Origin of the sequence: Thauera phenylacetica B4P (genome assembly GCF_000310225.1) — a bacterium.
Taxonomy (GTDB): Bacteria; Pseudomonadota; Gammaproteobacteria; order Burkholderiales; family Rhodocyclaceae; genus Thauera; species Thauera phenylacetica.
In genome coordinates this window covers 1-41209 of record NZ_AMXF01000014.1, presented here as the reverse complement: position 1 = coordinate 41209, position 41209 = coordinate 1, and the positions used below count along the sequence as shown (strand labels likewise).

General features: G+C 67.1%; 36 protein-coding genes and 3 tRNA genes. 27 read left to right on the top strand and 12 right to left on the bottom strand.

Annotated features, from left to right (window positions below; all coding sequences use genetic code 11):
• Positions 1-48 precede the first annotated feature (48 nt).
• On the bottom strand, positions 49-1497 hold the full coding sequence (locus tag C667_RS04060) for a tryptophanase (RefSeq protein WP_004357462.1): 1449 nt from the start codon (positions 1495-1497) through the stop codon (positions 49-51).
• Between the two features lie 320 nt (positions 1498-1817).
• On the opposite strand from C667_RS04060, the gene C667_RS04055 reads away from it, so the two are divergent.
• Complete coding sequence (locus C667_RS04055; RefSeq protein WP_004357460.1) at positions 1818-2345, top strand: cytochrome c oxidase subunit 3 family protein; 528 nt, start codon at positions 1818-1820, stop codon at positions 2343-2345.
• 10 nt (positions 2346-2355) lie between these two features.
• A complete protein-coding gene (locus C667_RS04050; RefSeq protein WP_004357458.1) occupies positions 2356-2664 on the top strand; it encodes a cytochrome C oxidase subunit IV family protein in 309 nt (102 codons plus the stop codon).
• Positions 2665-2930: 266 nt separating this feature from the next.
• Here C667_RS04050 and C667_RS04045 read toward each other — a convergent pair whose 3' ends face one another.
• Both C667_RS04045 and queG read right to left on the bottom strand, forming a co-directional pair.
• The gene (locus C667_RS04045) at positions 2931-3131 is read right to left on the bottom strand and encodes a SlyX family protein (RefSeq protein ID WP_004357457.1); all 201 of its coding nucleotides are present in this window, start codon (positions 3129-3131) and stop codon (positions 2931-2933) included.
• Positions 3132-3167: 36 nt separating this feature from the next.
• Positions 3168-4268 (bottom strand): tRNA epoxyqueuosine(34) reductase QueG, encoded by a 1101-nt coding sequence (queG, locus tag C667_RS04040; protein WP_039920750.1) that lies wholly within the window; start codon positions 4266-4268, stop codon positions 3168-3170.
• A gap of 15 nt (positions 4269-4283) precedes the next feature.
• Here queG and tsaE point away from each other — a divergent pair, with 15 nt between their 5' ends.
• The 7 genes from tsaE to ispH all read left to right on the top strand — a co-directional run bounded on the left by tsaE (position 4284) and on the right by ispH (position 12253).
• Complete coding sequence (tsaE, locus tag C667_RS04035; RefSeq protein WP_004357453.1) at positions 4284-4814, top strand: tRNA (adenosine(37)-N6)-threonylcarbamoyltransferase complex ATPase subunit type 1 TsaE; 531 nt, start codon at positions 4284-4286, stop codon at positions 4812-4814.
• Positions 4754-6151: an N-acetylmuramoyl-L-alanine amidase gene (locus tag C667_RS04030; RefSeq protein ID WP_004357451.1), complete on the top strand. Its 1398-nt coding sequence runs from the start codon at positions 4754-4756 to the stop codon at positions 6149-6151. The genes tsaE and C667_RS04030 overlap by 61 nt, the downstream gene beginning before the upstream one ends.
• 356 nt (positions 6152-6507) lie before the next feature.
• A complete protein-coding gene (locus C667_RS04025) occupies positions 6508-7446 on the top strand; it encodes a bifunctional riboflavin kinase/FAD synthetase (RefSeq protein ID WP_004357448.1) in 939 nt (312 codons plus the stop codon).
• A gap of 44 nt (positions 7447-7490) precedes the next feature.
• Positions 7491-10307: an isoleucine--tRNA ligase gene (gene ileS / locus C667_RS04020; RefSeq protein WP_004357447.1), complete on the top strand. Its 2817-nt coding sequence runs from the start codon at positions 7491-7493 to the stop codon at positions 10305-10307.
• A gap of 61 nt (positions 10308-10368) precedes the next feature.
• Entirely contained in the window at positions 10369-10857 is a 489-nt protein-coding gene (gene lspA, locus C667_RS04015) for a signal peptidase II (RefSeq protein WP_004357445.1), read from the top strand.
• On the top strand, positions 10854-11282 hold the full coding sequence (locus tag C667_RS04010; RefSeq protein WP_004357443.1) for an FKBP-type peptidyl-prolyl cis-trans isomerase: 429 nt from the start codon (positions 10854-10856) through the stop codon (positions 11280-11282). The genes lspA and C667_RS04010 overlap by 4 nt, the downstream gene beginning before the upstream one ends.
• 32 nt (positions 11283-11314) lie before the next feature.
• Positions 11315-12253 carry a 4-hydroxy-3-methylbut-2-enyl diphosphate reductase gene (ispH, locus tag C667_RS04005; RefSeq protein WP_004357440.1) on the top strand — a complete coding sequence of 313 codons (939 nt, stop codon included), beginning with the start codon at positions 11315-11317 and terminating at the stop codon, positions 12251-12253.
• A 114-nt stretch (positions 12254-12367) separates the two neighbouring features.
• On the opposite strand, the gene C667_RS04000 is transcribed toward ispH, so the two are convergent.
• Positions 12368-13474, bottom strand: a complete 1107-nt coding sequence (locus C667_RS04000; protein WP_004357438.1) for an aromatic ring-hydroxylating oxygenase subunit alpha — start codon at positions 13472-13474, stop codon at positions 12368-12370.
• A gap of 126 nt (positions 13475-13600) precedes the next feature.
• On the opposite strand from C667_RS04000, the gene C667_RS03995 reads away from it, so the two are divergent.
• From C667_RS03995 to C667_RS25560, 8 genes are all read left to right on the top strand, one after another.
• The gene (locus C667_RS03995; protein ID WP_004357436.1) at positions 13601-13855 is read left to right on the top strand and encodes an exodeoxyribonuclease VII small subunit; all 255 of its coding nucleotides are present in this window, start codon (positions 13601-13603) and stop codon (positions 13853-13855) included.
• Complete coding sequence (locus C667_RS03990; protein WP_004357434.1) at positions 13852-14760, top strand: polyprenyl synthetase family protein; 909 nt, start codon at positions 13852-13854, stop codon at positions 14758-14760. The genes C667_RS03995 and C667_RS03990 overlap by 4 nt, the downstream gene beginning before the upstream one ends.
• A gap of 48 nt (positions 14761-14808) precedes the next feature.
• Entirely contained in the window at positions 14809-16677 is a 1869-nt protein-coding gene (dxs, locus tag C667_RS03985; protein WP_004357432.1) for a 1-deoxy-D-xylulose-5-phosphate synthase, read from the top strand.
• A 114-nt stretch (positions 16678-16791) separates the two neighbouring features.
• Entirely contained in the window at positions 16792-17601 is an 810-nt protein-coding gene (gene folE2 / locus C667_RS03980) for a GTP cyclohydrolase FolE2 (RefSeq protein ID WP_004357430.1), read from the top strand.
• 126 nt (positions 17602-17727) lie between these two features.
• Positions 17728-18078 carry a carboxymuconolactone decarboxylase family protein gene (locus C667_RS03975; RefSeq protein WP_004357425.1) on the top strand — a complete coding sequence of 117 codons (351 nt, stop codon included), beginning with the start codon at positions 17728-17730 and terminating at the stop codon, positions 18076-18078.
• A gap of 140 nt (positions 18079-18218) precedes the next feature.
• A tRNA-Ser gene (locus C667_RS03970) sits at positions 18219-18308 on the top strand.
• A 450-nt stretch (positions 18309-18758) separates the two neighbouring features.
• On the top strand, positions 18759-19301 hold the full coding sequence (locus C667_RS03965; protein WP_157302182.1) for a hypothetical protein: 543 nt from the start codon (positions 18759-18761) through the stop codon (positions 19299-19301).
• Between the two features lie 30 nt (positions 19302-19331).
• Positions 19332-19514: a hypothetical protein gene (locus C667_RS25560; protein ID WP_157302180.1), complete on the top strand. Its 183-nt coding sequence runs from the start codon at positions 19332-19334 to the stop codon at positions 19512-19514.
• On the opposite strand, the gene C667_RS03960 is transcribed toward C667_RS25560, so the two are convergent.
• Complete coding sequence (locus C667_RS03960) at positions 19485-19835, bottom strand: hypothetical protein (RefSeq protein WP_004357420.1); 351 nt, start codon at positions 19833-19835, stop codon at positions 19485-19487. The two genes, C667_RS25560 and C667_RS03960, sit on opposite strands and share 30 nt — an antisense overlap.
• Before the next feature lie 180 nt (positions 19836-20015).
• Here C667_RS03960 and C667_RS03955 point away from each other — a divergent pair, with 180 nt between their 5' ends.
• From C667_RS03955 to C667_RS03930, 6 genes are read left to right on the top strand one after another with little or no spacing between them, the layout of a single operon-like run.
• Positions 20016-20246 carry a helix-turn-helix transcriptional regulator gene (locus C667_RS03955; protein ID WP_004357418.1) on the top strand — a complete coding sequence of 77 codons (231 nt, stop codon included), beginning with the start codon at positions 20016-20018 and terminating at the stop codon, positions 20244-20246.
• 1 nt (position 20247) lies between these two features.
• Positions 20248-20784, top strand: a complete 537-nt coding sequence (locus C667_RS03950; protein ID WP_157302178.1) for a hypothetical protein — start codon at positions 20248-20250, stop codon at positions 20782-20784.
• The gene (locus tag C667_RS03945) at positions 20771-28609 is read left to right on the top strand and encodes a PLxRFG domain-containing protein (RefSeq protein WP_004357415.1); all 7839 of its coding nucleotides are present in this window, start codon (positions 20771-20773) and stop codon (positions 28607-28609) included. Before C667_RS03950 ends, C667_RS03945 begins: the two co-directional genes overlap by 14 nt.
• A gap of 32 nt (positions 28610-28641) precedes the next feature.
• Positions 28642-29217 carry a hypothetical protein gene (locus C667_RS03940; protein WP_004357413.1) on the top strand — a complete coding sequence of 192 codons (576 nt, stop codon included), beginning with the start codon at positions 28642-28644 and terminating at the stop codon, positions 29215-29217.
• A 17-nt stretch (positions 29218-29234) separates the two neighbouring features.
• The gene (locus C667_RS03935) at positions 29235-29768 is read left to right on the top strand and encodes a hypothetical protein (RefSeq protein WP_157302176.1); all 534 of its coding nucleotides are present in this window, start codon (positions 29235-29237) and stop codon (positions 29766-29768) included.
• A gap of 4 nt (positions 29769-29772) precedes the next feature.
• Positions 29773-30579 carry a hypothetical protein gene (locus C667_RS03930; RefSeq protein ID WP_004357411.1) on the top strand — a complete coding sequence of 269 codons (807 nt, stop codon included), beginning with the start codon at positions 29773-29775 and terminating at the stop codon, positions 30577-30579.
• 11 nt (positions 30580-30590) lie between these two features.
• Here the strand turns inward: C667_RS03930 and C667_RS03925 are convergent, their stop codons facing one another.
• The 6 genes from C667_RS03925 to C667_RS03895 form a co-directional block, all read right to left on the bottom strand.
• Positions 30591-31091, bottom strand: a complete 501-nt coding sequence (locus C667_RS03925; RefSeq protein WP_004357410.1) for a type II toxin-antitoxin system VapC family toxin — start codon at positions 31089-31091, stop codon at positions 30591-30593.
• Positions 31092-31820, bottom strand: a complete 729-nt coding sequence (locus C667_RS25555) for a hypothetical protein (protein WP_157302174.1) — start codon at positions 31818-31820, stop codon at positions 31092-31094.
• A 711-nt stretch (positions 31821-32531) separates the two neighbouring features.
• Positions 32532-35624 (bottom strand): DUF927 domain-containing protein, encoded by a 3093-nt coding sequence (locus tag C667_RS26325; protein WP_004357406.1) that lies wholly within the window; start codon positions 35622-35624, stop codon positions 32532-32534.
• Between the two features lie 137 nt (positions 35625-35761).
• Complete coding sequence (locus C667_RS03905; RefSeq protein ID WP_157302172.1) at positions 35762-36184, bottom strand: hypothetical protein; 423 nt, start codon at positions 36182-36184, stop codon at positions 35762-35764.
• A complete protein-coding gene (locus tag C667_RS03900) occupies positions 36181-36477 on the bottom strand; it encodes a helix-turn-helix transcriptional regulator (RefSeq protein ID WP_004357403.1) in 297 nt (98 codons plus the stop codon). The genes C667_RS03905 and C667_RS03900 overlap by 4 nt, the downstream gene beginning before the upstream one ends.
• 197 nt (positions 36478-36674) lie before the next feature.
• On the bottom strand, positions 36675-37937 hold the full coding sequence (locus tag C667_RS03895; protein WP_004357401.1) for a tyrosine-type recombinase/integrase: 1263 nt from the start codon (positions 37935-37937) through the stop codon (positions 36675-36677).
• A gap of 235 nt (positions 37938-38172) precedes the next feature.
• On the opposite strand from C667_RS03895, the gene C667_RS03890 reads away from it, so the two are divergent.
• Both C667_RS03890 and C667_RS03885 read left to right on the top strand, forming a co-directional pair.
• Positions 38173-38249, top strand: a tRNA-Arg gene (locus tag C667_RS03890).
• Positions 38250-38291: 42 nt separating this feature from the next.
• Positions 38292-38368: transfer RNA gene (locus C667_RS03885), tRNA-Arg, on the top strand.
• 142 nt (positions 38369-38510) lie between these two features.
• On the opposite strand, the gene C667_RS03880 is transcribed toward C667_RS03885, so the two are convergent.
• On the bottom strand, positions 38511-39350 hold the full coding sequence (locus tag C667_RS03880) for an alpha/beta fold hydrolase (RefSeq protein ID WP_004357400.1): 840 nt from the start codon (positions 39348-39350) through the stop codon (positions 38511-38513).
• 195 nt (positions 39351-39545) lie between these two features.
• On the opposite strand from C667_RS03880, the gene C667_RS03875 reads away from it, so the two are divergent.
• On the top strand, positions 39546-40541 hold the full coding sequence (locus tag C667_RS03875) for a DnaJ C-terminal domain-containing protein (RefSeq protein WP_004357399.1): 996 nt from the start codon (positions 39546-39548) through the stop codon (positions 40539-40541).
• Positions 40542-40611: 70 nt separating this feature from the next.
• Positions 40612-41209: efflux RND transporter periplasmic adaptor subunit (locus C667_RS03870; protein ID WP_004357398.1), on the top strand; the 598-nt coding region annotated here is incomplete at its 3' end.

The window sequence follows — 41209 nt, the reverse complement described above, 5'->3', positions numbered from 1 at the left end:
CGCGGCCGGCCGGCGGGCGCGACCCGCCCGCCAGCCGCGCGGTCGGCCTCAGAGGCTGTCGCCGAAGTCCTTGCGGAACTGCGCGACGAGCTCGTTCTGCCAGTCGGACACCGGCGCCAGGCGGCCGTAGAAGAAGCGCAGGATCTCGGGCTCCTCGGTGAACACCAGGCCGCCGATCAGGCGGCGGTTGGCGTACAGCCACTCCAGGCGATCCACCGCGTACTTGACCTGCGACAGCGTGAACACCCGCCGCGGCATCGCCAGGCGCACCAGCTCCATGTTGGCGAAGAGCTCGCTGCCGTCGGGCTCGCGCTGCTCGGAGAGCGTGCCGCGCTCCATGCCGCGGATGCCGCCGGCGATGTAGAGCGCCGAGGCGAGCGCGCCCGCCGGGTACTGCGCCTGCGGGATGTGGTCGACGAACTGCATCGCGTTGATGTGGCAGCCCAGGCCGCCGGCCGGGGTGATCACCGGGATGCCGCGCTTGACGAGCTCGTCCACCATGAAGCCGATGAACTGCGGGCCCTGGTTGATGACCTCCTCGTCCATGGTCTCCTCCAGGCCCACGGTGAGCGCCTCCATCTCGCGCACCGACATGCCGCCGTAGGTCAGGAAGCCCTCGTACAGCGGCACCAGGCCGCGCATGCGGCGGTACAGCTCCTCGCTGCGGATGCACATGCCGCCGCCACGGGCGCAGCCGAGCTTGCGCGCGGAGAAGTAGATCACGTCGCACAGGTCGGCCATGCGGCGGGTGATCTCGCGGATGCTCAGGTCCTTGCAGGCCTCCTCGCGCTCCTTGATGAAGTGCAGGTTGTCGGCGAGCAGGCTGGCGTCCATCACCAGCATCAGCCCGGACTCGTCGCACACCCTGCGGATGTCGGCGAGGTTCTGCACCGAGAAGGGCTGGCCGCCGATCAGGTTGGTGCCGGCCTCCATGCGCACGAAGGCGATCTTGTCGACGCCGTGGAGGCCGATCACGTCGCGCAGCTTGGCGACGTCCATGTTGCCCTTGAAGGGATGCACGCTGACCACCTCCAGCCCGGCGTCGGCGACCAGCTCCTCGACCGTGCCGCCGTTGAGCGTGATGTGCGCCTTGGTGGTGGTGAAGTGGTAGTTCATCGGCACCACCGAGCCCGGCGACACCAGCACCTGGGCGAGGATGTTCTCGCACGCGCGGCCCTGGTGGGCGGGCAGGAAGAAGGGCATGCCGAAGATCTCGTTCAGCTTGCTCTCCAGCCGGGTGTAGGTGGCGCTGCCCGCGTAGCTGTCGTCGGCGATCATCATCGCCGCCAGCTGCTGGTCGCTCATCGCGTTGACGCCGCTGTCGGTGAGCATGTCCATGAACACGTCGGCGTTGCGCAGCAGGAAGGTGTTGTTGCCCGCCTCGGTGATCGCCTCGAGCCGGCGCTCGACCGGGGGCAGGTTCAGCTTCTGGACGATGCGGACCTTGTGCATCTCGAGCGGGATCGACTCTTCTCCGAAGAACTTCACTTTCGCCATGGCGGGCTGCCTCCTCGTGCGACTTGCGTGGATGAAAGGCGCAATCGAACCACGATGGGGATAAGCGGATGTTGATGCAGCGCAAGACTCGTTGACGTCCGCGGAAACATGCCTGCGCGATCACAGACACTTCCTGAGCGGAATCAAGGGAAAGAGCCGGCCGGGCAGGCAAACTCCCCACCCGTGTCTCATCGACGCGGCCCAGTGCCGCCCGCCCTGCCGTGACCCTTGCCGTGTCCCTCCCGCCGACCGTCCCAACCACCGCTCCGGCCCCGCTTCCCGCACAGCCGGGCGCCGGGCGCATCCCCGGCAGCAAGGCGATGTGGGTGGGCATCTTCTGCGAAATCACCGAGTTCGCCCTGCTCTTCGCGGTCTTCTTCGTCGCGCGCGCCCATCACCCGGAAGCCTTCCAGGCGGGCCCCGAGCGGCTCTCGCTGCTGGCCGGCACCGGCTACACCCTGATGCTGCTCACCAGCGGCTGGTGCGTGGCGCGCGCGCTGCACGCGATGCGGCGCGGCGACAGGCGCGCGACCGTGCGCTGGATGCTCGCGGGCTTCGTGTTCGGGCTGGGCTACCCGGCGATCAAGGTCTTCGAGCTGCAGCGCAACTTCGCGCTCGGGCTCGACGGCAGCGCCGGGGTGTTCATCGTCAGCTACTACTACCTGACCTTCACCCACCTGGTGCACGTGTTCTGGGGCCTGCTCGGCATGATGTGGGTGATCGTGCGCACCGGCCTGGGCGCCTACACCCCGGAGGAGCACAGCGGGCTGGAGGCCTTCGCCTGCTACTGGCACGTCACCGACATGATCTGGCTGATGATCTTCCCGCTCTTCTACCTGCTCGGATGAGGAAACCCGCATGAGCCCCGTAGATAAGATCGGCGACCGCAGGATCGACCTCGCCTGGCTGATGCTGGTGCTGCTCAGCGTGGGTGGCGCCGGCATCGGCAGCGCGGACGCGAACGCCGTGCTCGTCGCGGTGGGCGTGTCGCTGGTCATGGCGATCAAGCTGCGCCTGGTGTGCACCTACTTCCTCGAGCTCCACGAGGCCCACCCGCGCATCCGCCGGGCCGTGCTCGCCTTCTGCCACGGCATGCCGATCCTGGTGACCCTCACCACCGCCTTCGGCGACACCCTCTCCCGCCTCACCGGCGCGCTGATCGGCTAGGCCGGCCGACGGCGCCGCAGGATGGGCTGCAGGCGCTGCGGCAGCTGCGAACGCCGCGACTCCGGCGGGCGCGGCGGGCGCTCCATCGCCGCATTCGCGCCTGCCGGCGCTCCTACAGGAACCGTCGCGGTCCCGGGTGGGATGTAGGGGCTGCGGAAGCTGCGAACCCGGCGGCTCCGGCGGGCGTGGCGGGCGCTTCACCGACGCCTTCGCGCCTGCCGGCGCTCCTGCATGAACCGTCGCGGTCCGGAGTGCGCCGGCTGCGCTCACCAGTGCGGCGGGATCTCGTCCTCGGGGCGCAGGGGGTCGCCCGGCTGCAGGGTCTTGAGCTGCTGGGCGAGCTGATGGAGGTGCTGGCGCAGCAGGTCGAGCTCCTGCTGCTGGCGCCAGACCGTGCGGTTGAGTTCGTCGAGGAGATCCTCGGCAGCCATCAGCTTGGTCTCCAGCACGACGATGCGCTCTTCCATGGCGGGCGGTCCTGATTCTCTTTGTGGGCGCGCATTCTAGCCGGCGGCGGCGTCTAGGCGGGCGAGCGCCCAGGCGACGTGCTCGCGCACCATCGCGTCCTCGTCGTCGGCGCGGGCCTGCAAGGCCGCGCGCGCCGCAGGCGTGGCCGGGCCGTTGCCGAGCGCGACCGCGATGTTGCGCAGCCAGCGCGCGTGGCCGATGCGGTGGATCGGGCTGCCGGCGGTGCGCTCGGAGAATTGCGCCGCCGTCCACGCAAAGAGCTCGGCCAGCCGGGCGTCGTCCAGCCCCTGGCGGGGGGCGAAATCGGGCTCGCGACCGAGCTGGGCGAAGCGGTTCCACGGGCACACGAGCTGGCAGTCGTCGCAGCCGTAGATGCGGTTGCCGAGCAGCGGGCGCAGCGCCTCGGGGATCGCGCCGTGCAGCTCGATGGTGAGGTAGGAGATGCAGCGCCGCGCGTCGACCCGGTAGGGCGCGACGATGGCGCCGGTGGGGCAGGCGTCGATGCAGGCCGTGCAGCGCCCGCAGTGCGAGTCCACCGGCGCGTCCACCGGCAGCGGGAGGTCGGTGAGGATCTCGCCGAGGAAGAACCACGAGCCCGCGGTGCGATCGAGCAGCAGGGTGTGCTTGCCGCGCCAGCCCAGGCCCTTGCGGCTGGCGTGCTCGACCTCGAGGATGGGCGCCGAGTCGGTGAACACGCGGTATTGGTGCGCCACCTCGGCGCTGATGCGGTCGGCGAGCTTCTGCAGGCGGTTGCGCACCAGCTTGTGGTAGTCGCGGCCGAGCGCGTAGCGCGACACGTAGGCGCGCTCGCCATCGGCGAGCACCTCCAGCGCCGGCGCGGCGTCGGGCCAGTAGCCCATGCGCACGCTGATCACGCGCACGCTGCCGGGCAGGAGCTCGGCGGCGCGCGCACGTTTCATGCCGTGGCGCGCCATATAATCCATGTGCCCGTGAAAGCCGGCCTCCAGCCAGGCGGCCAGGCCGGGCTCGGCGTCGGTGAGATCGACCCCGCCGACGCCGACCGCGTCGAAGCCGAGTTCGCGCCCCCACTGTCTGATCCGCGCAACAAGCGCCGCGCCGTCGAGGACGGTCCCGTCGACCGCCGCCCCGCCCGGCGCCGGCAATTTTGTTTCCATTTGTCAGAGATCCCGATGATCGAGTCGATCCAGACTGCCGATGATAACGGCGCCCGCCTGCGGGCGCATTTGCCCGACGAGGCCGCCACCGTGGCGCTTGGCGCCGCGTTGGCCCGCGTTCTCGCCCCCGGGCTGCAGATCTGGCTGCAGGGCAACCTCGGCACGGGCAAGACCACCCTCACCCGCGGCCTGCTGCGCGGGCTCGGCCACGAGGGCAAGGTGAAGAGCCCGACCTACACCTTGATTGAACCTTACGTCGTTTCTAGCTTAAACTTATATCACTTTGATTTTTATCGCTTCACCTCGCCCGAGGAATATCTCGACGCAGGGCTGGACGAATACTTCGCCGGTGAGGGCATCTGCATCGTGGAATGGCCGGACAAGGCCTCGCCCCATCTGCCCTCTCCCGACGTCGAAATCGTCCTGCAGGCCGGTGAATCCGGGCGGGATGTGGCGATCAGTGCAAACACGGAAGCGGGGCGAACATGCGTGATCGGACTGGTGAAAGCTTTGCGGGGCGCGGACCCGGCGCCCGGGACGACCTGAGCCTGCCCCAGGCCTCGGACATCGCGGCTGCGTCCGCGGCCTTCGCTGCGGGGCGCATCGATCGCCGCCGGCTGCTCAAGTTCGCCGGCGCCTCGCTCGCCATGCTGGTGAGCCCGGTCGGGCTGGCGAGCCCGGCAAGCCTGCTCGCGGTGCGCGTGTGGCCCTCGGCCGAATACACCCGCATCACCCTCGAAGGCTCCTCGCACCTGCGCCACAGCCACATGCTGGTCGAGGACCCGCAGCGCCTGGTGGTCGACCTCGAGGGCGTGCAGCTCGACAGCGTGCTGCAGTCCCTGCCCTCCAAGGTGCTCGACTCCGACCCCTACATCCGCCTGATCCGCGCCGGGCAGAACCGGCCCGGCGTGGTGCGCGTGGTCATCGAGCTCAAGGCGGCGATCAACCCGCAGGTGTTCACCCTCGACCCGGTGGGCAGCTACGGCCACCGCCTCGTCCTCGACTTGCACCCGACCGAGGCGCACGACCCGTTGATGGCGCTGATCATGAAGGATTCGCCGATGGACGCCGCGATGGGCGACGCCGGCGGCAACACCGCGGCGGTGGCGCGCGAGGAGCCGCGCGAACCGGTCCGCCGCGGCAGGCGCAACGAGCCGGCGGTCGATCGCCTGTACACCGTGGTGCTCGACGCCGGCCATGGCGGCGAGGATCCGGGTGCGATCGGCCGCGGGGGCAGCTACGAGAAGGACGTCACGCTGTCGATCGCGCACCGCCTCAAGCGCAAGATCGACGCAACACCCGGGATGCGTGCGGTGCTGACCCGCGACGGCGACTACTTCGTGCCGCTGCACCAGCGCGTGGCACGTGCGCGCCGGGTGCGTGCCGACCTCTTCGTGTCCATCCACGCCGACGCCTTCGTGCGCCCCGAGGCCAACGGCAGCTCGGTCTACGTGCTGTCCGAGCGCGGCGCCTCGAGCTCGGCCGCGCGCTGGCTGGCGCAGAAGGAGAACGACGCCGACCTCGTGGGTGGCGTCAATCTGGCCCGCCAGGACGGCCACATCGCGCGCACCCTGCTCGACCTGTCGCAGACCGCGACGATCAACGACAGCTTCAAGCTCGGCCGAGCCATGCTCGGCGAGCTCGGCACCATCAACCGGCTGCACAAGCCCGAGGTGGAGCAGGCTGGCTTCGCGGTGCTGCGCGCGCCGGACATCCCCTCGGTGCTGGTCGAGACCGCCTTCATCAGCAACCCGCAGGAAGAACGCCGGCTCAACGACGAGGCCTACCAGGACAAGATGGCCACCGCGCTGATGCGCGGGATCAAGCGCTACTTCGAGGAGCACGCCCCGAGCGCCCCGACCAGGGTGGCACGGCTCGACTGAGCGCCTTTTCGCCTTCGCATCCGGCGGGCTTGCCGAGGCTCGTGCCGGAGCGGTGGCGGGGATGGTGGCGTGGTCGTTTGGCGGAGCGCCGCTTTCGCGCCTGCCGGCGCTCCTACATGAACCATCGCGGGTTCGATGTCGGTACAGCGGCGGACGGGGCGGTGGCGGAGCGCTGCTTTCGCGCCTGCCGGCGCTCCTGCATGAACCATCGCGGGTTCGATGTTCGTGCAGCGGCGAACGGGCGGTTCGGCGCTCGGCGAGGGGCTGCTCTCCACCCTCGTCCGCGCGCCCGGCGGCGCCCCCAAGGCCCGCAGCGCCGGCCTTTGCCGCTATAATCGCGGCTTTTTCAGGCGCTTATGCAGGTTCACCGCGGGATTCCCGAGCAGGCCGACACGGCTGCGGTGCTCACCATCGGCAACTTCGATGGCGTGCATCTCGGCCATCAGGCGCTGCTTTCGCTGCTGACCGACAAGGCCCGTGCGCTCGGCCTGCCGGCGGTGGTGCTCACCTTCGAGCCGCACCCGCGCGAATACTTCAGCCCCGCCGACGCCCCCGCCCGCCTCGCCTCGCTGCGCGAGAAGCTCCTGCTGCTGGCCGCCGCGGGCGTCGATCGCTGCCACGTGTGCCGCTTCGACGCGCGCTTCGCCGCCCAGCCCGCGCAGGCCTTCATCGACGACATCCTGGTGCGGGGCCTCGACGTGCGCCACCTCTTCATCGGTGACGACTTCCGCTTCGGCGCCCGCCGCCAGGGCAACTTCGCGATGCTGCGCGACGCCGGCGCAGAGGGCGGCTTCGGGGTAGAGTCCATGCCCACGCTCGCGGTCGCCGGCGAGCGGGTGTCCAGCTCGGCGGTGCGCGCCGCGCTCGCCGAGGGGGACCTCGCCCACGCCGCGCGCCTGCTCGGCCGCCCCTACAGCATCGCCGGGCGGGTCGGCCACGGCGACAAGCTCGGCCGCCAGCTCGGCTTCCCGACGGCGAACATCCAGATGAAGCACCGCCGCCCTGCGCTGGGCGGCGTCTACGTGGTGAGCGTCGAGGGCCTCGCGGCGGGCCCGGTGGCCGGCGTGGCCAACATCGGCCTGCGCCCGACCGCAACCGCGAACGGCCGCGCCCGCCTCGAGGTCCACCTCTTCGACTGGGCGCAGGACTGCTACGGCGCCCACATCCGCGTACATTTCCTGCACCGCCTGCGCGCGGAGCAAAAATTCCCCTCGCTCGACGCGCTGCGCGCGCAGATCGCGCTCGACAGCCAGGCGGCCCGCGACTGGCTGGCCGCGAACCCCCTGCCCGCCTGAAGGCCCGACGAACCCCGACGATCCCACCGACTTCCGACTCCGCCATGGCCGACTACCGCAAGACGCTCAACCTGCCCGACACCCCCTTCCCGATGCGCGGCGACCTGCCCAAGCGCGAGCCTAACTGGATCGCCGACTGGCAGCAGAAGAAGCTCTACCAGCGCATCCGCAAGGCCAGCGCCGGCCGGCCCAAGTTCGTGCTCCACGACGGCCCGCCCTACGCCAACGGCAGCCTGCACATCGGCCACGCGCTCAACAAGATCCTCAAGGACATCATCGTGCGCTCGAAGACGCTCGCCGGCTTCGATGCGCCCTACGTGCCGGGCTGGGACTGCCACGGCCTGCCGATCGAGCACAAGGTCGAGGTCACCCACGGCAAGAACCTGCCCGCCGACAAGGTGCGCGAGCTGTGCCGCGCCTACGCCGCCGAGCAGATCGAGATCCAGAAGGCCGACTTCATCCGCCTCGGCGTGCTCGGCGACTGGGACAATCCCTACCGCACGATGGACTTCGCCAACGAGGCGAACGAGATCCGCGCGCTCGCCGAGATGACGAAGAACGGCTACGTGTTCAAGGGCCTGAAGCCGGTGAACTGGTGCTTCGACTGCGGCTCGGCGCTCGCCGAGGCCGAGGTCGAGTACGCCGACAAGCCGTCGCCGACGATCGACGTCGCCTTCCCGGTCTCCGCTGAACATGCTGGCAAGCTCGCCGCCGCCTTCGGCCTGGCGAAGCTCGACAAGCCCGCCGCCGCGGTGATCTGGACCACCACCCCGTGGACCATCCCGGCCAACCAGGCGCTCAACGCCCACCCCGAGTTCGACTACGCGCTGGTGGATGTTGGCGATCGCCTGCTGGTGCTCGCGAAAGAGCTCGTCGAATCAGCCCTGCAGCGCTACCAGCTCGAGGGCACGATCGTTGCCACCGCCAAGGGTGCGGCGCTCGAGCTCATCGAGTTTCGCCACCCCTTCTTCGATCGCGTCTCGCCGGTGTATCTGGCCGAATACGTCGGCATCGACGCCGGCACCGGCATCGTGCACTCGTCGCCGGCCCACGGCGTCGATGACTTCAACTCTTGGCGCGCCTACGGCCGCAGCAACGAGGAGATCCTGTCGCTGGTCATGGGCGGCGGCGAGTACGTACCCGACCTGCCCTTCTTCGGCGGCATGAACATCTGGAAGGCCAACCCGGTCATCGTCGACAAGCTCGCCGAGGTCGGCGCCCTGCTCTCGCACGGCAAGATCACCCACAGCTACATGCACTGCTGGCGCCACAAGACCCCGCTGGTCTACCGCGCCACCGCGCAGTGGTTCGTCGGCATGGACCGCGACGCCGCCGACGGCTCGACGCTGCGCGAGCGCGCTTTGCGCGCGGTCGAGGCGACGAAGTTCTACCCGGGCTGGGGCCAGGCGCGCCTGCACGCGATGATCGCCAATCGCCCCGACTGGTGCATCTCGCGCCAGCGCAACTGGGGCGTGCCGATCCCCTTCTTCCTGCACAAGGAGACCGGCGAGCTGCATCCGCGCACGGTTGAGCTGATGGAAGAGGTTGCGCTGCGCGTGGAGAAGGAAGGCATCGAAGCCTGGTTCAAGCTCGACGCTGCCGAGCTGCTCGGCGCCGAGGCCGCCCATTTTGAGAAGATCAGCGACACGCTCGACGTCTGGTTCGACTCCGGCACCACCCACAAGCACGTGCTGCGCGGCTCGCACAACGACGGCCACCCCGAAGGCCCGCGCGCCGACATGTACCTGGAAGGCTCGGACCAGCATCGCGGCTGGTTCCACTCCTCGCTGCTCACCGGCTGCGCGATCGACGGCCACGCCCCCTACCGCAGCCTGCTCACCCACGGCTTCGCGGTGGACGGCGCCGGGCGCAAGATGAGCAAGTCGCTCGGCAACGTGGTCGTGCCGCAGGAGGTCACCGGCAAGCTCGGCGCCGAGATCCTGCGCCTGTGGGTGGCATCGACCGACTATTCCGGCGAGCTATCGATCTCCAAGGAGATCCTCGACCGCGTGGTCGAGGTCTATCGCCGCGTGCGCAACACCCTGCGCTTCCTGCTCGCCAACACCGCCGACTTCGACATCGCCAGGGACGCCGTGCCGCTCGAGCAGTGGCTGGACCTCGACCGCTACGCGCTCGCCTTCACCCGCCAGCTGGCGCAGCAGGCCGAGGCCGACTACGCGAAGATGGAGTTCCACCGCATCGTGCAGGCGCTGCAGGTGTTCTGCGCGGAGGATTTGGGCGCCTTCTACCTCGACATCCTCAAGGACCGCCTGTACACCACCGCCGAAGGCAGCCTGCCGCGCCGCGCCGCGCAGACCGCGCTGTGGCACATCACGCAGACGCTGTTGAAGCTGATGGCGCCGATCCTGTCCTTCACCGCCGAGGAGGCCTGGGCCATCCTCAACCCGGCCAAGACCGGCGAGGAGCCCGACAGCGTGATGCTGCACACCTTCCACACCCTGCCGGCGCAGGAGGGCGAGGCCGGCCTGATCGCGCGCTGGGAGACGATCCGCGCCGTGCGCGCCGAGGGCCTGAAGGTGATCGAGGCGCTGCGCACCGAAGGCAAGGTCGGCGCCTCGCTGCAGGCCGAGCTCGAGCTCGCGCTCACCGCCGACAAGTTCGCCGCCATGGCGAGCCTGGGCGAGGACCTGCGCTTCGTCACCATGACCTCGGCAGCCACGCTGTCCGAGGTCGCCCGCGCCGAGGACGAGCGCATCGTCGCCAGCCCGAGCGCGGCACAGAAGTGCGAGCGCTGCTGGCACTACGTCGAGACGGTCGGCAGCAAAGCCGAGCATCCCACGCTGTGCGGACGCTGCGCGAGCAACCTGTTCGGCGACGGCGAAGCGCGCGCCCATGCCTGAGGCCGCCCGCACGATGACGACGCCCCACCCGACACCCCACGCGCGCAGTGCGCTTGCGCTGATGCTGCCCTGGCTGATCCTCGCGGTGGTGGTCGGCGTGCTCGACCAGGTCACCAAGCAGCTCGTGCTGGCGAACCTGTACCGCGGCGAGGTGATCCCGGTGACGGGTTTCTTCGACCTGGTGCTGGTCTTCAACACCGGCGCGGCCTTCAGCTTTCTCGCCGAGCATGGCGGCTGGCAGCGCTGGTTCTTCACCGTGCTGGCGCTCGGGATCAGCGCCTGGCTGCTGGCGCTGATGCACCACCACCGCCACGAGAAGCTGCTGCCGGCGGCCTTCGCGCTGATCATCGGCGGCGCGCTCGGCAACGTCTATGACCGCCTCGTGCACGGCGCGGTGGTCGATTTCCTGCACTTCCACTACGCCGGCTGGAGCTGGCCGGCGTTCAACCTGGCCGACTCGGCCATCACCGTGGGCGTCGTCATGATGCTGTGGGGCCAGCTCTTCGGGCCCGCCGCCAGCGATCCGCCCCGACCGGGAGCACCATCTTGAGCGAAGCGATCCAGGCCAACAGCCTCGTCACCCTGCACTACCGCATCTCGCTGCCGAGCGGCCAGCCGCTGATCAGCACCTTCAACGCCACCCCCGCCACGCTGCAGCTCGGCGCGGGCGAGATGCTGCCCGCCATGGAGCGCCTGCTGATCGGCCTGATGCCGGGCACCCATCACATCTTCGAGCTCGCCGCCGACGAGGCCTTCGGTCCCTATCGCGACGAACTCGTCGAGCGCGTGAAGCGCGAACACATGCCCGAAGAAGAGATCGAAGCCATGAGCATCATGGAGTTCACCGCCCCCGACGGCTCGCGCTACTCCGGCCTGGTGCGCGAGATCGACGCCGAGTCGGCGCTGATCGACTTCAACCACCCGCTGGCGGGCAAGGCGATCCGCTTCGAGGTACAGGTGATCGGGATCTCCTGAGCGCCGCCTGCAATACCCCACAGAGACAAAAGATGAACGACACCGAAATCCTCCTCGCCAACCCGCGCGGCTTCTGCGCCGGCGTCGAGCGCGCGATCGAGATCGTCGAGCGCGCCCTGAAGCGCTACGGCGCCCCGATCTACGTGCGCCACGAGGTTGTGCACAACAAGTTCGTGGTGGACGACCTGCGCGCCAAGGGCGCGATCTTCGTCGACGAGCTCGACGAGGTGCCCACGGGCAACACGGTGATCTTCTCCGCCCATGGCGTCTCGCTCGCGGTGCGCGAGGAGGCCGAGCGCCGCGGCCTGCGCGTGTTCGACGCCACCTGCCCGCTGGTGACCAAGGTCCATGTGGAGGTGGCGCGCATGCGCGACCAAGGCCGCGAGATCGTCATGATCGGCCACAAGGGCCACCCCGAGGTCGAGGGCACGATGGGCCAGGTCGAAGGCGGCATCCATCTGGTCGAGACCCCGGCCGACGTCGCCGGGCTGCAGGTGGCCGACGCCGATCAGCTCGCCTACGTGACCCAGACCACGCTGTCGGTGGATGACGCGGCGGCGATCGTCGACGCCCTGCGCGCGCGCTTTCCGAGGATCGTCGGGCCGAAGAAGGACGACATCTGCTACGCCACGCAGAACCGCCAGGACGCGGTGAAGTTCATGACCCCGCACGCCGACGTGGTGTTCGTGGTCGGCTCGAAGAACAGCTCCAACTCCAACCGCCTGCGCGAGGTCGCGGCGCTGCGCGGCGTGCCGGCCTACCTGATCGACAACGCCGCCGGCATCGACCCCGCCTGGATCGAGGGCAAGCGCCGCATCGGCGTCACCGCGGGGGCCTCGGCGCCCGAGGTGCTGGTGGCCGAGGTGATCGCCCGCCTGGAAGCGCTGAGCGGAGCGTCGGTGCGCAACCTCGACGGCGTACCCGAGCGCGTGACCTTCGCGCTGCCGAAGGAGCTGCAGGACGCGCGCTGAGACGCGCGCTCACCGCGCGCCGGCCCGCTGCGCGGCTTCCGCCGCTCCTGCATCCCACCCCGGACGCAAGCGGTTCTGCAGGAGCGCAGGAAGGCGCGAACGCGGCGCTTCGCCTCATCCGCCGATGTGCGGCTCCATGATGCGGCGGTAGAACTCGTGGAAGTGCTGCATGCCGTCCTCGAAGGGCGACTGATAGGGGCCGACCTCGTTGCGCCCTTCCTTCATCAGCGCCCGGCGCCCGCGGTCCATGCGCTCGCCGATCTCGTCGTCCTCGATCGCGGTCTCCATGTAGGCGGCCTGCTCGGCGTCGACGAACTCGCGCTCGAACTCGACGATGTCCTCGGGGTAGTAGAACTCCACCACGTTGGTCGTCTTGTCGACGTCGGTCGGGATCAGCGTGCTCACCACCAGCACGTGCGGGTACCACTCGACCATCACGTTCGGGTAGTAGGTGAGCCAGATCGCGCCGTGCGTGGGCTTCTTCTCGCCGTAGTAGTCGAGCACCGCCTTGTGCCACTTGGCGTAGGTCTCGGAACCCGGCTTGGCGAGCGAGGTGATGCCCACCTTCTGCACCGAGTACCAGTCGCCGAACTGCCAGCTCAGATCCTTGCAGGTCACGAAGTTGCCCAATCCGGGGTGGAAAGGCACGACGTGGTAGTCCTCCAGATAGACCTCGATGAAGGTCTTCCAGTTGTAGTTGCAGTGATGGATCTCGACCTTGTCGAGCTTGTAGCCCGAGAAGTCGAGCTCGCCCGCCACCTGCATGCCGGCGAGGTCGGCGCCGGCCGAGCGCGGCCCCTTGAACAGCAGGCCATTCCAGCGCTCGAGCTCGTCGCGCTTGAGACCGAGGCAAGGCTTTTCGGGGAAGTGCGGCGCACCGAGCAAATTGCCCTGGCGGTCGTAGGTCCAGCGGTGCACCGGACAGACCACGAGCTTGGTCGTGCCGCTGCCCTGCAGCATGATCGCCTGGCGATGGCGGCAGACGTTGGACATCTGGTGAACGCCGGCCTCGGTGCGGAACAGCAGTTTGGAATGATCCAGCCACTCGAGCGAGCGGTAGTTGCCGACCTCGGGAACCATCAGCTCATGGCCGACGTACCCCGGCCCGGCATCGAAGAGGAGCTTTTTCTCCAGTTCGAAAACCTTCTGGTCGAAGTACCACGAGACAGGCAGCTGGGAGGCAGCCTGGGCCAGTTGAGCCTTGGAAGCGATGTCGGACATCCCCGAACCTCCTCTTGCGGACAAGAAATCCGGAAAAATAAAGGGTTTAGTGTAAGGCACCCCCTGTTTGACCGCCATACCCGCCTTCGGTTATTTTCCCGCTTTTGCCGCGCCAGATATTGATCCATGCCAAAGTCGGCATCCTCCCCCAAGTCGTTCGAAGCGGCGGTCTCCGAGCTCGAGGCGATCGTCCAGGAAATGGAATCCGGCAACCTGCCGCTCGAGGATGCACTCGCACGCTACCAGCGCGGCGTCGGCCTGCTGCGCCACTGCCAGACCACGCTCGGCGACGCCGAGCAGCGCGTGCGCATGCTCGAAGGCGACACGCTCACCGATTTCCCGACCGATTCGAGCCGCAACGGCGACGAGGCAGGCGCATGAACGCAGACAGCAAGCTCCCCTCCTTCTCCGACTGGACGGCGCAGATCCAGCAGCGCACCGAGGTCGCGCTCGCCGGCGTGCTGCCCGACCCCGCGGTGGCGCCGCAGCGCCTGCACGAGGCGATGCGCTACGCGGTGCTCGATGGCGGCAAGCGCGTGCGCCCGCTGCTCGCGCATGCGGCCGGCGCGCTCGCCGGCGCCGCGGCCGAGGACCTCGACCGCATCGCGTGCGCGGTCGAGCTCATCCACGCCTATTCGCTGGTGCACGACGACCTGCCGTGCATGGACGATGACGTGCTGCGCCGCGGCAAACCCACCGTGCATGTGGAGTTCGACGAGGCCACCGCCCTGCTCGCCGGCGACGCGCTGCAGACGCTGGCCTTCCAGGTGCTCGCTGAGCGTCCGCTCGGCGCCGACCCGGCGAACCAGCTCGCGATGCTGAACCAGCTCGCCGTCGCCTCCGGCTCGCGCGGCATGGCTGGCGGCCAGGCGATCGACCTCGCCGCGGTGGGTAAGCGGCTCGGGCGCGAAGAGCTCGAGTTCATGCACATCCACAAGACCGGCGCGCTGATCCGCGCCGCGGTGCTGCTCGGTGCGCGCGCCGGCGGCGCCCTGGCTGCCGACGAGCTCGAGCGCCTCGACCACTACGCCAAGGTCGTCGGCCTGCTCTTCCAGGTGGTGGACGACCTCCTCGACGCCGAGGCCGACACCGCCACGCTGGGCAAGACCGCCGGCAAGGACGCCGACAACGACAAGCCGACCTACGTGAGCCTGCTCGGCCTCGTCGACGCGCGCCGTCTCGCCGAAGAGATGCTCGACGACGCCCGCGCCAGCCTGCGCCCCTTCGGAGCGCGTGCGCTGCGCCTGGAGCAGCTCGCCGACTACATCGTGCATCGCGCCTTCTGATCGCGCCCGACGACGGCCCCCAAGAACAACCCAAAAGCCGGATCCCCCATGGCCCCCTACCCGAACCTGGAACGCATCGGCTGCCCCGCGGACGTGCGTGCACTCGATCGCCGCGAACTCGGCACCCTCGCCTCTGAACTGCGCGCCTTCCTGATCGAGTCGGTATCGAAGACCGGCGGCCACCTGTCCTCCAACCTCGGCACCGTCGAGCTGACGATCGCGCTGCACCACGTCTTCAACACGCCGCACGACCGCATCGTGTGGGACGTCGGCCACCAGACCTACGGCCACAAGGTGCTCACCGGGCGCCGCGAGGCGATGACCGGGCTGCGCCACTTCGGCGGCATCTCCGGCTTCCCGCGGCGCTGCGAGAGCGAGTACGACACCTTCGGCACCGCACACTCCTCCACCTCGATCTCGGCGGCGGTCGGCATGGCGGTGGCGGCGCGGGCGCGCGGCGAGGACCGCCACGCGATCGCGGTGATCGGCGACGGCGCGATGTCGGCCGGCATGGCCTTCGAGGCGCTCAACAACGCCGGCGACATGGAGAACCTCAACCTGCTGGTGATCCTCAACGACAACGAGATGTCGATCTCGCCACCGGTCGGAGCGCTCACCAAGATCCTCGCCCGCATGATGTCGGGCTCGACCTACAACACCGCGCGCCGCGTCGGCGAGAAAGTGCTCGGCGTGGCGCCGCCGGTGGCCGAGCTCGCGCGCAAGGTCGAGGAATACGCCAAGGGCATGATCGGCCCGGGGACGCTGTTCGAGGAGTTCGGCTTCCACTACTACGGCCCGATCGACGGCCACGACCTCGACGCGCTCATCCCCACGCTGCAGAACCTGCGCAAGCTCAAGGGGCCGCAGTTCCTCCACGTGATCACCCGCAAGGGCCAGGGCTACAAGCTCGCCGAGGCCGACCCGGTGCTCTACCACGGCGTCTCCAAGTTCGATCACACCGCCGGCATCCAGGCCGGCAAGGGCGGCGGCAAGCTCACCTACACCCAGGTGTTCGGCGACTGGCTGTGCGACATGGCCAAGGTCGACCCACGCGTCGTCGGCATCACCCCGGCGATGCGCGAGGGCTCCGGCCTGGTGCGCTTCGCGCGTGAATTCCCCGAGCGCTACTTCGACGTCGGCATCGCCGAACAGCATGCGGTGACCTTCGCCGCCGGCCTGGCCTGCGAGGGCTTCGTGCCGGTGGTGGCGATCTACTCGACCTTCCTGCAGCGCGCCTACGACCAGCTCATCCACGACGTCGCGCTGCAGAACCTGCCGGTGGTCTTCGCGATCGACCGCGGCGGCCTGGTGGGCGCCGACGGCGCGACCCACCACGGCGCCTTCGACCTCTCCTTCCTCGCCTGCGTCCCCAACCTGGTGGTGATGGCGCCGACCGACGAGGACGAGTGCCGCCAGATGCTCTACACCGCCGTGCAGCACCCCGGGCCGAGCGCGGTGCGCTACCCGCGCGGCAGCGGCAACGGCACCACCCCGCAGGCGCAGATGCGCGCGCTGCCGATCGGCAAGGGCGAGGTCGTGCGCCGCGGCCGCGGCGTCGCCCTGCTCGCCTTCGGCAGCATGCTCCAGGTCGCGCGCGAGGTCGCCGAGACGCTCGACGCCACCGTGGCCAACATGCGCTTCGTCAAGCCGCTCGACGCCGAGCTGGTCGCCGAGCTCGCCGCCAGCCACGAACTCGTCGTGACCCTCGAGGAGAACGCGGTGATCGGCGGCGCCGGCGCCGAGGTCGCGCGCGTGATCGATGGCCTCGCCGCGCGCCCGCGCGTGCTGCGCCTAGGCCTTCCGGACCGCTTCATCGACCACGGCGACCAGGCGCAGCTGCTCGCCTCGGTCGGGCTCGACCAGGCCGGCATCCTCGCCAGCATCGCGCGCGCGACCGAAGCCCCGGAGCGCAGCTAAAGGTTGAGCAATTTTGTCGGGAAAGATAAGATCGGCGGTAAAGTGCAACACGATTGCACTTTACCGTCTGCTCCGGCACGCCCATCCCCCGACCACCCGCAGGGAAATCCGCCCATGAACGCCCCCACCGCAATCGCCATCCCCGACGTGCAGAGCAGCGCGGACAGCCGCCGGATCGCGATCGACAAGGTCGGCATCAAGTCGATCCGCCATCCCATCAAGGTCGCCGACAAGCGCGGCGGCGTGCAGCACACGGTGGCCAGCTTCAACATGTACGTCGGCCTGCCCCACAACTTCAAGGGTACGCACATGTCGCGCTTCATCGAGATCCTCAACGGTCGCGAGCGCGAGATCTCGGTGGAAAACTTCGAGCCCATGCTGCGCACCATGGTCGAGCGCCTCGAAGCGGAGACCGGCCACGTCGAGATGAGCTTCCCGTACTTCATCAACAAGACGGCGCCGGTCTCGGGCGTGCAGAGCCTGATGGACTACGAGGTGTGCTTCATCGGCAGCATCCGCGAGGGCGGCAGCTACGAGTTCACGATGAAGGTGGTCGTGCCGGTCACCAGTTTGTGCCCGTGCTCGAAGAAGATCTCGGAGTACGGCGCGCACAACCAGCGCTCGCATGTCACCGTCACCGCCGTGCTCAACGACCACCTGTGGATCGAGGAGATGGTGCAGATGGTCGAAGCCCAGGCCTCGTGCGAGGTCTTCGGCCTGCTCAAGCGCCCCGACGAGAAGTGGGTGACCGAGCGCGCCTACGACAACCCCAAGTTCGTCGAGGACATGGTGCGCGACGTCGCCGGCCAGCTCAACCGCGAGCCGCGCATCGACGCCTACGTGGTCGAATCCGAGAACTTCGAGTCCATCCACAACCACTCGGCCTACGCGCTGATCGAGCGCGACAAGCGCCACGGCGCCTGAGCGGCTCGCCGCGCAGCGCGCTCGAGCGCCGGCGCGGGATGGATCGGGCGCTCGATGCTGCGATGCAATGGCCGCGAGCGCATCGGCGGAGTAAGATAAGCGTTTTCTTAAATAGGAGAACGCATCATGTCCAAGTCCCACGTCCAGCTCATCGGCGACGTCTCCAAGGCCCTCTCCACGCTGCGCAAGGAGATCCCCGAGACCATGCAGGGCTTCGGCGCGATGGCCAAGAGCTCGCTGCAGGACGGCGCGCTGAGCGAGCTGCACAAGGAGCTCATCGCGCTCGCGATCGCGGTCACCCAGCGCTGCGACGCCTGCATCGGCTTCCACATCAAGGCGCTGATCCGCCTCGGCGCGACCCGCGAGCAGGTCATGGAGACGCTGGGCGTGTGCACCTACATGGGCGGCGGCCCGGCCCTGATGTACGCCGCGGAAGCGGTGCGCGCCTACGAGGAAATGCTGCCGCAGGCCAAGTGAACGGGCGCGGTGGCGCCGTGCCTGCGGCCATGCCGGCGCGCATGCGCGGCGGCACCGCCGACAAGGTGGCGTCGCGTTTCGACCAGCCGGAAAAAACAGTTCACTTCCAAAAAAAACCACTATAATGCCGACCTTCGAGCGGAGAGGTGGCAGAGTGGTCGAATGTACCTGACTCGAAATCAGGCGTAGGTGCAAGCCTACCGTGGGTTCGAATCCCACCCTCTCCGCCAAAGACCCAGTAAATACGCGCCTTCCGGCGCGTTTTTTACTTCTACCCTACATCCTACCCCACATCCCGAAAGGTGCTTGGATTCAGGGGTTTCCTCTCCCGATAAGGACATCCCCGCCCGCCTGCCACACGCTCCCGTTACGCTGTAACTGGAGTTCGACGTGGCCACGACCAGGACTGAACGCCAGGCGACGTTCCGGCGCCGCGCGATGCAGGATACGGTCGGGCCAATTCACCCGGCTGGCGGCCCGCACGGGACGCGCGATTCTCAGCCAGTCGGCTCAACGAGGCCGCGGTCGCGCGACTGAGCCCGAGCGTTTCGGCGGCTTGCGTCCGCGTGACGTGCGTTGGCACGTTTGAGGTCCGCTGCTAAGTTCGCTTGACATGTGGTAGATGCAGCGTTGATGCGCGATACAATGAGAGCCGCTCATGACAAAGGGGAGCAAACCGAATGGAACTTACGATTATTAACAGTGAAATGCTTCGTGAGACTCGGCATGCGTGGCTGGCTTCCGCGAGTCACTCCACTCATGAGGCGTTCCTTACAGAGTACGAGCAGCTCTTTGATGTGATTGAGGAGGGGAACAGCATCGGGCCGCTGAACGGGCGCTTGCACGTACCAATCTACTATGGAGTTCAAGACAAGGGCATTGTAAGGGCGCTTGTTCAGATGGTTCAGTCACAACGCGGGCGTGATATCTGGATCAAGATGACTGATCTTTACATGTGCCCAGAGATTGAACTTGAGGTCGACACGGAGGCCAGCACTGCGGATCGGTTAAGCGTGTTCACCACCGCGCTACTTGGTGTATTTGGATTGACAAAGCAGGTTGATGGCGCTGATACTGTCAAGGTCTATGGGCGAACAGAGGCCCTAGTGACGTTCCTGCGAGGCATGCATGATGCGCTCGCTGTTTTTTCGTCCCTTGGGAACATGCCGGGGATCACTGTATCTATTGAAGGCCGTTGGCTGGTTTTTCGAACCGGCAAGTGATTGCGGCATATCTGGGAGAGGAGTGTGATCATGGTCATTGAAATGAAGCGTGGATCACCATTATTCGCGGCGTTCAGTGATAACCGTGAGGCGTTTGTTACCGCTATCAAGGTTGCAGTTGATATCAGCGCAAAGAAGATGGGAGCCGACGCTGCTAGTCTGTTCTCACTGCGAGACGGTCGATTAAGCGAAGCGAAGCAGAAAGCAGCTTAAACCCGCGATCTCGCAGAGTTCCAAAGGCCCGCTCCTAGCGGGCCTTTTTGTTGCCGGTTTGGTCTTCACTAGGCCAACGCTGAGAAGCCCCCCGTCGGTCAGCATGGCGCGCAGCCGGTCGTAAAGCACGCTGGCAGGCCAGGTATCGAGGCACTCCACGTTCCCGTGCAGCCACACCAGGATCCCATCGGCCCCGTGCTGCCCCACGTTCCCATCCAGCAACGCCCCCTTTGAGAGGCCGATCAACTCGTCGATCTGTCGTTTGACAACCCGATCGGCGTGAATGCTCCGCAGCGCGTAGTCGTTGGGTTCCCGAGCCATACAGCCTCCAAGGCTATGACGTCGGGAAAAGGTATCACGGTAGCGTCATCGCGCATAGGCGAACCGCGGACCCCGTGCACCCTGCCCTGTCACGGCATGTCAAGCCCCTGAACAGCCGTTCCCGGACAAAACTCACGCGCCTCTGCATCATCCCGGCAGCTCCACAACCGCTGCCCCGACATGACCGCCCCCTCCCCCCAATTCGTCGAAGTCTTCAACGGTGCCGACCTGCCCCAGGCGGTGATCAGCGCGCGCACAGGTGCCGCGCTGCTCGATGTGTCCGAGCGCCAGTGGCACCGACTGGTGCAACGCGGTCTGCTGCCCCGCCCGATCAAGCTGGGACGCAACACGCGCTGGAAGTTGGCAGAAGTCGAGGCAGCACTCGACAACATCCCACCGAGCGAGGCGTGACATGACCCCCGAAAAAGGAAACGCCCACCGAGGCCTGGCCGCCAAGGTGAGCGCAAATGCAAAGCAACGGGAAATTGCAGACGTGAGTATCGCTCACACCGGACCGTTCCGCTACCCGAACCCGTTCGACCCGACCGCCCTCGCGCTGGCAATGATGGTCGTTGAGGACCAAGACCGCGCCCAGGGCATGACGACTGACGACGAGGCGGTCGCCCAACTCATCACAGCAGGCGTGCCCATCGAGGTCTCCGACATGGCGGTCATCGATGGTGCGGTCGTGACTCACTGGGCCGTGTGCTGGCTCGACGACATTTGCTCCGACGAGGCCGAGCGCTGGCTCGAGCAGTTCATCGAGGGTCTGGACGAGATCCGCGTGCAGGCGACTGGCGCGGATCGCCTCGCGCTGGAGCGCGTGGATTTTTACTTCAGCGATCCGCAATACCGAACGTCCGCCACCCGCCGCGCGCTCCCCACCTCGGCCACCTACAGCGCCATCGCAGCGCGCGTATTCAAGGAACACAACGATGCTTGGCACTGACGACAAAATGCCCCGTGGCACGGTGGACGAGTTCAACAACCTGCACCCGCTACCCGGCGCACCTGCCGCCGCGCAACCCCAGCCGGCCGCCGGGCCGTGGCAGCGCTTCCAGCCCCAGGCCCAGCAGCCCGCTACCCAAGCGGCGCAACCAGCTACCGATTGGTCGAAATTCATACCCGATCAGCCCGCCGCCGGCCCGTGGCAGAAGTTCGAGCAGCAGCCGCAGACCGACTGGAGCCAATTCGTTCCCGAGCAGCCGCGCGGGCTGGGCATCATCAGCACCCTGGCGCAAGGCTTCAAGAACACCGGCCGCGCGGTCGGTGCAGCTGCCGACGTGGCCATCGACGATCGGGCAAGTGTCGTCGAGCGATCCAACGCCCAGTCCGCCGCGCCGAAGAACGAGAACCTGCGAGCCTTCGAGTCCGAGCTCGAGAGCCGCCGCGCAGCACTGGGCACCGACGACCCGGGGCTCCTCGATGCGCTCGGCGTAGTCGGCGGCGCGGTGCTGGCCCAGCCCAAGGGCGCCGGTTACGCGGTGCTCGAGCAAGCACCGAATGCCGTGGCCGCACTCGCCCCAGCGTGGGCAGGTGCGAAGCTCGGCGCCACCGCAGGCGCCGCAATTCCGCTGCCTGGCGCAGCGCCCGCGCTGGGCGTAGTCGGCGGCCTGGCCGGCTTGTTCTTGGGCAACACCGCGCTCGAGGTTGGGCACAAGGCGATGGAGAAGGCGACCGACGGCCAGTTCACCGCCGCCGAGCGCGAGGCCGCGTTCCAGGAAGGGGGCACGAAGGCTGCAGTCATCACCGGCGTCGATGCCGCAACGCTGGGCCTGTCGCGATGGGTGGTGGGTGCCACGTCGCGCGCCGTCGAGCGCGCCACCACGCGCGCCTTGACCGATGCCGGCGTCGATGTCGGCAACGAGGTGGCAGTCATGGCCGCCCGCCGCTCGCCCGAGGTCGTCAAGGCGGTACGACAGGCGCAGGAAGCCGCGATCGACGTGACCGCAACCTTCGGCAAGAAGGCTGCCCGCGCTGGTGCAGCGCTGGGCCTCGAGACCATCGGGGAAGGCCTCGGCGAATACCTCGGCGAGCTCGCCGCCACCGGTCAGGCCGATATGGTCGATGCGGTGCTCGAGAGCGTGCTCAGCCTCGGCCAGTCGGGTGCAGAGGTGGCTTGGGGCGCATCGAAGAACGCGGCAGCGATGGCAGCCGCACGCCTCAACCCTGCCGCAGGTCCGAATTCCCGCGCCGCCATCGTCGCGTTGAACCAGCAGGCACAGGGCAAGCTGCCGCCGACCGAAGATCCCGCCGCCGGCACGATGCAACAGGCTGCTGCAGCCGGGCAGATGGATGGCGATTCAAATAACCAGCTTCCCGCCGACTGGGCGCAGCAGATCGACGCGCAACTCGGCACCGCACCCGAGCAGGCAGAGCCGATTGTTCCGCCCTGGCTGCGCTACGAGCAGCAAGCGCCGACGGCGGACCTGTCGGGATTCGTGCCGGACGCAGATCTGGCCGGATTCGTACCGGATGCAGCTCCGCCCGGATTCGTGCCTGACACCGAACAACCCACCATCGAGCAGTTCCCCGGCACCGCACCGACCGCCACCACCAGCCCCGCCGCCCCGATCGACCAGCAGCAGGCCCCGCGCCTTGTTCCGATGAAGGACGAGACCGCCGCCGCACGCCGCGCTGAGGTCGTCGCCAAGCGGACCGGCATTGAGCAGGTCGTGATTCCGCATCCGAGTGTGAGCGGGCGCTTTGCAGTGGTGCCGATCGATTCCCCGCTGGCCACCTCGGCCGCGCCGACCGCCCAGGCCGAAGGACTCGACGTCAACACGCTCTTCCAGACCCAGGCGCCGATCCCGCTCAAGAACGCCCGCAACCTCGCCGGCCTGATGTCGACGGCTGGCGGCACAGAACATGCCGTAGTGCCTGCCCCCTCGGGTGATGGCTTCGGCATCGCCCCTGTTGATCAACTTTCGCCCGCCCAGCTCCAGCAGTGGGCAGGCTTTCAACCCGGAGCGCAGCGCGGTGCGGCCCGCCGAGCTCCAGGCCCGTCGGCCGCACCGACGGCAACGGCAGCGCCGACCACCTCGGCGAGCACGACCAGCAGCACGGCCACCCCGATCGGGACGCCGGACGCTGGCCCGGAGCTCGCCCAGGTGATCGGCGCCACGCCGCAAGCAGCACCCGCAGCACCCGCAGTGCCCGCAGTACCCGCAGTACCCGCAGTACCGGAAGGCGCGCAGGGTCTCGACACAGAGGCTCTGCGCGCTGCACCGGCTATTCAACCGATCGACAGCAACACCTTCTCATCTGCCGTCGGCAACGCGCAGAGCACGATCAAGCGCGAGCGTTGGACCATCGACGGCGGCCGACGCTTCGAAGGTCGGATTCGCGCCGAGCTCGAGCGTGCAGGCGTGCCGGCGAACGCAGCCCAGGCGGTGATCGACCTGGCCAAGCAGCAAGCACAGCCCAACGCTTTCGTGACCGGTGACGCGCTGGCGCAGGCGGCGCGCACGCTGGGTGTGCTCGGAGATGCGACGACGGCCACGACGCAGCAGGACAAGCCCACCACCACCACCAACACCCGCGCCATCGTTCCCGGGCAGCAGGCCAAGGGCCGTGACGTCATCCTGGCGCAGGTCGAGCAGCTGAAGCAGCGCACCGCGCCCGCCGACCTCGTCGCGGACTACAATGACTTGAAGGCCCGCATCGCCGACGCCCGCCGCCGCGCCAGCCTGAAGGCCACCAAGCGCACCGAGGCCGAGCGCCTCACCGAGTGGGCGGACAACCAAGATCGCGAGCTCGAGCGACTGCGGACACAGATCGGGTTCGTAGAGCTGAAGGCCGGCACCGCGCGTTACCGGGTGCTCAACACGCCCGAGAACCTCGAGGCGTTCGCGCAGAAGCTGAAGAAGGCACCCGTCGGTCGATGGACGGTGACCGTCAAGCCAGAGGAAATTTACGACAATGTCGAAACCAGACCCGGCACCACAGAAGCCCAGCGTGAGACCGGCCGCAGTGCGGTGCGTGAACTGGCCCGACGGGTCACGGCTCATCTACAGCGCCGAGGGAATCACCAAGATCGAGCCGCAATCGAGGTACTCGGCTCCCGCCTCTACGATAGATTCACCTTCGACGGCGGCGTCGACCTCGTCGGCCAGCGAGTAGCCAGCGCGGAAGACCTCGCCACCCTGGCGCAGGTCTTCAGAGATCCGAGGTACGAAACTTTCAGGGTCTTCTACACCGACGCGCAGGGCGTTGTCGTCGGTGAGGGCGCTTATTCGAGCCGCCTGCCCGCGGCTGTCAATCTGCCGAACGACTTCGACGCCCACATCCGCCGCGATGTGGGGCGCTTCGGGGCGACCGGCTTCTGGGTACTCCACAACCACCCATCGGGCCGCGCTGCCCCGTCACCGGCCGACGTCAATCTGACGAAGTGGATCGCCAGCAGCGTGAACGGCTTCCGCGGACACGTCGTCATAGATCACAACGAGTACGCCACCATTGGCGGACAGGGTGCGGTGAAGGTCATCCAGGCCCCGCAACTCAACGGCACCGACTTCGCCAGCAAGCCCGAGATCGATCATCACATGCTCGGCAGCACGATCAACGGTGAGCAGGACGTCGTGCAGGCCGCCAAAGCGCTGCAGGTGAAGAGCGACCACGCGGCCCTGATCTTCTTGCGCCGCGACCAGAAAGTGCAGCTCGTGATGGATGTGCCGATGGCACTACTCCAGGACACCAGCCGCGCCGCCCTTGGCAAGCTGCGCGCTGTCGTCCGTGCGTTCGCGCGCGAGTCCGGGGCCGGTGGCTGGCGTTTCCTCGTGCTGCCCGACGGTGTCAGCCCGGAGCCACTTAAGCGGCTGGTGCTGGACAACATCTTCACGGACATCGTGTCGGCGGATGGCACGACCGCCGGCAACTTCGGGGCGGTCACCACTGGCGACTTTCTCGACTACAACATCCCGATTCGTCGCGTGAAGGAGGAGACCTTCGCCCCGGCCGATCCCTCGATTGTGCGCGAGGACACCACCGATCCTTACCCCACCATCGAGACCCGCCCACACACGACCGCCGCCCAGCTCGACACCGGCCGCGCCGCCCTGGCCGACGTGCAGCGCCGCATCCTCAGCCTACGCGGCCAGAAGATCGGCGCCGCGGTGCTGGGCTCGCGCCTGGCCGCTGACATCGCCACCACGGGCGGCGCGCAACTGCTCGGTCAAGAGGTGCGCGACGCGAGCGACCTGGCGGTGTTGGGGCAGGTGTATCGCGATCCGAGATTCGAGACCTGGCGCGCGTTCTACCTCAAGGCCGGGCGCATCGTCGGCGAGAACGCTTTCAGCTCCCGCCTGCCCGGCGCGGTGATCCTCCCCGAGGGCATCGCCGGCCGCCTGAAAACCGAGATGGCCAAGTACGGCGCGGACGCGGTCTACACGATGCATAACCACCCGCGCGGTGATGCAATGCCTTCGGCCGGCGACTTGGGGATGGCCGTCAAGTTGCGCCGAGACGTTCCGGGCTGGCGGGGTGAAATCATCATCGACTCGAACGAGTTCGCGGTGCTAACGGGCCTCGGCCTGCCGCCGCTTGACGAGTTCCCCGACATAAGCGCGCGCGACCTGGCCGCGTACGGCGTGCAGGTCACGTTCGCCCCGCGCCTCGCATCGGTCGATTTCAACTCTGCGCCCGCGCTCAAGCACCACCTGCTAGGCCTCCCCATCGGTGACCCGGCGGACATCGCCAAGATGGGCAAGGGCCTGCAGGTGGCGGACGGGCACGCGGCGATGATCATCACGGCAGCCGGTCGGGTACAGGCACTGCTCGACGTACCCGTCGAACCCTTGCGGAACACGAAAACCAAGTTGGGCCGCGCCGCCATCATGGCCATGGCGCGCCGCATCACCCGCGCCACCGGCGGCAATGCGCGCTTCCTCGTGGTGCCCAAAGGCGTGAAGCTCGATCCCTGGTTGGTTCGCTTCGGGATTTTCCAGGATGTGGTCAGCGAGGGCGGCACGTCGATGTTGGCCACGGTGCGCAAGCGCGCCGGCAACCCGAACCTCGTGCCGATCGACCAGATCGGCGCGAACGCCCGCCGCAGTGCGCGCCAACTGTACGAGCCCAGCGGCCCCGGCTACGACGCCGCGGAACCTGGCACGCGCCGGAGCCGCGCCGCCGAGGCGCAGCAGAACGAGGCAGTCGAGGGCTTCACGCCCACCCGCCGCAACGCCGCCGACTGGGCGCGCGGTGCCATCGCCGCGAATCGCCCGTGGATGCTGGGCGCGCTTACCCGCGATCAGATCGTGGACATCTGGGGTCGCGACCTGCCGCAGATCGTCGATTTCGACCGCACGGTGCAGGCGATGGACGCAGATCGTGCATCGATTGCCCAGGCTGCCGACGAGATTGTCGAGCGCTGGCGCAAGCTGCCGAGTCGGCAGTCGGACGCCCTGGCCGACATCATGCACAGTGCGACGCTGGCCGGATTCGATCCGGACACCATGAACGCCACCCAGCCAGAACACGACCAGATCCTGGCCGACTGGAACGCACTCTCCGACGAGGCGCAGGCGGTGTATCGCGAGGCACGCGACACCCATCGCGCGACGCTCCTGGCGATTCGCAATGGCCTGGCCGATCGTGCCGAGCGTACTGGATCGATGGGCCGCCAGATCGCGGACCGCATCCGGCTCGACTTCGACAAATTCTTATCCCACGGGGTGTATTTCCCGCTGTCGCGCTTCGGCGATCTGCTGCTGATCGCGGACCGCGACGGCGAGCGCACCGTCGAAGCGTTCGAGAGTGGTGCGCAACGTGAAGCCCGCGCCCGCCAACTGCGCGCCGACGGGTGGCGCGTGAAAATGACGAGCAAGTCGCAGTATTCAGCGATGCGCGACGGGGCTGCAGGTGCCTTTACACAGGAGGTCATGCAGCACCTCGAGGGTCTCGACATCGACCCGGCGCAGAAGTCGCAGCTCTTCGACACGCTCAACCAGCTCGCGATCAGCATGCTGCCGGATGCCTCGTACCGCCGGCACTTCAAGCACCGCAAGGGCACGCCCGGATTCTCGCGCGACGCCATGCGCGGCTTCGCCCAGGCGCAGCAACACGCAGCACACCACATTGCCCGCATCCGCCACGCTGACCGGCTGGTGGCCGCGCTCGACGATTTGCAAACGGAGATCCAGGAGACCGCCGAGGGTGACGTCACCGAGTGGCAGCACGTCGCGAACGAATTGACACGCCGCCTCGAGCAGATCCTGAATCCGAATACTCACCCGGTGGCAGCCGCCGCGGGTCAAGTCGGTTTCGTGATGAGTCTGGGTGGATCGATCGCATCGGGCCTGGTGAACTTGAGCCAAGTGCCCTTGGTTTTCTTCCCGTGGGCGGGCAGCCGCTTCGGGTTCGACAAGGCCGCCGCCGCGCTGACCAAAGCCACGCGCGATTACGTTGGCGGCAAGTGGGACCGTTGGTCAGGCTTCGTGCTCAGCGAGAACCCGAACATCACCCCCGAAGAGCGCGACGCCCTGAAGCGCCTCGAGGAGTCCGGGATCATCAATTTGACCCTTGCCCACGACCTGGCCGGCGCTGCGAATGCCGACAGCACGGTCAGCCGCCGCGCCTTTGCGCTCAATCGTGCGATGAAGGTCATTTCATGGACCTTCCACCTGCCCGAGACCTACAACCGGCAAGTCTCAGCCCTCACCGCCTACCGCCTGGCGCGCGAAGCCGGACAGACCCACGAGCAGGCCATCGAGACCGCGCGCGACGGCATCGTGCGTTCGCACTTCGATTACTCCGCATCGAACCGCGCCCGCTACATGCATGGCAACTTCATACGCGTTGTGACTATGTTTAAACAATATTCACAACAGATGACCTACATGCTTTGGCGGAATGCCTACCTCGCCCTGAAGGGTGAATCCGCCGAGGTGAAGAGCGAGGCGCGGCGGATGCTGTTCGGCGTCATGTCGATGCACTTTGCCGCCGCCGGATCGCTGGGCCTGCCGCTGGGTGTGTTCGGAATTTCGCCCTTGTTGTCGCTGCTCGCGATGGGCTCGGGTGATGAGGATGATCCGCCGCTCGACTGGCAAGACGAGTACCGCCTGTGGCTGGCTGACACCTTCGGACGCGAGACCGGCGAGGCCATCGCGAAAGGTCCGCTGCGCCTGCTGCTCGACGTCGACCTGGCATCGCGCGTTGGTCTCGGCGACTTGTGGGTGCGTGCGCCGCTCAAAGAGACGGAAGGCCGGGACGCGGTCGAGCAGTGGATGCTGACCTTGCTCGGCCCGATCGCAGGCTATGCCGGACAGATGGGCACCGCGATGCAGGCTTTCGAGGAAGGGCAGCCCATGCGAGGCGTCGAAAGCATGATGCCGAAGTTCATCAGCTCGGCAATCAAGGCCTACCGCTACGAGGCCGAAGGCGTTCGATCCTGGCGCGGTGACGATCTCGGCGTGACCCTGAGCAACACCGACATCCTCGGCACCGCGATGGGTTTTCAGCCGACCGCCCTGTCGGAAATGTACGCCGGCCGCTCGGTCGTGAAGGGCCGCGAGGCCAAGCTGCAACGCCGCCGCGAGGATCTGATGCGCGCCTGGCGCGAAGCACGCGACGCGGGCGATAGCGCAAGCCTGGCCGACGTCATCACCAACATTCGCCGCTTCAACGACAAGAACCGCCCCTTCGCGATCGGGCCGCAGCACCTCAAGGCATCGTGGATGGCCCACCGCCGCGCGCAGCTGCAGACGGCGCAGGGCATCAACCTGAGCCGCCGCCGCGACGAGTTGCGCGAATACTCCCGCTTTGCCGTCATCGACTGACCCCCTCCCCCTACTCACAGGAGAACGACACCATGACCATCAACTACGAATTCAACGCGTTCATGAATCGGGTTCGTGAAGGCCTGCCCGAGCACCTTCTCGAGGGGCACCCCGACTTCGTGCGTCGGCGGGAAGCCTTCAACGAAGTGAACGCGCGCTACGAAAAAGCGAAAGCCGCGTTTTCGAGGGCGATCGGCGTTGTCACGCAACTCGAGAAAAGCCTGCCCCGCCTTCAGTCCGACTACGACAAATTGAAGGCGCGCCTGCCTGAGCTCGCGATGCAGGCGATCGAGGAGCGGGACGTAAAGTTCACGGCAGCCGTCGATGCGCGGCGCGAACTCGAGCGGATCAAGTTCGAGATGGAAGCTCGAAACGATGCGCTGGCTCGCGTCCGTCGGGACATCGCTTTCGGCGGCCTTCAGCGCGAAGCCGAGTCTGCCGCCATCGAGCACTCGTCAGCAACAGAGCAACTCGACAAAGGGGTGCGGCGCGATCGGGAAGACCTTGTGCAGGTGCTGGCGCGCGCATCGTGGGACGACACAATCGAGGTACTGCCCGAGTGGCCAGCGCGGAACGAGGCGTTCGCGTTCGCACGCAACCTGCTCTGACCATGATCGAGGCGCCGATGCTGTTCTTCACCACCGTCGACAGATCGGCGCCTGCACCCGCGCGGCCCAGCGTTCCGCAAATCCCGAGGAGCGCCGAGAGCATCGACCGCGCGCTCCTGGATCAGCCGGCCGAGTGGGCGTGCTTCCCGTCGGCGTGGCACCTGGCCGCGTGGCGTGCAGAGGCTGGGGAGCGACTCGCCCCGTGCGTCGATTGCCTGCCTGAATTTCAGGCGCGCATGGTCCGCCTGCACCGCTGCCGCCACCCAGAGGCGGTGTTCGTTGACGAAGACGGCGAGCTGGTCGGCAGGCTGCCCACACCCGCGGGATTCTCGCGCTACGGTAGCCGGTCGGATGTGGATCCGGCCGCTTCCGCTTTTTCTGTGGTCCTGGCGTGCCGATTCTTGGGTGTCGATGGCGTTGTCGCGCTGCTCGGGATCTCGGCACCGTCACTCCCGCACTACCGCAACGGGAACCGCACCTTGCCGCCCGCAAAGTTCCTGGCGCTGCAGGCGGCCGTGCGCACGGCGGCGCGGTTCATCACCAGGAGCTGACCTCATGCACGTCCGCACCTACGCCGCCCAAGTCGAGCGCGCGCTCGGCATCGCCGCCGAGGAGCTCACCGCCACCGGCCGCCCCGAGGCCGCGTTCGCCCATGCGATCGTGCGCGCCATTCCCGCCGCCCAGCACTTCACGCTGCCAGCAGGTGGCCGGCTCTTCGACGATGGGCTCCGTGGGCTCGACACGGATCTGCACGCGATCCGCTTGCCCTTCCCGATCGTGACGATCAGCTTCGCCGACGGTGCGCGCCGCACGCTGGTCATCGCCCAGGAGCAGCACGAGGCGGGACAGAACACCATCGTGGTGAGAGTCGCGGTGGACACAGGCGACGGGCAAGGCTGGGGCTTCTACCCTTGCACCGCCCAGCCCGAGCAGCGGCACGACGATGGGTCCATCGGTTGGCAGTGCTTCGACAGCATCGGGAGCAGACTGGATCGCACGCCGATGCACGAGGCCGTCATGGCTGCCGGCCGCAGCGTGCTTGAACTGGCCGAGGCGCTCTCGTGCAACAACGTTGCATCGGAAGTCGTCGAGCGTGTGGATCCGGCGGTGAATGCGCGCCGCCGCCGACAGGGGAAATTGCCGCTCTACGAAACGCGCGCTCTGGTGGTGAAGGTCGGCGACGTGGCGCACGCGATCGGCTCGCCGATGGGTGACCGGAATGGGCCGCGGGAACACCTGCGCCGCGGTCACGTCAGGCGACTGCCGGACGGTCGGAAAACCTGGGTGCAGGCCTGTGTCGTCGGCAGTCGGGCGCTGGGCGTGGTGCGGAAAAGCGCCTACGCGGTCGAGGTGGCGAGGTAGCGCGCGGTCCTCTAGTCGTCTTCGATGCTTTGCGAAGTGTCCTCGCTGAGAACCAGCGGAATTTGACGCTTATCGTCAGGAATCGGCAGGTCGAGCACCTTCAATCCCGATATACGCAAGGCCTCGGCTCGCGCCCGAAGCTGGTTGTCGTCCGACACCAGCCTGGATGCTCTGCAGACCTTCGCAATCGCGAGAATCTGGAGATCGAATTTGATCTTCCGCCGCTCCTCCTTGCGTTCGCTCGCAAAAACCTCCCTGATCATGAATCCACACTCGAGCGCGGCGACCGCATCGAACGGGGCTATCTGGAAGATCTTCTGCGACGTGATGAAGTCAAGTTCCTCGTCGCGTGCCTTAACCGCAAATTCCGCCAGCGCAGGCGCCGGGATGATGAGCCTACCGCGTGCACTTCTGGTGTCCCGGAGCAACCCTTGAACCCGAACGTCGCGCAGATCATCGTGATTCTTCGAGAACAGCGCCACCAGAACGTTTACGTCGATGACCGTCGGCATTCAGTCTCCGTAGCGGATGCGGTGCAACGCCGCTTCTAAATCGTCTTCGGCGTCCCATCCAGATCCGCCGCTGCGCACCTTGGCGAATTCGGCATCGAACTCTCCGTATTGCATAGGCGTGCAGTCGGAGATCTTGAAGTCAGCCACTTCCCACTGGCCGCTCTCATCTCTGGTCCAACGGCCAACGCCGGTCAACAGCACATCAATAGGCTCAAGCAGATACGACTTTAGTTGCCGTGCTTGCTCTAACGTCGCGGTGCAGTTCACCACGGCCCCGTCGGACAGTTGCAGGCCTACCGGCACGGTACTGTCACGACCGCCTAAACGGATTATCCGCCCATGCAGTTCGCTGTACTCACGCACGGAAGCAGTTCGTGCCGGCTTAAGCCGGCGGACGCCCGGAAACTGAAGAATCACCGCGCCCTTGTCGGCCCGAAATTCGGCACTAGTCTGATCCTCGCCCAAGAGTTGCTGAAGGCGATCATAGCCTCGTCGCCCCTCTGTTCCTGGATCAGCAGCCGGAGCCAACCGAACACGGCTCTCGATGGCGGGGGCTTGGTCATCAGGGGCCTTCATCTTCAGGAGGGCACTACCCTTCGTGACCTTGTCGAAGTGCACGGGAGCATCAGGGCCGACCAGTTCCGCGAGTGCGCAAAGGTACTCCCCCAGCCGGGACAGCGGCAGGGTGTCAGGGGAAAAACCCTTGATGCGGAGCAGATAGGTGACCATGTTGGGATTCTAGTCTGATGCATCAGAAACTGCACCCCGGGGCCGGCGGGTAGTCGGTGCGGGTAACTTGAATTACCACCCCTCTGCAGCCTGTCGCCGATGCGGTCGGACGGCACTGGATCGCCACGGGGCGTTGTGCGGGATTGGCTGGGGTTTTACTGGGGTGCTGCGGGGGCGTGGTAATCGTGCTGTGGGGCTCGGTGCTGGTCGATGAGGGTGAGCGCGTGCCGTGGTCAAGCCATGGTGTGCTCAGGGTGCGGTCGCGGGTGGCGAGAAATTCGGTGAAAAGGAATTTCGGCGGGGTGCGGTGTGCTTTCGATGGCTGGCGGTTACCCCAACCTGAGCGCGGGGTAACCTTGGGGTAACCACCGTTGTGCGGCTGAAACCCGCGCCGTTGCTGGGTTTCTTCTATCTGGTTACCTGGTTACCTTGGTTACCTCTTAAAACTAAGATTCACGAGAGCAAGACCCCCACCATCGAGAAAAAAAACCTCACTATTTTTTCTTCCTGCCCTTTCGTGCTTTTCTCTCCAACATTCTCGTTTTCTCGGGTAACCGGGGTAACCGGGGTAACTCGGTCCTGAAACCCGCGCCGTTGCTGGGGTTCTCCGGTTACCCCGCCGGTTACCCCTGCAGAACTCCGGGGTAACCGGCGGGCGAGAGCAACAAAAAAAGCCGGCACGCGGCCGGCCGCGTGGAGAAGCACAACACCTCAGCCATCGGCAAAAGGGTCGTACTCCCGCACCTCAGCGCCATCCCGCATGCCCTCGAGTGCGGCCTCGAGCTTGCGCTGCAGCACTGGATACACACGCTTGGACTCTCCCCCGACCTTCACCACCTTGGTGTGCTTCCCGTCCTTGTCGGCAGGCGGCAGTACGCCGGCGTCACTCAGCGCACGGATAGAGCTGTTGAAGTCCAGGCCCGCGAGCGCTTCCCGAATACCCTCCCCGTTGAAAAGGTGCTCACGCTCGAGTTCCTGCGCGCCGCCGACTTCGACATACCGGAACCAGCCGGCACGGTCGCGCACCACAGGCCCCCGCCCCTCGGTTTTGGTGACGTCAGAGAATCGAGCGTCACCGTGTCGCTCGAGAAACGCCAGGATCGCGCGGAACGCTTGCTGCTTCTCTGCACTACCCTTGCCGCGGGGCGCGTGCCAGGCCTTGAACGCTTGGACGGCCGCCTGTGTGGCGGTGCCCGTCGCCCAACCCGTGACCCCGTACTCGGTCGCGAGTTCGCCGGCGAGGGCGAACAGCGCAAAGCGCGACGCGACACGCGAACACTGCCCATCGGCGTTGTCTGGGTTGAAATCCGGCCGTGCTCGGATCGTAGCGAGTCGCTCCACGAGGTCTCGCTCGTCACTCACGAGAGATTCGAGGAACCTGCGGCCGGCGTGCCCGTAGTGCTGCGAAGCCGTCACCGCGATGGCGTCGACGAGTTCCTTGCTCGAGCCGTGGCCGTGAAGCTCATCGAAGCAGCCAAAGCGCGCACCCACCAGAACGTCAATCAACCGGACGCCCTGCCCCGCCTTGGAACGCTTCCCGCCCTCAAGCATTGCATCTGTGATCGTGCGCTCTCCGGTCGAGATAACGGCGATCTTGTGGCGTGTGGGCGTGCGAGCCGCACCGCTCTTGTTCGCACGCTGCTTGCCGGTCTCGTTGCCGATCATGTAAATCACAGCGCCGATGTGGTGTGGCTCGCACTGCGAAATCTCATCGAGCGCGAGCAAGCAGTCGTTCGACATCGCGGCGACGCCTTCCAACCCGTTCGCCGTGGCAAGCCATGTGCGCTTGAACTGCTTCCCGCCCCAGACGGAACAAGCAGCCTGCAGGATCGTCGTTTTCCCGGTGCTCGACTCCCCCATGAAATGGATGCCGCCGCTGTCATTGTGCGTGCGCGAGAGCAGCGGCCCCGCGAACGCCACCGACAGCGCGAGCACCAACAGCGGGTTGCCCACTGCCGCCAACGAAATACCCTCGCGCCAGCCGTCGAAAGTCCCGGCAGTACCATGCATCTCGGTCAGGCCGTGGATGTACTCGGACTGGAGAACCGTGTCATCCGCCTTTGGCCCGATGTTCCGGTCAGGCAGCACGAACGTGTCGCCCGTCCAGCCGGTTTGCGGAACGCACCGAACGTGCCGAGTCGGTCTAGCACTCGTCAGATACTCTACGATCCGCTGTTTCCCGTTCCGCGTGCCATCCGTACCCAGGCCCATGCCAAGAAGCGTGCCCATGAGCGCAGCCGGATCACCACCCACCAACTCCATCGGCAACGCCCAAGTACGCCACTTCCCCGCGGTCGTCCTGAAGCGCAGAAGGCGGCCGAAATTGTTGCCCGCGCCGTCGTAGGTCTGGGCGTCGATGTGCAGCGGGTCACAGATCCAGTCATCGATCGGCGTGACGGTGCCATTAGCGCGGTGGTTACGGAACAACCAAAGCCCCGGCCGCCGCCGCTGCGGTGGAACGCCTTCGGGAAAAAACTCATTCGGTGGGAATCCCGGCGACTCGGTCCAGTCGTCGAGCATGATGTAGCACGGGCGCTCAAACTCAGTCGGACTCGGAAAAGGCTCGAGTTTGCGCGTGTTGCCTTCATCGTCGAACAACTCCGGATCGAAACCGCCCGAATGCACCCCGGGCGGTCGCGGATCGAGGAAATAGACGGTCTCGACACCGTGAGCACGCGAGATAATTTTCGGCCTGCCGTCGCGCTGCTCTTGCGTGAAGATGGTCGCCTTCGCGTTGCCATATTCAGGCTCGAGCGGATCGGGGAGCGTGACTCGGTGCCAGGCATCAGGATCGGCCAGGATCGCCGACACGAGCACATCCCTACCATCGTTCAACTGCAACCTGAAACCCGGCGGAAGCTCCTTGTGCTTGGCGTCGCGCTGTTGCAGCAGGGCCGCGCGGGCTGCGTCACGCTCGGCCTCGGGTAGCGCTGCCGTTCGGCGTTCGATCCAGGCCTCGGTAGCCTTCTCCGCGTCGCCCTGCTTCTCCGCTTTCGCCAGCACAACAAGGGCTTTGTACTGGGCCTCCTGCTCCTCGGTCAGCGGCAGGATGTCGGCGGCCACGATCTGGCGCTTCTGGCCGCGGAAGGGCGACACCTTGCGAGGCTGCTGAATCCGCTTGTCCAGGAGCACGGCACCGAACTCGAAAATCGGCTGGTTGCCGGACGCCAGCGCGCGGTCCACGATCGAGCGCTCGTGCAGTTTGCCATCGGAACCGACCACGACCAGGCCGTAGCCGGCCAGCCATGCGCGCTTATGCAGGGTGTCGAGCACGCGCGGAACCTCTGCGCCCTTGTCGATTGAATAGAAGGTGTGCAGGCCACGTAAGCCATGTTTCCCGCCCGGCCACTCGAGGTAGGAGGATCCGCTCGGCGATGCACCACAGTCCGCATCGAGGCCGAGCTGCGCAAGCACGTCGACCACGTCCTCGGGCGTCTGCAGCGCAGGAAAGTCTTCGATGTTGTCGGTGTCGATGGTCAGGAGTGCGTCACGCTCCGGGAAGGGAAAGCCCTTCTTCGACCTGCTGCGCCACTTGTCGTCGTCCAGTTTGCCCATCAGCAGCGATTCGCCGGGTTTGCACTCCGCGCTCACCCCGGCGGTGTAGAACGCGTGTTCGGGGCGCGGCGGCTCGCCCTGCGTTTCCCGGACGAACACATCCAAGGTGGTCTGCACGGTTTCCGCATAGCCGTTGGAGAAGCCGTCGGGCGCCAAGGACTCGAGCTCACCGGCGGCGTTGAGCTGCACACGCTTGCGCACGTTCTTGGCCTCGTCCGCAGCGTGGCAACGGAAGCGGGTGAAGGTCACCGGCGCCCAGGCGCCAGCGAATACGGGCCGCTTGGTGCGTCGCGGCACGACAGCAGGCCCAGGCGCTGCGAGGTGGGAACCGCACTCGCACGGTTCGCTGAGGCAGTCGTAGCACATGGCCGTGGAAAGGGGCGCGTTCATGGCAGCACCCCCTCTCTAGACAACCCGCACGCCGCAACGAACTCTTCCTCGGCCGTGCCGATGGTGATGTCGCCCAGGCGATAAATCCCGTATCTGACCTTCTCGAACCGGTTCGAACCGGCGACCAGCTCCGTGTCGATGGGCCAGCCGGCATCACGCAAGCGCTTCACATACACGGCACCGCGCATCGAGTCGGCACGACCGTCGAACGACCGATGGGTCACGCCCTTCTCGACGAGGAGTTGCCCTAGCAGTTGGCCGGCGCAGGTCCAGGGGCGCGGAAAAATCAGACCATCGGACGACACACCCCACGCGGCCGTGTGTGGTACGATTTCGGCGTGAATTCGGCTCACATTTGAGCTTAGCGCCCGGTCCGCTCTCCCCAGCGGCCGGGCGTTTTCATGTGTGGGCGCGGTCATGCGGCCACCTCTTCAGCCTTGGCACGCAGCGCAGCGCGCAGGTCAGCCACTCGCCACCCCGTCGACTGCGCCGAGAGCTTCACGGGCTTCGGGATGAACCCCGCCTTCACCCAGCGCCACACCGTGGCATGGCTGATGCCGTACAGGCCCCGCACGACGGGCTCACGCACGAAGGCGTTATCAGGCAGGTGTTCGAAGTTGGCGAGCGCCATCGGGATGGGCTCGGGTGCCGGCTGGGTGGTGGCGGCTGCAATGGCGCCAGGCGCGGGCTTGTTCTGCTTGTTGTACGACATCGACAGATCCTCAGATCGGGATCCGCCGCCCAGAGCGCGTAGGAAGCTGGGCCAGCGGATCAGGGTCCGCGGGTCGCTTGTCAAAATTGGCGAATGTCGATTATCAGCAGTTGTCGTGCGACAGGTGGCAACCGCAAGAAAACGCCACCTGCCGGCACTGTATCAGCAGGGATCAGGCCCATGCAAACTATTGTTTCTCATGCGGAAATCTGTTCCGGATTTGTGGAAACGCTTTCCGGATGCAGAGGGATAACGACCCCCTCGGGGGACTTCATCGCGCAGAATTTCGCCCAGTCGGCCATGAGTCGGGCACGTTTCTCGAAGAGGTCGCCACGCCGATACGCGGCTTCTACTTTGTCGCCGATGGTGTGCGCGAGGGCCATCTCCGCCACGTCGCGCGGGTAGTTGGTCCGCTCCGCTGCCCAGTCTCGGAAGGTCGAGCGGAAGCCATGAGGCACGGCGTCGACGTTCATGCGGCGCATGACCGCCAGCAGGGTCATGTCGGACATCTGGCCACCCCGCGGCGCCGGGAAGACGAGGTTGGAGTCGGCGAGGCGAGGCAGCGCTTTGAGGAGCTCGAGCGCGCGGTCGGACAGCGGCACGCGGTGTTCCTTTCCGCCCTTCATGCGCTCGGCTGGGATGGTCCAGACACGGGCCTGCAGATCCATCTCGTCCCAGGTCGCGCCGCGCACCTCACCCGAGCGGACCGCAGTCAGGATCAGGAACTCGAGCGCACGCGCCGCCAGCCCCTCCCGCTTCTGCAGCGACTCCATGAACGCCCCCATGGCGTCAATCGGCAGCGCGGTGTGGTGTTCGACCCTGGCGACCTTCGAGGGCTTGGCCAGCAGCTTGTCGAGGTGCCCCCGCCATCGCGCCGGATTGTCCCCCTTGCGAAAGCCGCGCACGGTCGCCCAGTCGAGGACGTTCTCAATCCGGCCGCGGACGCGCGTTGCGGTCTCGGTCTTCGTGGTCCACACCGGCTCGAGGATCTTGAGGATGTGCGCCAGCTCGACGTCACGCACCTGGAGCGACCCGATCGTCGGCGAGGCGTAGGTCGTCAGCGAAGCCGACCACTGCGCCGCACTCTTCGGATTCCGCCACTCGGCCGACTTCGCGTCGATGAACTTCACGACGCACTCGTCGAACGTGATTTCCGCTCCGTGTGCCGCCGCCAGGGCGCTACGGGCGGCTACACGCTCGGCGACAGGGTCACGCCCCTCGGCGATGGCTTGGCGGGCGTTACGGGCTTTCTCGCGCGCCTGCGCCAGCGTCACACCTGGATAGGCACCCAGGCCGATGTCTCGACGCTTGGCGCCGATCTTGGCGCGCAAGATCCACGAGCGAGCCCCAGTCGAGGTTACCTGCAGGTGCAGGCCGGCGACACCACCGACGGCATAGAGTCCTTCTGTCTTCAGGCGCCCCACCTCGAGCGCGGTCAGTTCCTTGGCGATCTTCGGCATTTTCTCTACCCCACAACCTACCCAACATCCCATGTGAGATTTGATGATACTACGGGATACGGGCGAAAACCTGCCGAACAGCCGGAATCCTTTATTTCACACGGGGTGTTGCGCTGCGAAGAAACCCCGTGATACAGTGCGCGCCGTCGTTGAGGGGGACACCCTCTCCGCCAAATAAAACTTGAAGTTGTGGGAACAGTGGTTATAATCCCGCTCCTTCGCAGTGCAGCAATAAGCGCCCGTAGCTCATCTGGATAGAGTACCTGGCTACGAACCAGGGGGTAGGAGGTTCGAATCCTTCCGGGCGCGCCAAACAAAGCCTTCCGATCTCGGGCTCCAAACGATTTCGGCAACGCGCCCGTAGCTCATCTGGATAGAGTACCTGGCTACGAACCAGGGGGTAGGAGGTTCGAATCCTTCCGGGCGCGCCAGATTCGAAAAACGCCGACTCCTCACCGGGTCGGCGTTTTTTTTCGTCCGTGCCTTTCATCCGCCCCTCATCGCATCGTGCGACGCCCCGCCCCGCCCTTGGGGCGCGCTCCGCCCCCCGGGCGGAGGCGCCCCGCGCGCAAGTCAGGGTGCGCACACGACCCCGCCCTGCCGCACCGGGTCGAGGAAACCGCAGACGAGCTCGATGACCGCCTCGGGGCGCTCGCGATGCGGCACGTGGAAGGTGTCCGGCAGGATGGCCACCTGCGCCGGGCCAGCGGAAAGCTCGCCGATCATCTCGGGATGCACGCGGGTGCCGTACTCGTCGTGCATGCCATGGATGGCCAGCACCGGGCAACGCACCTGCGGCAGCACCGACTTCAACGACCAGGCGGCGAAGCCCGGATGCAGCCAGCTCTCGGTCCACGCGTCCAGCACCCAGCGCGCCTTGTCGCCGTGATAGCGCGCCAGGCGCTGCAGCTGCGACTCATCGACGAACTGCCCCTTGGCCTCGGCGATGCTGCTCAGGGTCAGGTCCTCTGGAAAGACCTGCGCCGATTCGGTGATCAAGGCGTCGCAGGCGCCGGCAAACGCGGCAGCACAATTCACCGCCATGCCGCCGCCCACGCTGTGGCCGAACACCACGAAACGCTCCAGGCCGAGCTGCTCGCGCACCGCGGGGAAATACACCCGCGCCTCCTCGGCGATGAAGTCGAGCTCGGGAAGCACCTCGCGCGCATCCGAGCGGCCGAAACCGAGGCGGTCGTAGGCGATCACCCGGCGCCCGCTGGCCGCGCTCAGCTGCGCCGGGAAGTCGCGCCACAGCTCGACGCAGCCGAGCGAGTCGTGGAACAGCACGATCGGACTCGCCGGGCGGTGCGCGCCCACCCCCTGCGGACTCCACTCCCTGGCGAAGATGCGGCCCTGCGGATGATCCACCCACAGGTCGCGGGGCAGGATGTCGGAAGCTCGGGGTCGGCTCATCGGTTCTTTGTCTCCATGTATTTTCGCGCCTGCTCGTTCGCGGCCCGGCGCATTCCGCCAGCATCGAGAACCATACGATTCCGTATTGAGCACGGCATGACATTCTTGCATCCTTTACGGATTGGTCAAGCCCGCGCAACATCCGCCGGCAAGCTCGGTTAAGCTGATGCCCTCGCAGTCCACAGCCTTCCGCCCATGTCCGACCCCCATGCCCTTCTCGGCCTGCCAGCCGGCGCGAGCGCGCAGCAGATCAAGCGCGCCTTCCGCAAGCTCGCCATGCAATGGCATCCCGACCGCAACCCCGACCCCGCCGCCGCCGAGCAGTTCAGGCGGCTGCGCGATGCGCACGACCGCCTGCTCGCCACCCTGCTCGGCGACGAGGGGCAGACTCAGCACGAGGACGAGGGCGCCGCCGCACCGCAGCGTGGCGCGGACCGCTGGCAGACGCTGGAGATCAGCATCGAGGAGAGCTTCTCCGGCGCGCTGCGCGCGGTCGAGGTCGAGCGCCGCAGCCCCTGTACGCAGTGCGGCGGCAGCGGCATGGAGCAACTCAGCGTGAGCCGGCTGTGCTCGCCCTGCCGCGGCTCGGGCCGTGTGCGCGGGCCTGCCGGCCTGGAGCGCTGTCCGGACTGCGAGGGTCGCGGCTACCGCAACACCGGCCCCTGCGGCGGCTGTGGCGGCAGCGGCGAGCAACTGCACACCCGGCACCTCGAGGTGCGCATCCCGCCCGGGGTGGTGGATGAGGACGAGCTGCGCCTTACGGGCGAGGGCGAGCCGCATGCCGACCCGCGCCATCGTGCCGGCGACCTGCGCCTGCGCATCCGCCTCGCCAGCCACGCGCTGTTTCGCCGCGAGGGCCGCGACCTGGTGCTGCGCCGCCCGGTGAGCGCGCTGCGCCTGCTGATCGGCGGCACCCTGCGCGTGCCCCACCCCGAGGGCGCGCGCAGCCTGGAGCTCGAGCCCGGCCTCGCCCATCCGCGCAGCCTGCGCGTGCCCGGCGCGGGTTTCCCGGCGCATGGCCGGCGCGCACGTGGCGACCTCGTCGTCGAGTTCGAGCCCGAGCTCCCGCACGCCCCCGAGCCCTCGCTGCACGGCCTCATCGACGAGCTCGACCGCGCGCTGGCCGAACGCGCCGAGCACCACTTCCCCGAGCTCGCGCGCTGGGAGTCGGTGTGGCTGGACGAGCGCTGAAGCCGCTCCCGCAATACAATAAGCGTTTTCTGATAAACCTGCCCCGCCCGGGCCCCCGAGGCTCTGCCCCATGCGTCGCCTGCTTCCCGTCCTCATCCTCGTGCTGGCCGCAGCCGGATTCCTCGCCCTGCGCGCCACCCGCCCCGCCCCGCCGGCGGTGGAGACTCGGGAGCGGGTGTGGCGGATCGAAGCCGAGCCGCTCACCGCGATCGCGGTGAATCCCACGCTGGTGCTCTACGGCCGCATCGAGGCGCCCGACCGCGTGCGCGCCGCCGCACCGGTCGGCGGCCGCGTGCTCGAGGTGAGCGTGCGCGACGGCGACCGCGTCGAGGCCGGCACGGTGCTCGCACGCATGGATCCGCGCGACCTGAAGCCGCGCATCGACCAGGCCACCGCCGAACTCGAGCGCGAGCGCATCCGCCACCGCCACGACCAGGAGGCAATCGCGCAGGAGCGCACCCTGCTCGAGCTCGCCGAGGCCAAGCTCGCCCGCTTCGAGCGCCTCAAGAACGCCCGCCTCGGCGCCGAGAGCGCCTTCGACCAGGCGCGCGAGGACGTCGCCCGCGTGCGCCTCTCGCTCACCCAGCGCCGCCAGGCGATCGCCGAGCATCCCGCCCGCCTCGCCCAGCTCCAGGCCCGCCTCGCCGAGGCCCGCCGCGACGCCGAGC

Bases quoted from the DNA above. Each gene is read 5' to 3' on its own strand.
- C667_RS03880 (WP_004357400.1), bottom strand. From the start codon at position 39,350: ATGAGCCGACCCCGAGCTTCCGACATCCTGCCCCGCGACCTGTGGGTG.
- C667_RS03935 (WP_157302176.1), top strand. From the start codon at position 29,235: ATGCTGTTCTTCACCACCGTCGACAGATCGGCGCCTGCACCCGCGCGG.
- C667_RS03895 (WP_004357401.1), bottom strand. From the start codon at position 37,937: ATGCCGAAGATCGCCAAGGAACTGACCGCGCTCGAGGTGGGGCGCCTG.
- C667_RS04060 (WP_004357462.1), bottom strand. From the start codon at position 1,497: ATGGCGAAAGTGAAGTTCTTCGGAGAAGAGTCGATCCCGCTCGAGATG.
- C667_RS04025 (WP_004357448.1), top strand. From the start codon at position 6,508: ATGCAGGTTCACCGCGGGATTCCCGAGCAGGCCGACACGGCTGCGGTG.
- ileS (WP_004357447.1), top strand. From the start codon at position 7,491: ATGGCCGACTACCGCAAGACGCTCAACCTGCCCGACACCCCCTTCCCG.
- C667_RS03995 (WP_004357436.1), top strand. From the start codon at position 13,601: ATGCCAAAGTCGGCATCCTCCCCCAAGTCGTTCGAAGCGGCGGTCTCC.
- C667_RS04050 (WP_004357458.1), top strand. From the start codon at position 2,356: ATGAGCCCCGTAGATAAGATCGGCGACCGCAGGATCGACCTCGCCTGG.
- C667_RS04045 (WP_004357457.1), bottom strand. From the start codon at position 3,131: ATGGAAGAGCGCATCGTCGTGCTGGAGACCAAGCTGATGGCTGCCGAG.
- C667_RS03905 (WP_157302172.1), bottom strand. From the start codon at position 36,184: ATGACCGCGCCCACACATGAAAACGCCCGGCCGCTGGGGAGAGCGGAC.
- C667_RS04055 (WP_004357460.1), top strand. From the start codon at position 1,818: ATGTGGGTGGGCATCTTCTGCGAAATCACCGAGTTCGCCCTGCTCTTC.
- C667_RS03960 (WP_004357420.1), bottom strand. From the start codon at position 19,835: ATGGCTCGGGAACCCAACGACTACGCGCTGCGGAGCATTCACGCCGAT.
- queG (WP_039920750.1), bottom strand. From the start codon at position 4,268: ATGGAAACAAAATTGCCGGCGCCGGGCGGGGCGGCGGTCGACGGGACC.
- tsaE (WP_004357453.1), top strand. From the start codon at position 4,284: ATGATCGAGTCGATCCAGACTGCCGATGATAACGGCGCCCGCCTGCGG.
- C667_RS25555 (WP_157302174.1), bottom strand. From the start codon at position 31,820: ATGGTCACCTATCTGCTCCGCATCAAGGGTTTTTCCCCTGACACCCTG.
- C667_RS03945 (WP_004357415.1), top strand. From the start codon at position 20,771: ATGCTTGGCACTGACGACAAAATGCCCCGTGGCACGGTGGACGAGTTC.
- C667_RS03990 (WP_004357434.1), top strand. From the start codon at position 13,852: ATGAACGCAGACAGCAAGCTCCCCTCCTTCTCCGACTGGACGGCGCAG.
- dxs (WP_004357432.1), top strand. From the start codon at position 14,809: ATGGCCCCCTACCCGAACCTGGAACGCATCGGCTGCCCCGCGGACGTG.
- C667_RS04030 (WP_004357451.1), top strand. From the start codon at position 4,754: ATGCGTGATCGGACTGGTGAAAGCTTTGCGGGGCGCGGACCCGGCGCC.
- C667_RS03875 (WP_004357399.1), top strand. From the start codon at position 39,546: ATGTCCGACCCCCATGCCCTTCTCGGCCTGCCAGCCGGCGCGAGCGCG.
- ispH (WP_004357440.1), top strand. From the start codon at position 11,315: ATGAACGACACCGAAATCCTCCTCGCCAACCCGCGCGGCTTCTGCGCC.
- C667_RS03950 (WP_157302178.1), top strand. From the start codon at position 20,248: ATGACCCCCGAAAAAGGAAACGCCCACCGAGGCCTGGCCGCCAAGGTG.
- C667_RS03965 (WP_157302182.1), top strand. From the start codon at position 18,759: ATGGAACTTACGATTATTAACAGTGAAATGCTTCGTGAGACTCGGCAT.
- C667_RS03930 (WP_004357411.1), top strand. From the start codon at position 29,773: ATGCACGTCCGCACCTACGCCGCCCAAGTCGAGCGCGCGCTCGGCATC.
- C667_RS03940 (WP_004357413.1), top strand. From the start codon at position 28,642: ATGACCATCAACTACGAATTCAACGCGTTCATGAATCGGGTTCGTGAA.
- C667_RS04000 (WP_004357438.1), bottom strand. From the start codon at position 13,474: ATGTCCGACATCGCTTCCAAGGCTCAACTGGCCCAGGCTGCCTCCCAG.
- C667_RS03900 (WP_004357403.1), bottom strand. From the start codon at position 36,477: ATGTCGTACAACAAGCAGAACAAGCCCGCGCCTGGCGCCATTGCAGCC.
- C667_RS25560 (WP_157302180.1), top strand. From the start codon at position 19,332: ATGGTCATTGAAATGAAGCGTGGATCACCATTATTCGCGGCGTTCAGT.
- C667_RS03975 (WP_004357425.1), top strand. From the start codon at position 17,728: ATGTCCAAGTCCCACGTCCAGCTCATCGGCGACGTCTCCAAGGCCCTC.
- C667_RS03925 (WP_004357410.1), bottom strand. From the start codon at position 31,091: ATGCCGACGGTCATCGACGTAAACGTTCTGGTGGCGCTGTTCTCGAAG.
- folE2 (WP_004357430.1), top strand. From the start codon at position 16,792: ATGAACGCCCCCACCGCAATCGCCATCCCCGACGTGCAGAGCAGCGCG.
- C667_RS03955 (WP_004357418.1), top strand. From the start codon at position 20,016: ATGACCGCCCCCTCCCCCCAATTCGTCGAAGTCTTCAACGGTGCCGAC.
- lspA (WP_004357445.1), top strand. From the start codon at position 10,369: ATGCTGCCCTGGCTGATCCTCGCGGTGGTGGTCGGCGTGCTCGACCAG.